Genomic DNA, 55,619 nt, shown 5'->3' with positions numbered 1-55,619 from the left:
GTAGTTGATGAACTCCTGCGCGGGCTCGAGGGCCTTGGAGGCTTTCGACACCACCCAGGAACCGCTGTCCAGAACGGCACCTTCGTCGGGGAAGGAGGAGCGCACCGGCTTGCCTTGCGAGGCGGCGAGGCCCGTCACATCGTGATAATACTGCCCCATCGGAATCTCGCCGGTTTCCAGTGCCTGCTGGAACTGGCCTTCGTCGCGATACCACAGGCGCACATTGGATTTCACCTCGGCGAGCTTGTCCATCACCTGCAAAACGCCCTCGTCGGTCTTGAGGATCTCCGTGCCGCCGAAATAGGTCGTCGCGGTGATTTCCAGAAGGAAGGAGTTGGTCGCCATGGACATGAGGCCGAGTTTGTCGGCATTCGCCGCATCCCAAAGCGCGGTCCAAGATGTCGGCGCCTCGGCAAACACATCGGTGTTGGTCACCAAAGTGATGTACCAACTCACGGCCCCCGTGCCGTAGATCTTGCCATCTTCATAGCGATGCACGAAGTGATCCGGCAGGTTGCCGAGATTGCTCAGAGCCCCCTCGTCGAGCGGCGCCCAGAGACCTGAACGCTCGCCTTTGATGCGCGCGAGTTGCGCGATCATCGACACGTCCGCCGGGGCCTGACCGGCACGCGCGGCCTGCGCCAGTTGCACGAGCCAGGCTTCGCCTGTCGGCTCGGCGATGCTCTCAATCTCGATGCCGGTGGCTGCGGTGAATTCCGGATAGATGTATTGATCAAAGCTTTCCTGGAAATAGCCGCCATAGGTGCCGACCTTGAGCGGGCTGTTGGCGGCGCGCAGGATCGAAGGGGCGGACAGAGCGGCCACGGTGGCGGCGCTCGCTTTGAGAAACTGACGTCTTTGCATGGTTGGAAACTCCCTGTGGTTCCGGCTTTGGATTAGCGACCCTGCGGCACGCCGGGCAGCGCGCAGAGCATTTCAAAGAGAAAATTGGCGGCGATCACAGCGGTGTTGCCCGCCGGATCGTAGGGCGGCGAGACCTCGACGAGATCACAGCCCACAAGGTTCAGCCCCGCCGTGCCGCGAATGATTTCGAGGCCTTGCATGGTGGTCAGCCCGCCCACTTCGACGGTGCCGGTGCCGGGCGCGAAGGCCGGGTCGAGGCTGTCGATGTCATAGGACAGGTAGACCGGCGCATCGCCGATCTTTTCGCGGATCTCGGCCATCAGCGGCGTCAAAGACTTGTGCCAGCACTCCTCGGCCTGAATACAAGTCCAGCCCTGCTCGCGGCCCCAATCGAAATCGGCCTTGCTGTAGCCCGTGCCGCGCAGCCCGATCTGGAACACCTTGTCGTTTTGCAGACAGCCCTCTTCCCACGCCCGACGGAACGGGCAACCATGCGCTTCTTTCTCGCCGAACATATCTTCGTTGGTGTCGGAATGCGCATCGACGTGGATGAGCGCGACCGGCCCGTGTTTTTCCGCGACAGCGCGCAGGATCGGCCAGGTCAGCGTGTGATCGCCGCCCAAGGTCAAGGGGATCGCACCATGGGAGATCACACCGCGATAGTGCTCGGCGATGATCTCGACGGATTTCTTCAGGTCATAGAGGTTGACCGGCACGTCGCCGATGTCCGCCACTTGCAGATGTTCGAAAGGCGCGGCCCCCGTGGCCATGTTGTAGGGGCGGATCATCCGGCTTTCGTCCCGGATCTGACGCGGACCAAGGCGCGTGCCCGGGCGGTTCGAGGTGCCGATGTCCATCGGAATCCCCAGAAAACAGGCATCCAGCCCCTCGGCACTTTGCGCCACTGGCAGGCGCATCATCGAGGCCAGCCCGCCGGTGCGGGGCATCTCGTTGCCAGAGAGGGGTTGATTGAATCGGTGCTCGCTCATCGGCTTTCTCCTTAAGTCGGGCGGAGAATGCGCCAGCGTGTTCATCCGATAAATATCGCGATTAAGATTTTTAGTTTGATAAAAGTTGAAGTTACAAAAGGCCGCGCCGCTTTTTTCGGCAGTTCCCGCGCCCTATACGCCGGCGGGCGCCGGGGGGTCGACATAAATCCGCGACAGCTCCTTGAGCATTTCCTGCGCCAAAGGCGAGGCATCGACATCCGGACGGGTGATCGCCTCGAAGGTACAGCGGTAGATAAAGCGGTCGCTCAGCACCGGTTTGAGCCGACCTTCACGCACCCAAGTCGTCACGGAATGATCGGGCAGATAGCCGATATAGGCACCCGAAAGAATCATGATCAGCTGTTGCTCCAACCCCTGCGCCATGGCCGGAGAATTCGGAAAATCGCGGTTGTTCCAGTGATCGTCGCGCCAATAGCTGCGCCCGACGGTGCGCATGGTGGTGACGAATTCCGGCGTCATTTCCTCTTCCGGCACCTTCCACAACAGGTGGTTCGAGGCGCAGTAGAGATAGTTGGTCTCGGTGTAGAGCGGTTTGTAATCGAGCCCCGCGACCTTATGCGGGAAGGAGCCGATGCCGAGATGCAGCGAGCCGTCACGCACCCGGGCCTGCAACTCCTGCGGGCTGCATTGCGCCAATTCAAACCGCAACGAGGTGGCCCGTTTTTCCAGCGCGCCGATCGCCTCGGACAGGCGAAAATTCGGGTCCGTGACCACGTGATCGACCACGCCGATCCGCAAAGTCCCCGACAGCGCACCGCGCAGCACAGCGGTTTCCGAGACGAATTCCTCAGAGGCCGCCAGAAAGCGCACCACGGCGGAATGCACCGCCTCGCCCTTTTGCGTCAGACGAAACCCCGCCCGCCCGCGACGACAGAGCGTCATGCCGAGACGGTCCTCGAAGGCGGTGATCTGGGTCGAAATCGTCGATTGGCTGACGTTCAACTCGGCCTGCGCGGCGGCAAACCCCCGGTGGCGCACCACCGCGTCGAACACGCGCATCAATCGAACGTCTGCCCCGGAAAGCTGCATTATACCTCAGTGTCAATCTGCCTGTAATCGCTCCCCTGTGTGGAGAGCGTCGACGGATCATAGCACGCAGGCACGGTGGCGAGAAGCATCGCCGGATCGCGCCCGGCCTGTGCCAAAATCTTGCCATCCGCGCCGACGATGACGGAGCCACCGAAGTAGCTCAGATGCGCCTCCATGCCACAGAGATTGGCATAGACAATGCTCAACCCGTGATTGGCGGCCATCGCTGGCACGACATGAGTGCCGACATGGTCAAACGGGTCCATCGCCGCCGTGGGCGTAAGGATAATCTCGACGCCTTGGCGCTTGAGCGCGGCAATATGCGGTGCGAATTCAACATCGTAACAGATCAACATGGCGGCCTTGCGACCGGCCAGTTCGAACTGAGTATAGCGGTCTCCGGCGGTGAAGCGCTTGGCCTCTTCCGGGCCGTAAAGCTGAATTTTACGATGGTTGCCGAGGGTCTCGCCCGAAGCTGAGACACAGAGCGCTGCGTTGTAGATCGTATCGCCCGCCCGCTCCGGGTAGCCGACACAGATCGCACATCCTGCCGCCTGCGCGAGCGGGGCGAGACGGGCGCGCATCGTTTCTTGGTCCAGCGCCAAATCGGCCAGATCGGGACGCTCATAGCCGGTCAGAAACAGCTCGGGCAAGACAATGACCTCCGCCCCCGCAAGACCTGCCGCAGCCGAGGCGCTCGCGATCTGATCGAACGCCAGATCGCAATCACCGGCAACAGAGGGCGCTTGCCAGAGGGCGACGGTCAAGGCGCTCATAGCCCGTGCACCGCTTTCACCTCGGTGAAATCCTCGAGCCCCAAAAGCCCGCCTTCGCGACCGTTGCCGGACTGGCCGTAGCCGCCAAAGGGGCTGCCGTAATTGTGCGGCGCGCCGTTGAGGTGGACCATACCCGCACGCAGGCCCTTGGCCACTCGTCGCGCCCGTGCCGGATCGCCGGTCTGGACATAGGCGGCCAGCCCGTAGGGCGTGTCATTGCCAAGCGCGATGGCTTCTGCCTCGTCCGCAAACGGCGTGATCACCAAGACCGGGCCAAAGACCTCTTCGCGCCACAGACGCATGTCGGGCGTGACATCGGCAAAGACCGTCGGGCGGGCGTAGTGACCACGATTGATCCCCTCGGGCTTGCCGGTGCCGCCCGCGATCAGGCGCGCGCCGTCGTCGATGCCCGCTTGAATGAGGCTCTGCACCCGGTCCCATTGCAGCGCGGACACCAGAGGGCCGATGTGATCGCCTTCCTCGGTCGGCTCACCCACCACCGTGACCTCCGCCGCCGCTTGTGCCAGCCCGACGACCTTGTCGTAGACCGAGACCTCAACGATGAGCCGCGTCGGCGCGTCACAGCTTTGGCCGGTGTTGTTCATGCATTCGGCGACCGAGGCCGCAACCTGCGTTTCCAAATCGCAATCGGCAAAGACCAGATTGGGGCTTTTACCGCCCAGCTCCAACGTCACACGTTTCACGCTTGCGGCGGCATCGCGGGTCACGGCGGCGCCTGCGCGGGTGGAGCCGGTGAAGGACATCATGGCGATATCCGGATGACGCGAGAGTGCGGCGCCGACCTCCGGCCCGTCCCCGTTCACGAGGTTGAACACCCCCGCTGGAAAGCCCGCCTCATGGATCATCTCGGCGTAAAGCATGGCCGACAGAGGCGCGATCTCGGAGGGTTTGAGCACAGAGGTGCAGCCGGTCAAAAGCGCCGGGATGACTTTCAAAGCGATCTGGTTCATCGGCCAGTTCCACGGCGTGATCAGGCCGACAACGCCGATTGGTTCGCGCATCAGCGTGTCGCCATTGGGCAATTGCCATTCCCATTCCATCGTCTCAAGTGCTTCGAGAAAGCCCTCGACATGTCCGACGCCGGTGTCGGCCTGTTGCGCCCGCGACATGGAAATCGGCGCGCCCATTTCAGTGGTGATCGCCTGCGCCATCTCCTCATATCGGGTTTTGTAAATCTCCAAGAGGCGTTCCACACAAGCGCGTCGCTCCGAGAGAGGCGTCGCGGCCCAGCCCGGAAACGCGGCTTTGGCGGCGGCCACCGCGCGGTCGACATCGGCGGCGGTGCCGAGGCTGATCTGGGTGACGATCTCTTCTGTGGCGGGGTTCTCGACGGCAAAGTCACGTGCGGTGAGCGGCGCAACGAAAGCGCCGCCGATATAGAAGGTCTTGTGGTCCATCAGAGGCCCTTTTCTTTCAACCAGGTGGTGATGATGTCGGTGAGACGCGCGCCGGAGAACGACGGGAAATGCCCGCCATGGACGACGCGCACCGGCAGACGCGCAAGGCGCTGCATCGAGCGGATGTAGGCCTCCGCGTCGGCATGATAGGTGTCTTCAATGAGCGGCCCGTCATAGACGAGATCGCCGGAAATCAAGACGCCCGAGGCCGCCTCCCATAGCGCGATACCGCCGGGGCTATGGCCGGGCGTGTGGATCACTTCGAAGGTCCGGTCGCCCAGATCGATCATGTCGCCGTCTTCGAGGATGCGCGTCGCAGGGGCGGCTTTCACGGCGTAAGTCGTCGAGCTGTAGGGCACATCCGGCAGGGCGTCGAAAATCTCGTCGGTGACATAGGGATCGGCCAGCGTGTTGACGCGCGTCGGATCGGTGAGGATCTCGGCCTCGGCGCTATGACAGAGGCGACAGGGGAATTCGTGGTGGCAGCCAATGTGATCGAAATGCGTGTGGCTGGCGACGGCATCCAGAGGGCGCTCGCTCACAAGCGGCACCCATTCGCGCAGGGAGACCACGCCCATACCACTGTCGACCATCAGGTCCCGATCACGGCCCCGCACATGCCAGATGTTGCAGCGGTAGAATTCCTGAATGTAAGGCTCGTCGATCCAGGTGATGCCATCGCCTGCGGCGCGTTGGCGATACCAGTTCTTGGGTGGAATACGGGTCATGCGGCCTCCGCAGTGCTATGCGGCAAGATCACCGGGTTGCGACCGAAAAGTTCGACCTCCGCGCCGAGTTGCGGATGGGCACCTTGCGGCAGATGTGCGACCAAAGTCAGATCGGGGGCGTTCACCGGCGTGAAATGACACCGGTGATGTGCGCCGAAGAACGACGCCTCGGTGAGGCGCGCCGGGCCGAGGCTGAACTGGCCCTCAAGACCGATGTTTTCGGGCCGCAGACAGAGAAGGCCCTCCGCCGCCGGGACATCCAATGGACCGAGCGGCGAGGCCCCCGCCGCACTCACCCGAATGCGGTTCATCTCGCCCATGAAATTGGCGGAGAACAGGGTTTTGGGCGTGAGATAGACCTCTTCGGGCGTGCCGCAATGTTCGATCTTGCCGTGGTTCATCACAACGATCCGGTCGGCGATGGCCATGGCTTCTTCCTGATCGTGGGTGACATGGACAAAGGTGGTGCCGACACGGCGCTGGATGGCTTTCAACTCGTCCTGCATCTGGCGGCGCAGTTTGAGATCGAGCGCGCCCAGAGGTTCGTCGAGCAAGAGCACATCGGGTTCCACCGCCAGCGCACGCGCCAGCGCGACACGTTGGCGTTGCCCGCCCGACAGCTCATGCGGTTTGCGCCCGGCCTTGTCGGCAAGCCCCACCATGTCGAGCATCTCCATGGCTTTTTCACTCCGCGCCGCCTTCGCCATCCCGCGCATCCGCAACCCAAAGGCCACGTTGTCACGCAGGGTCATATGCGGGAACAGAGCGTAGTCTTGGAACATGGTCGTGGTCGGGCGGTCTTTCGGGCCGACATGGGTCATGTCCTTGCCGCCGATCAGAACCTGCCCCTCTGAGGGCGTGTAAAACCCGCCGATGATGGACAAAAGCGTGGTCTTGCCACAGCCAGACGGGCCAAGCAGAACGATGAATTCCCCGGCAGCGATCTCAAGGTCGACCCGATGCAGCGCGGTGAAACTGTTGAACCGGTGCTCGACGGCGTTGATATGAACATCGGCGGTCATTTCGATCCCTTTCGAAACAGGGTGAGTTCCAGCACCACGACGATGGCGATGGACACGAGGAAGACGAGAGAGCCGACCGCGTTGGTCTCGGGCGACAGGCCCGAGCGCAGCATGGACCAGATCTCGACGGGCAAGGTGACGTCAAACCGGGTCAGCAGGAAGGCGATGATGAACTCGTCCCAGGAGAAGGTGAAGGCGAGGAAAAATGCCGCCGCCAGCGAGGGCGTAAGCATGGGAGCGGCGACAAGCCAGAGCACCTGCCACTCGCGCGCGCCCAAATCCCGCGCGGCTTTGAGCGCACTTTTTTGGTGCTCGCCGATGGCGGCATAGATGATCGCGAAACACAAAGGCAGGTTGATCACCACATGGCCGATCCCGGTCGCCAAAAGCGAAGGACGAAGGCCAATCTGGTTGAACATCTGCAACAGGCCCAGCGCGATGATCAGATAGCTCACCGTCATCGGCGCAATGAGGGCCCCGCGCATGAGTGCTGAGCCCGGCAAGATGACGCGGGCCAGTCCCGATGCAGCGAGAAAGCCCAGTGTGAGCGCAGAGAGCGAGGACAGCAGTGCGACGATCAGAGAGTTGAGCAGCGCCTCCATCATGGCGCGATCCGAGAGCACTTTGGCGTACCACTCGAAAGTGACGCCCTTGAACGGCGGCACCGGCAGGCGGCCGTCCTGAAAGGAAAACACCACCAAGGTGACAACCGGCAAAAGGATGAAGGTGAAGAGAGCCAGAAGGTAGACCCAAGAGAGATACCGCATCACACACGCTCCATTTTCAGCCAGCGCGCCGAGGCCGCATAGGCGAGCGTGACGATTGCCATGAGCACAATCGACAGCGCCGAGGCCATCGGATAATCACCACGCCGCCCAAGCTGCAACATGATGAGCTGCGGCAGGGTCAGTTCGTTGTTGCCGCCAAGGATTTGCGGCGTGATGTAATCGCCGATGCACAGAACAAAGGTCAGGAACGCCCCCGTCATCACCCCCGGCAAGGTGAGCGGCAGGATCACGAGCCGGATGACTTGTCCTTGCGAGGCGCCCAAATCCTGCGCCGCGCGGGCGTAGTTGGGCGAGAGTTGAATGAGGTTGGAATAGATCGTCAGCGTCAAAAGCATGACGAAGAAATGCACAAACCCCGTGACGGTGGCAGCGCGGGTGGCCATGATCTGAACGGGTTCCGCCAAGAGGCCAAGCCCCACCAGCGCATTCATTACCACGCCCTTTTCGCCCAAAACCAAAGCCCAGGAATAAGACCGCACCACGTAAGACGTCCAAAACGGCAAGACCGCCAGCAAGAGCACCATGCGCCGCCAACGCGCAGGCACGCGGGTGGCGATAATCCAGGCCAGAGGCCAGGCCAGAAGCACCGAGATCACCGTGACGGTCACGGTGATTTCCAGCGAGACAAAGATGCCGCGACGCAGAGAGGGATCGGTGAAAATCCGAAGGTAATTGCCGAGATCATGCCCCTGCACGATCTCGCGGCCTTCAAGATGCGCAAGGCTCATGAGCGCCATCGCCCCGAAAGGCACGGCGAAAAAGACGAGGGTCCAAAGGAGCGCGGGGGTGACGAGTGCCACCCCCTGCCGTTTTTCCTGGGCTTCGATGCTCATGTCCGGCTCAGTTCTGAAGCATATCGGTCCAGAGGTCCTGCATCCCCGCATCGGTGTCGGCATCCGGCACAGGGTAGAGCTGGGCGCGGGTCAGATACTCGGCCTGATCGTCCCAGCGCAGGATGTCTTTTTGCGCCTCAGTCAGAACATCACCGGCGGCTTTATTCGCCGGCATACCCCAGTAACACGACGAAGTTGCAAGCCGCGCCTGACCTTCGGGAGAGGTGACGTATTTGATGAACTCCGCCGCCAGCTCCGGCTTTTCCGTGCCTTCGACGATGGCCAGAGATTGCGCCCAAAGCAGGCCGCCTTCTTCCGGGATCGTCCAGTCGAGATCGGGGTTCTCGGCATTGAGCACGGCGGTCAGCCATTCGCCACCGCCGATCAGCACATCGACCTCGCCGGTCGCCAGAGCGGTCTGGCTGCCGACCACGTCGGAGACCTGTTTCGAAGCGGCTTTCAATTGCATCAGCGGATCGCGCAGGCTCTCGACCGCCGAGGCATCGAGGTCCACCGTGGCGACACCTGCGTTCAGACCAACAAGACCCAAAACCGGCAGGTAATAGTCATAAATCGCGATGCGCCCATCGTATTTGCCGGACCAAAGCGCTGCGAGGCTGGTCATATCTTCTGCATCGACGGCGGATTTGTTGTAGGCGATCGTGTTGTAGCCGAATTTCTCGACGGCGGCATAGGTGGTGCCGTCAATCGTGACGTGATCGTCGAGCCGCACCTCGGGGAAATACTCACTGGTCGGGGCGGTGCCTTCGGGCAGCGGCGCCAAAAGGCCACGCTCCACCGCGCGCCCGACATCGACCGCATCGATCACCATGACATCCCAGTCGCCGGGGCGCGATTGCTCCAAAAGCGTCAGACCGGCTGCGGTGCCTTCGTATTCTTTGACATTCACCCGCACGTCATGGGCGGTCTCGAAGGGTTCGAGAAGTTCGGGATCAGCGTGGTCGCACCAGATCAGGGCATTGAGGTCTTCGGCATAGGCGGCCGGGGCGAGACCGGTCATGAGGGCTACGAGCGCGCAGCTGTGTTTGAAAGTCATTGTCATCTCCTGTTGGCATGTCGGCTTGTTGGGTCGCCGTATGGGAAGAGCCAAGGGGAGATTGCAACGCTGTTCGCCCTCGGCTTTCTTCTGAAGTCCGGCGCAGCATGCGTTGGAGATTTCATCCGATAAATATCGCGATTAAGATGTTTGGTTTGATGAAAATCGAAGTTAGGAGACGCCACGCCGCTTTTTTCAGCGGTTCATCCGGCCTTCGCGACAGGTTCTATGCACTCCGCCCGGCAGTTCTGCCGAGTGTCACGATGGATCACAGCGGCTGAACGGCGTTATAGCGCCGGTCGTGCCAGACCAGTGGCCGAAGCGCGCGGTCAAGCGCAATGCCGGACAGGCCACCCGCAAAGAGGATGTGACTGCCCAAGTCGATCTCGCCGATCACGGCGCAATCCATCGTGGCCACGGACTGTTTCAGACGCGGATGACCTGAGGACCAACTGTCCCAGATCCCCTGTTCAAACCGTTGCTCAGGCGGGCGTTTCCCGGCAAAAGCATCAGCGATGTCGCGTTGCCCCTCGGCCAGCATGGCAAAGGAAAATCCCGCACGCTTTCGGATCAAGGCAGCAAGTTCTGATGTGGCATCAATCGACACAAGGATCGCGGGCGGCGCCCCCGTGAGCGACATCGCCGCCGTCACCGTGCGCCCAAGCCGCGCCGCGCCCTCGCCCGCCGTCACCAGACAGGCGGTCGCGGCCAGAGACGCCATGGCATCGCGGAAATCCTGCATCTCGATCCCGCTCTCAAAGCGCGGGTCCAGTTCCAGATGTTGCACCACGCTCATGATCCGCTCCCCGGCTTGGGCGAGAACAGCGTCTCGAATTTATTGGGCACCCCGTCCATCTCACTGGCGTTCGCGGGGGGCGTGCCGATCTGGGTGATCACCGGCCAGATCTCGGCATATTTGCGGTTCATTTCCACCCATTGCTCCACCTCCGGCTCAGTGTCCGGGCGGATCGCATCGGCGGGGCATTCGGGTTCGCAAACACCGCAGTCGATGCATTCGTCCGGGTGGATCACCAACATGTTCTCGCCTTCGTAAAAGCAATCGACGGGACAGACTTCGACGCAGTCCATGTGTTTGCAGGCGATGCAGTTTTCTAACACGACATAGGTCATTGGGGGTCTTCGAGTTCAAAGGGCAAAAACGTCCCGCCCGCAGGGGGTGCGGACGGGACAGGTCTGTCGCACGGGGGGGCTGTGCGATCAGGCCAGATTGGACTCAGCGAATTCGTAGTTCGCCAGAGTGTCGAGGAAGTTCGTGACGTAATCCGGGCGACGGTTGCGGAAGTCGACGTAGTAGCTGTGCTCCCAGACATCGAGACCCAAAAGCGCCGTGCCTTCGCCGGTCGCCAGCGGGTTCACACCATTCGGCGTTTTGGTCACGGCGAGCGTGCCATCCGCCTTTTGGATCAACCACGCCCAGCCGGAGCCGAACTGACCGATCGCGGCGGCTTTGAAGGCCGCTTTGAACTCATCGACCGTTCCGAAGGCTTCGGTGATCTTGGTCTCAAGCTTGCCCGGGATGCCGCCACCGGTCGGGGACAGAGCGCTCCAGAAGTGGATGTGGTTCCAGTGCTGGCCCGCATTGTTGAAAATCGGCGCACGGGCGTCGTCGCCATAGGTCAGCGCGATGATCTCTTCGAGGCTCTTGCCTTGCAGATCGGCATTGGCGTCGACAAAGCCATTGAGCGCGGTGACATAGGCCTGATGGTGTTTGTCATGGTGCAGCTCAAGCGTTTCCTGGCTCATGCCACGTTCGGCCAAAGCAGAGTGCGCGTAGGTCAGGGAGGGAAGTTCGAAGGTCATGTGCGTCTCCTTTCGAGGCGGGACGGTTCAGCGCAAGTCAACATCAGCGGGGCTTGCGTCTTTGCGACCGTCACGTTATTAAAACAAGTACGCACTTTGAAAAACATTGAGGGCAATATGTCAAGTGATGACTTGGAAAAATATCGCCGAGGTGGTGAAAGCTCCGAAACGCCTGCGCGGAACCCTGCGCGGAACACCGGGCCGGATCAGGCCACATGGTCGCCCCGCGCGCCCTCGGAACGCATCCTGATGACCCTCAAAATGCATGGCGCGATGACTTCGGCGCAGGTCGGCAAACAGTTGCAGATCACCGGCGAGGCCGCGCGCCAGCAGCTTGCCAAACTCATGGACGACGGTCTGGTCACCGAAGAACGCCGCGCCGCCGGACGCGGACGCCCGGCCATCTATTGGCATCTGACGGAAAAGGCACAAACGCGCTTTCCCGACACCCATGCCGCGCTCACCGTCGAGATTTTGAACAACATCTCCGCCGTGCTCGGCGACGAGGCGCTGGACAAGATCATCGCCGCGCGCGAGGCCGGCACAGAGGCGCAATATCGCGCCGCGATGACCGGTTGCACCGACCTCGCCACCCGCGTTCACAAGCTGGCGCAGCTGCGCAAGGACGACGGCTATATGGCCACGGTCGAGGACCCCGGCGATGGCACGCTCTATCTGATCGAGAACCACTGCCCGATCTGTGCAGCCGCCAGCATCTGTCAGGGATTTTGCCGCGCCGAGATGGAAGTCTTCCGCGCGATTTTGGGCCCGGGCGTCCAGATCGAACGCGCCGAACATATTCTGAGCGGCGGGCGGCGCTGCACCTATGTGATTTCCGAAGTTCACCACGCAGAGGCGCTCGGATAACCCTTCATGCGCCTTACGGATTACTTCGACCTTTCTCCCCGCAACAGCTTCGGCTTTTCGTCGCGTGCGCGCTATGGCGCGGAGGTGACGCGTGTCGAAGAGATTGCCGAGATCGCTCAGCTTTCTGAACGCCTCGACCTGCCGCTTTATGTGCTGGGCGGGGGGAGCAATTGCCTCTTGCCCGAGCGGCTCCGCGCGGTGGTGGCGGTGATGGCGATCAAGGGATGGACCATTGAGGACAGCACAGCAGATCACATCAAGATCACAGCGCAAGCCGGCGAAGACTGGCCCTCTCTGGTGGCGCAAATCACGGGCTCTGGCCTCGGCGGATTGGAAAATCTCGCGGGCATTCCCGGCACGGTCGGCGCCGCGCCGATCCAGAACATCGGTGCTTACGGCGTGGAGCTGTCCGATGTCTTCGCGCACCTAAACGCCTATGATCGCAAAGAGAATAGGATGGTGACACTGACCAAGGCCGACTGTCGGTTTGCCTATCGTCACAGTATCTTCAAGGACCAGCCGGGGCGTTATATCGTCTCCGAGGTGACCCTGCGCCTGCCCCGTCCTTGGCACCCTATTCTGAACTACGCGGGGCTGCGTAACCTGCCCCAACCGCAGAGGCCCGAAACCGTGATGCAGGCGGTTCTCGCGCAACGTGCGGCCAAGCTGCCGGATTGGCGGGTGCTCGGCAATGTCGGCTCGTTCTTTCACAATCCTGTTGTCTCTGAAGAAACATGGCGCGCCCTGCCCGACATGCCCGGACATCCAACCAACGGCGGTGTGAAACTCTCTGCCGGGTGGCTGATTGATCACGCCGGGCTGAAGGGGCTGCGCATCGGTGATGCGGGGGTGCATGAGGGACATGCTTTGGTGATCGTGAACCATGGGCACGCGACATTGCCGGAGGTTCAGGCGCTGGCCGATCAGGTGATCCGCCGGGTGCGCGCCAAGTTTGGCGTCACTTTGGTGCCCGAACCCATCACGCTTGGGCGCGGCTAAAGTCTCGCCGCCTCGCGCGCCGCTTTCGGGCTTTGACCGAAGTGGCGCCGGAACTGTCGGCTGAACAGGGACTGATCCGAGAACCCGCATTTATAGCTGATCTGGCCAATGCTTTGCGACGCGTAGCTCGGGTCCTGCAACAGATGCAGCGCCATGGTCAGACGCCTTTGGCCGATCATCTGGCGCACCGTGACGCCTTCGCGCGCGAAGACACGGTTGAGATGTCTGAGCGAGATGTTCAGTGCCTCGGCGATCTGTCCGGGGGTAAGCGCGGGATCGGAAAGGTGATCCGCGATCCAGGCCTGAGCCGCCAGAAAATGTGGCCGCATCCGCCGATCCTGACCGGGTTCCGATGTGACCTCCGCGGGACCAAAGAGCGCCGCGACCAATTCCAGCCCCTTGAGCACCTGATTGGGTTTGCGGGCGGTGTCGCTCAAAGACGCAAGCGCCTGTTCCGACAACCAGGACGCGTTCTTTTTGCCAAGCTGCGCCTGTGTCGCGCGCTCAAGCCCCATGATTTCACGTCCACAAAGGTCCGTAAATTCGCCTCTCGGCAGGGTCATCACCATCTGCCGCACCGGGCGCGTGTAGATGCCCTGAAACGCCCGATCCGAGCGCAGCGCGAGGATTTCCCCCGCCTGCGCCGTCATCCAAACGCCCCCCTGCCCATAGGTCGCCTCGCCTTCGAGCACCATGATCAAAAGGACCATATCGCAGGGATCGTCGATCAGGTCCTGTTCCGTGCGCTCCACCACATGAGGCGTCACGCGCATATCGGAGAAATGGATCGATCCGGTTTCGAAATTGCGCTGGGTGCCGTGCAGAGTTTCGACATTCACGGTCTGAAACCGCACCCGAAACACATTGGCATGGGTGTAATTCTGCCAAAGCGTCAGCTGTTGGTCCGGGGCCAGACCGCCGGTGTCACAGGTCGTAATATGAGACGCTTGCGCTTTGGGACGCATGGGGTGGCCTCGTGATCCAGAAATGCGGTGGCGAAATACGCGTGTCTTTTTTCAATACGCACCAAAAGGGCCTGCATCAATGCTGAGCAAGCCCAAAAAACTGCACAGAAGCCCTCTCGTCTTTGGCAGAGCACGTCCCTCAGAGCCATAACTTTGGTCCCTCTGCGACAAGACCGCCCGCCTGCGTCGTTTTATATCTGCCTCAAAATGTCGCAATTTGTGCAGCCGGGAGTCGGGAACATCCATCGTTCGCGCGCCGCCGGTACGGAGACCCAAGCAAACGCCATGTCCTCACCTACGCCCTCCTCCCCCTCGCCGCTCCGCCGCAAGCTGATCACAGGTGTCGCCGTCCTCGCCGTCGCCGGGATCGCGGTGGCAGGGTATATGTTCAGCCCGGTCAAACGCCAGATCGCCGAGACGCCGATGCCCGCTTTGGGGCAGCATCTCGACGATGAGATCGCGCGTGGTGCATATGTCGCCCGCGCTGCCGATTGTGCGCCGTGCCATACCGCGCCTGAGGGCATTCCTTATGCGGGCGGCTTGGTGATCAACACGCCCTTCGGCAAGATGGCCAGCCCCAACATCACCCCCGACCCGGAGACCGGCATCGGGGGATGGAGCCGCGACGCGTTCGCCCGCGCCGTGCGCGAAGGCGTGACGGCGCATCCGGGCAATCTCTACCCGACGATGACCTTTACGTCTTACACCAAGATGTCGGACGCCGACATCGACGCGCTTTACGCCTATATGATGGCGATGCCGCCGGTGACCCAAGAGGCGCCCGATCTGGAGTTGGACTTTCCGTTCAACCAGCGGCTTTTGCTGAGCGGTTGGCGCAAGCTGTTCTTCGACAACAGCGAATTCGAAGCCGACCCGGCCTTGAGCGACGAGGTCAATCGCGGTGCCTATCTGGTGCAGGGTCCGGCGCATTGTTCCGAATGCCACACGCCGCGCAACGCCTTTGGCGCCCAGAAGGCCAGCATGATGTTGGCGGGCGCGCAGATCGACGGGTTTTGGGCCCCGAACCTAACGCCGGATGCGGAAACCGGTCTGGGCAAATGGTCAGAAGACGATCTCTACACCTACCTGTCCGGCAAAGACGGCGTGCATGGCGGCCCCTTCGGCCCGATGTATGACGTGGTCGCCGAAGGCACCTCGCATCTGACCGAAAGCGACCTGCGCGCCATGGCCGCTTACCTCCATCAGTTGGAACCGATCCGGCATGTCACGGGCGCGGCGCTCGATCATGCCGACGCCAGCGCCTCGATCGAGCGCGGGCGCGTGGCCTACCGCGTCAACTGTTCTGCCTGTCACCGCCTGAATGGCGAAGGCGTGCCCGATTTCGCGCCCGCCCTTGCCGGGCATCACGCCGTGGGCGCCTCCGCCGACAATGTGATCGCGCCGGTGCTGACCGGCCTGTCGGACAAGGACGGGCGCATCGCGATGCCGGCCTTTCTGCTGGACGACACCTCCATCGCCGACATCGCCAACTATGTGCGCAACGCGATGAACGACACCGAAAGCGCCACTGCCACGCCTGAACAGGTCGCGGCGGTGCGCGAGACCCTTCACTGAGACCGCGGAGAGAGCCATGCGATTTTCCAAAACCCCGCTGCGCGTCTGCGCCCTTGCCCTTGGGCTCTTGACCTTCGTCGGGTCGGCCACAGTTGCGCAGGAGATGACCGTCGACCCGGCCGCCGCCGCCGAAATGCAAGGCGACCGCACCGGCGCGCGTCTGGCGCAGAACACTTGTTTCCAATGCCACGGCACCGGCGTCGGCCCGGATTTGCGGCTGCAAAAGCTGGAATTTGAGACCCTGCGCCACGTCACGCGGCATGGGCTGAACGCCATGCCCGCCTTCCGTGAGAGCGAAATCTCTGACGAAGAGCTGCGTCAGGTGGCGGCCTATATCGCCTCCCTGCGGGTCGAGCCGGGCGAAAAACCGGGCAAGGCGCCGGGCACCGTCCACCATGTGGAGGAGCATTGATGTCCAACACCACACTCACACGCCGGGGTTTCATGGCTGCGGGTTTCGCGGGGCTGTCGCTCTCGGCGCTGCCCCTCTCTTCGGCCTTGGCCAATCCGGCCCTGTCGCGCCCGCCTTTGCGGGTGATCCTCGCCCTGCCGCAAAGCAACATGCTGACGCATACGCTTCAGGACGCCGGATGTGTCGTCACGGAGAGTGACACCGGCGCCTTCCTAACCGATCCTGCACGTCTTGCGGCTCTCAAAGGTCAGCGCGTGATGCTGATCGGGCGCGAGGCCGACCTGGTGCTTTTCGATCTCGCGCTTGGCGATCATACGCCGAAAGCCCGCGTGATCCATCGCGCCCGTCACCAGATGCCGCGCGCCACGACCAACGCAGGCTGGCAGGCGCAAGACCTCTCTCAGGTTCTCACCGAGACCCTGAACCAGCCCCATTCCGAAATGACGTGGACCGACGCCCCAAGCGCCTTTTCCACCCTGATTGCCGATCTCTGAGGGAGACCCCCCATGGCCACTGAAGATATGACTTTCCTGCCCCCGGGCGTGTCCCAAAGCGACTTTGCCGCCGCGCTTCGTGAATGGCGCGCTATTGTTGGCGAAGACAATGTGCACGCCGATGTCGAGAGCCTCGCGCCCTACGCCAAAGTCATGCTGCCCGAACCCGACGCGCGTCACCGTCCGGCGGGTGCCGTTGCTCCGGCTTCTGTCAAAGAGGTGCAGGCCGTCGTCAAAGTGGCCGATGCTTACGGCATCCCGCTTTGGATGATTTCGACCGGCAAGAACCTCGGTTATGGCGATGCCGCCCCCGCGACCCCCGGTCAGGTGGTGCTCGATCTGAAACGCATGAACCGGATCATCGAGGTGGATGAGACGCTGGGCTACGCTTTGGTGGAACCGGGCGTGACCTATATGCAGCTCAAGCAATTCCTTGAGACCAACAACATCCCGCTGTGGATTTCCTTCCCCTCCTCCGGGCCGGTCGCCGGGCCGATGGGCAACACGCTGGACCGTGGTGTGGGCTACAACCGCTACGGTCAGCATTTCGAGAATTTCTGCGGTCTCGAAGTGGTTCTGGCCGACGGCTCTCTGGTGCGCACCGGCATGGGTGGCGTCCAGAACAGCCGCGAATGGAACGTGTACCGCTGGGGCTACGGGCCCTGGGTGGACGGGATTTTCAGCCAGTCGAACTTTGGCGTCGTGACCAAGATCGGCATCTGGCTGATGCCGAAACCGCCGATGAGCCTCGGGTTCTTGTGCGGTTGGAACGATGACGACGGCATGGCCGCGGGCGTCGACGCCGTACGCCAACTGAACCTCAACAAGGTGATCGAAAACGGCGTTTTGGGCCACACGATGTATCACATCGCCCAGACCTATCGCCGCGACGAGATCTACACCGGCCCCGGCGCGATCCCGCGCGAGCGGGTGCGGGAGATCTGTAACGACATGGGTCTAGGCATCTGGGGCCACATCTCGACGCTTTACGGCACCGAGGAACAGATCGAGGTCAATCTGAAGATCGCGCGCGAGGCCTTTGCCGCGACCGGCGGCGAGTTTCTGACGGAACGCGACCCGGCGATTGAAGCCACACCGTTCCATCACTGGAACCTCAATATGACCAACGAACCGACCCTGACCGAGTTCACGATCTACAATTACAAAGGCGGCGGTGGCTCGTCCTGGCTGGCGCCTGTGGTGCGCTGCGAAGGCTCCGAGGCGCTCAAGCAGATGAACCTGATGCACGGGGTGCTGGATGAGTACGGGTTCGACTATATCGGCGGCTTCCTGTTCGGCGGGCGTCACGCCGAACAGCTCACCGACATCCTCTATGATCGCAACAACGCCGAGGAAATGGACCGTGCGCGGCGCTGTTACCTCGCGCTGATCGACGCGCTGCATGGCGCGGGCTACGGGATTTACCGCACGTCGACGTCCTTCATGAACGAGGTGGCAGAGACCTATGGTCCGGGGCAGCGCGATCTGAACCGAAGGATCAAACGGGCGCTGGACCCGAATGGCATTCTTGCCCCGGGCAAGTCCGGCATCACCATTTGATCCAATATGTTGATTGAACATGGGCGGGGGCGCGAGGCCTCCGCCTTTTGACCTTAAGGAGACTGAAAAATGAGCGACGCTATTCTCGATTATGACGGCAAAGTGGTTCTGATCACCGGGGCCGCGACGGGCATCGGGCGCGCCACGGCGCTGGCATTCGCCAAACGCGGCGCGCGTCTTGTGATCGGCGACATGGCCGATGCGGCGGAAGAGACCGCACAGGCCTGTCGCGATCTCGGCGCCGATGCCGTGTTCGTCAAAACCAACGTCGCCGAGGCGGCGCAGGTCGAGGCGCTTGTGGCCGAGGCCGAAAGCCGCTTTGGCCGGCTGGACGTGGCCTTCAACAACGCGGGCATCCTGCCCGCGACGAAACCCTTGGCCGAGGTCAGCGACGAGGAATTCGACCGCATCATCTCCGTCGATCTGCGCGGCGTGTTCCTGTCGATGAAATACGAAATCCAAGCCATGCTGCGCGCGGGCGGCGGTGCGATCGTCAACACCTCATCCGTGGCCGGCGTGGTCGCGGACCCCGACATGGCGCCCTACGCGGCGGCGAAACATGGCGTGGCGGGTCTGACCAAGGCGGCGGCTTTAGACTATGCGACACAAAACATCCGCATCAACGCCGTGGCGCCGGGACTCATCGAGACGCCGATGACCAAACGCTGGTTGGACGATCCCGACATCTCCGGCGCGTTGATGGCCAACAGCCCGATGAAACGCGCGGCCCAGCCCGAAGAGATCGCCGCGGCCGTGCTCTTCCTCGCCTCGCCGGGCGCGTCTTTCGTCAATGGCACGGTCTTTGTCGCCGATGGTGGCCAGACCGCGCACTGAGGCGTCACGCGTTGGAAACATGAAAAACGCCAGAGTGGGTTGATCCGCTCTGGCGTTCTTTATGAGCAAAGCGTGTCTTACTCAAAATCTACGCCCCGGACGCGCTGTCCTCGACAATAACGCTTGCCGTCATCCCCGCCGCAAGCGCCATGCCGTCAGGCACCTCATCGATGCCGATGCGCACCGGAATACGCTGCGCCAGACGCACCCAGGTGAACACCGGCTCCACCGAGGGCAGGCCCTGCGCGTTGGAGGCGGTGTTGCTGTCGGCGATGCCACGGCCAAAGCTTTCGATATGCCCCGACAGGTCGTTGCGCGCGCCCATCAGGCCGATGCGAACGGGATCGCCCACCTCGATCCGCGCCAGTTGGGTTTCGCGGAAATAGCCGGTCACCCGAAAGCTGTCGGCATCCAAAAGCGCCACCGTCGCCGTGCCCGCCATGGCATAATCGCCCTGACGCAGATGCAGGTTGGTGACATAGCCCGTCACCGGCGCGCGCACCGTGGTGCGTTCGAGGTTCAGCTTGGCGACATCCAGCGCCACCTCCGCGCTGCGATAGGCGGCTTTGGCGGCGGCGGCTTCCTGGGCGGCTTGCTCGGCGTTTTCCTGACTGGTCGAGCCCTTCTCGCGCAGGGTGGCATTGCGCGTGGCCTGCGATTGTTTGAAGGTCATGGTTTCGCGCGCGGTATCGAGATCGGCCTGCGCCGCCTTGAGAGCCAATTGAAACCGCTCCTTCGAAATCTCGAACAACACATCGCCCACCTGCACCAGTTGGTTGTCGGTGACATAGACGGTCTGGATCGGCCCGGAGACCTCGGGCGCGACGCGCACCACATCCGCGGTGATCTTGCCGTCGCGGGTCCAAGGCGCGTTGACATAGTAATCCCAGAGGTGATGCCCGAGCACCAAAGCACAGGCAAGCACGGCAGCGGTCAGGGCAAAACCCCCGGCCTTGATTTTAAGTTTGGCCATCATGATACGGTTTGCTCCAGACACAGCATGACGGTTCCGAGAACCGTGAAGTAAAGGGCGACATCGAACAGCGCAGGGTGCCAGACGTGTCGGTAAAGCCCGATGCGCGCCAGCCAAGCGTGCAGCAGCCGGTAAACGAGGTAACAGCCGAGTGCTGCAATCAGCAGCGTCGGGATGAAGATGCCGAAAAGGTCGATATCCGGTTTCATGCGATCAGACTCCGTGCGGGACGCATGAATGTGGGTGGGGCCAGCCCCGGGCAGGCGCCACTGCGCAGACCGACAAGCGCGTCGCGCAGGCGCGAGGACGCAGGCCCCACCTCGAAAAGCACCTCGTTCAGACAGCGGTCGAGTGCCTCGGCCACCGCCTCCTTGCGCTTGGCAAGCCCTGCGGTGCCCTGTTGATAGTGCGTGGCGATCTGATCGAGCAGATCGTCCAGAAGTTTGTCATCCCGGCGCGGCATTTCGCGCCGGATGCGCTGAAGTTCGAGCACCGTGAGGCCGACGCGCAGATCGCGCAGGATGTCGTTTTCCTGCACCTCCGAGCCCGCTGGCAAAAGCGCCAAACGCGGCGCGATCAGACCCAGCCGGTCGGTCATCCGCCCGGCGATCAGCTCAGGATCGACCCGGCGCGTGCCGGAGGCCACATCGGCCACCGCCCGCCAGCCGGAGTGCAACAGCCGTGCGGCACTCCATTCGGTGCTGACCGCGCGCACCGTCGCCAGTGTGATCATCGCCAAAGCCACACCGCCGAAGGTCGCGAGGCTGGCATTGGCGAAGGCGTTGAAATTCGTGCTCACTTGGTTGTCCAACGTCAGCATGTAGATCAGGTTGACGCTGACCTGAAAGCCCATGATCCAAGTGGCAGGCACGGCCAAAAGCACACCGGCGGGGATCAGAACGAGCCCCAAGGCAGCGGCCAGCGCATAGAAACTTCCGACCATCGGCATGATGGCAAATTTGTAGAAAAAAGCTGCACCCAAGGCGATGAGCATCAGGGTCACAACCTTACGCAGCACGGGCGTCGCATTGTCCATCGCTGCGAGAACGCAGCACAGGATGGTGCCGATCTGCGCAATGCCCGCGCCGTAGGACCAGCCGGACCAGATCCAGATGCCACAGCCCACCAGCGTGACGATGACCACCGAGAGCGCCGAGCGCAGCGCGATGCCGTAGTCGATGTGCAGCTCCCGCCCCTGCCGGTGCCGGGTGGCGAGCGTGCGACGCAGCGTGTGAGCTTCGCCGGAGGAGAGATCGGAGCGTAGCACTTCGCAATCCGCCCAGACCTCGACCAGGTCCTTGAGCCGCCCGGTCAGACGCAGCGCCAGCAGGACATCCCAATCGCGCGCACCCTCTTCGAGATGCGCCCTGTCCTGATTGATGTCCGCCAGAAGCGCGTCGGTTTCCGCCTTGGCGGCGGAGAGATCAAAAGCGCCCGGCGTCAGCCAATGCACCACCCGCTCCAAAATCGTGCTGCGATCTACAGAGGTCGTAGCATCGCGGCCCAGAGCCGCCAAAAGGTCCTCGATCTCGGAAAGCAATGGCAGCACCGCGATCATCCGCTGTTGCAGCGCGGCCATGCGGTCGGCCATGACGCGACCCGCAGCACCTTCGTGATCGACCTGATCGGTGAAACCGCGCAGCGCCACCGCATCGGCGGCCAATTTGTGGCGTTCTTCACGCAGCACCGCGCTGTCGGCCTCGCCAGTCAGCACATCGCGCGTGAGGGTGCGCGCGTTGTCCAACCAGCCTTCGACCCGATGCGCCAGCACCGGCCCGGCCTGTTGCGGGAAGACCACCCGCGAGATCACCGAGGCACAGAGGATACCGATGGCGATCTCCTCAACCCGCGCCACGGCCACATCGAAACTCGTCTCCGGCACCTGCACCAGCGTGAAGCCACTGAGCGCGACGGTGTAGCCCGCCAGCATGAAGACATAGCTGCGCGGCGAGCGGTCGAGCATGCTGACAAACAGGCACAGCCCGCACCAGAGCGCGATCCCGAGGCTCAAAAGCAGCGGCGAGAACACCAGATTGGGCACCAGAACGACGATCATCACCGCGCCCAAAACGGTGCCCGCCAAGCGGTAGACGGCGCGCGAGGTGGTGCCCCCGGACAGCGGCGTGACGACGATATAGACCGTGCCAATTGCCCAGTAGGGATTGGGCAGACCGCATTGCAGGGCGATCCAATAGGCCAGAATGCCCGCCCCGAAGGTCTTGAGCGAAAAGAGCACATGCTCCATCCGAATGCCGCCGGGGACCATCATTTGGATTTCGACCTGTCTTCGAGGCTGTCGAGCACGGTGGAGACTTTGCTCAGAAGTTTGAGTGTCTGGGACAACTCTTCGGGCGCCACCTCGGCCAAAAGCTCCTGCCGGAGGTCGCGGGCGATGCGGTCGGCGCGAGCACCGAGGGCGAGGCCGTCGTCCGTCAGTTCGAGAAGTTTGGCGCGGCGGTCCGACGGGTCCTCGACGCGACGCAGCAGCCCGCGCGTCTCCAGAGAATCGAGCAGGCGCACCACGCCGGAGGTCTCAAGCCCCAGCAGCTGCGCCAATTCGTTTTGCCGCATCGACGCGCTGCGTTCGCGCCAAAGCACAAGGATCGGCAGCGCGGTCGCATCCGACAGCCCCTCCTTGGCCAGACGTTGCCCAAGAATGCGCCGCCAAACCTGCCCCACGGCGGGGATAAGACGGCCAAGCTCTTCGCTCGGGTCGACCCCTTTCGGGGGGACGCCTTGGGTCATCATCCTGATCTCCTGTGTCTTGTGCGACATCCGACGGACCCGAAACCATTTCGGCACGAGTCGTCGATTATTGGTGATTAATCATTTGATGATGTATCATCTAAATATGCGAAAGCAAGGCCCACGCATATTTAGATGGTTCGCGCTTGCACAGCGATGGTTCTCAGATGTGACACGTCATGCGGGACGAGGCCGCATGACGCAGCCGATCACATATTTGCGCGACGGTTGAAGCGCAGCGAGGACACGAAAGACAGCGCGATGATCGTCGCCCCCAGAAGGCCGGTGACGACCTCGGAGATATGCACGAGGCTTTGCGCGAACATGATGACCGCGAGCGCGAGGATGGAATAGAAGGCGCCGTGTTCGAGAAAGCGGAACTCGTTGAGGGTTTCCTTTTCCACCAGCATGATCGTCATCGAGCGCACATACATCGCACCGATGCCGAGGCCGATGGCGATCAGAAACAGGTTGTTGGTCAGAGCGAAGGCGCCGATCACGCCATCGAAGCTGAAGGAGGCATCGAGCACTTCGAGATAGAGAAAGGCGCCCAGACCGCCTGCACGTGCGGCGCTTTGAATTTCGGCTTCGGCATCCAAAACATGGCTCAGCGTCTCGACGCACATGAAGACCACAAGCCCCATGATCGCAGCTTTGAAGAACGTCGCCTGTTCGTCCGTGCCCAGAAACAGTCCGAACCCCAGAACCAGCAAAAGCACCGTGCCATAGGTCACGCCCTTGATCGTCCCCATGGAGCGCAATTTGCGTTCGATCCGGCAGATCCAGTCGATTTCCTTGGCCTCGTCCATGAAGAACGACAACGCCACCATACCCAGAAACGCGCCTCCAAAGGCTGCGATGGAGAGGTGGCTCTCGTCCATGATGCGCGCATATTCCTGCGGCTCGCTGATCGACAGGCGCAGGGCCTCGACCGGCCCGACCCGCGCGGCGATGGCGACGATGGCCAGGGGAAAGATGATCCGCATCCCGAAGACAGCGATCAGGATGCCCCAGGTCAGAAACCGCTGCCGCCAGACCGGCGTCATGGTCTTGAGTTTGTTTGCGTTGACGATGGCATTGTCGAAGGACAGGGAGATTTCCAGAACGGCCAGCACGGCGCCGATCATCAGGAACGACAAAGCCGATGACAGCGTTCCGTCATAGCGCCAGCCAAGCCAGAAGCTACCGACCAAACCGATAAACGTGACCAGGAAGGCCCATTTGAAGTAGTGCAAAGCGTTTGTCATGAAGGGCTCCCTCGGCAGGAGCTGCGACGGCACATCCGTCGCAGCCAAAGTAAATTTCAGTCAGTGGTGCGCAGGGTTCGGGTGAAGAAATCAATCAGCCCCTGTTCAATCTGCAGCGTGGTCATCGTGTCCTCGATCGAGTGCCCCAGCCCTGCGACCCGCAGAAGGGTGGCATCAACGCCCGCGTCGGTCAGCGTGTCGTAGAAACGTTCGCTTTGCGTGACCGGCACGATGGCGTCGGCCGTCCCATGGATCAGCAGAACCGGCGGATCGCCTGCATCGACATGGGTTGCGGGCAAACCGGGCGCCACCGCGTCTGCATTGGCCGGGTCGCCCGCCATCAGACCGAAATGCTGATTGATGAGGCTCAGGCCGTCGCCTGCCATTTCGTCGGGATAAATCGCAGGATAGATCGCGGCGATGGCCTGCACGGCAGCGGTCTCCCCCTCGGCACCGGCGCCAAAGGCCGTCTCGTCGCTCAGCCCCGCCAGAAGCGAGATATGCCCACCTGCGGAATTGCCCATGATGCCGATGGCCTCGGGATCGATGTTCCAGGTTTCAGCATGGGCGCGAATATACCGGATCGCGCGCTTCACGTCCTCCTGTGGCGTGGGGAATGTGACCTCGCCAATGCCGCGATAGTCAACTGCCGCCACGGCGAAACCCGCCTCGGCGAGCGGCACGAGTTGCGGCAACACACGGCTGACCTCGACCGGTTGCCAACCGCTTCCTAACACGAAGACAATCACCGGCGTGGGCGCATGTGTCACCGGGCGCAGCAAATGGAAATAGAGTGCGTCGCGCTTGAAACCGTGATCGTTTTGCGCGAACTGGATTTGAGGCAGGAAATCGACCGGCAGACGCGCAGCATATTCGGGGGTGATGTCAATGATGTCGGCTTCAGCCCTAAGGCCTGTGACCCCGAAAAGGGCTGCGATCAGCGCCAGTCGCCCACAGTTGGACAGAGTTTTCCATGTCAGCCTTTGCCTCACGATATGTCGTGTCATTGAAATTTCTCCTCCTTGGAAATCCGGTTGGCGCGCGGCGGTGTCCTGTGCCATCCCGCGCCACAAGATCAGCCTCAGCCAAGCGCCAGACGCGCGGCGCGGCGGTCGGCCTGGACGTCCGGGTCGGAATCGAGACCTGCGGCCAAAAGCCGTTGCGTGTATCCTTGTTTGGGCGCTTCGAAAATCTGCCGCACGGTGCCCTGTTCGACGATCTCCCCGCGCTTCATGACAAGCACGCGATCCGCGAAATCGCGCACCACCGGCAGGTCATGAGCGATGAAGATAAACGCAATGCCAAGGCGGTCGCGCAGCTCGCCCAAAAGCGCGATCACCTGCGCCTGAATGGACACGTCGAGCGCGGAGACCGCCTCGTCGCAGATGATCAGATCGGGTTCGAGCGCCAAGGCCCGCGCAATCGCGATCCTCTGACGTTGGCCGCCGGAGAATTGATGCGGATAGCGCAGCGCGTGATCAGCCTGAAGCCCAACCTGTTCCAAAAGCTCCTCGACGCGCGCCCGCCATTTCGCCTTCGGCAGGATGTCGGGATGGATCACCCAAGCCTCGGAAATAATGTCGTACACCGACATATGCGGATTGAGCGATTGGGTGGGGTCTTGGAACACCATCTGCAACTGACGCCGCAGCTTGCCCATCTCTTTCGGGGATTTCGTGAGAATATCCTCGCCTTTCCACATCACGGTGCCGCCCGAGGCCTCCTCCAAACGCAACATCAGCCGCGCGATTGTGGATTTCCCGGAACCGGATTCGCCCACCACGGCCAGAGTTTCACCGGCATGCAGGTCGAACTCCGCGCCCTTCAGGGCATCGAAGGCCCCATAGGTTTTCTTCAACCCTCGCACCTCAAGGATCGGCGTTTTGCCCTGATCATGGTCGCGCATCGCGCCCTTGCCGGGAGCAGCGGCCAAAAGCTTGCGCGTGTAGGGGTGCTGCGCATTGTGATAGAGATCGCGCGGCGTGCCGCTCTCGACGATCCGCCCGCCTTCCATCACCACCGCACGGTCGGCGGCCTCGGCCACCACGCCCAGATCGTGGGTGATGAGCAAAAGCCCCATGCCGGTCTCTGCCTGCAATTCTTCCAACAGCGACAGAACCTCGGCCTGCACCGTCACATCGAGCGCCGTGGTCGGTTCATCCGCGATGAGAATGTCGGGTTTGAGCACGAGAGCCATGGCGATCATCAGGCGTTGACGTTGCCCGCCGGAAAATTCATGCGGGTATTTGCCCATCGACTCCTTGGCGTTCGGGATGCCGACCCGTTCCATCAGTTGCAGCGCACGCGCGTAGGCCTCAGTCTTAGACCGCCCGTGCGCCATCGCGGTTTCCGCGATTTGCCAGCCGACCGGATAGACCGGATTGAGGTGGCCCAGAGGGTCTTGGAAAATCATCGAAATCCGTTTCCCGTTGAGGCGACGGCGGTCTTCGTCAGACGCTTTCAGCAAGTCCATTCCGTCGAAGAGAATTTCGCCGCTGGTGATCTCGCCCGGCGGCATGTCGATCAAGTTCATGATCGCAGAGGCCGAGACCGATTTGCCCGACCCGCTTTCACCCAAGATCGCGAGGGTTTCGCCGCGGTCGAGATACCAGGAAATGCCGTTCACCGCGTTGACCATGCCGTTGACGGTGTGAAACCGGACGGAAAGATCACGGACTTCAAGAAGATGATCAGCCATTCTTTTTCCCTCCGATTTCAAGACGCCAGCGCTGGGTCGGATTGAGCGCGACGCGCATCCAGCTCGACAGTAGGTTTAGGGACATAGTGGTCAGAATGATCGCCAGACCCGGCCAGAAGGCCAGCCACCACGCGTTGGTGAGATACTGACGGCCTTGGCTCACCATGAGACCCCATGTGATCTCGGGGGCCTGAATACCGATCCCGAGGAAGGAGAGCGCGGATTCTGCCAGCATGACAAAGGCAAAATCGAGCGTCGCGATGGTCAGAAGCGTGGGCAAGATCACCGGCAGGATGTGTTTGAAAATGATGCGGCGGTTCGACGCGCCCATGACCTTGGCGGCTTGTACGAACATCCGTTCCCGGACTTCGAGCACTTCGGCACGGGTCGTCCGCAGGTAGATCGGGATGCGTGTGATCGCCAAGACAAGCACGAGGTTCCCGATAGAAGGCTCCAGCATATAGAGCACGATGACGGCCAGCAGGAGCGAGGGAAAGGACATGATCACGTCCGCCAGACGCATGATGACTTCGCCGGTCCAACGCCCGGCATAGCCCGCGATCAGCCCCAAAGTCGCGCCGACCGTCAGAGACCCAAGCACCGCCCCCGCCGCAATCACCATGGTGTTTTGCGAGGCGACGATGATCCGTGCCAACAGCGGACGCCCCAAAGCATCCCCGCCGAGGATATAGAAAAATCCACGCGACAGATCGAAGGGCGGCGCATTGCGCGCCCGCAGGTTGGTTTTCGTCGTCATCTCTTCGAGAGACATCGGACCAAAGAGAGCGCCCAGAAGCACGACGAGCAGAAAGAGCATCGCCATAAAGGCCAGCTTATCGGCCCAAAGCATGCGCAAAATGCGGCGCAGGCCGGTCGCCCCGGTGGTTGCCGTGACGGAAGGGGTCTTGGCGGCATCGGTGGCAGTATCGGTGGTGGTCTCGCTCATGCGTCCCTCCTCAAGCCCGAATACGCGGATCGAGCAGCGCATAGGCGATGTCGATCAGGATATTCATGATAAAGATCGCGATGGCCGTCACCATGATGGCCGCAAGGATCACGTTAAAGTCGCGCTGAAGGATCGAGTCGATCATCAGCTTGCCGACACCGGGAAATCCGAAAATCGTCTCCACCACGACCGCGCCATTCAAAAGCGCCGCCGCCTGATCCCCGATCACGGTTATGACCGGCAACATGGCGTTGCGCAGCGTGTGGACGAAAATCACAGGGCGGTTCTTGACCCCCTTGGCGCGCGCGGTTTTGACATAGGGCGCGCCCAGCGCATTGATCATCGACCCGCGCACGACCTGCAAAATGAGACCGAAGGGGCGAATAAACAGCACGGAAATCGGCAAAATCCAGTGCCAGACCGATCCGGTCCCCGAGGTCGGCAGCCAGCCGAAAGTGACAGAAAAAAGAACGATGCCGACGATGGCGATCCAGAAATCCGGCGCAGAGGCTCCGATCAGAGACAGCACGGAGGCAAAGCGATCGAAAGGCCGCCCGACCTTAAAGGCGGCAATGGAGCCGACGATGATCGCGGCCACCGTCACGAGCGCCATGGTGATCACCGCCAGTTGCAGCGTCCAGACGAAGGCTTCGAGCACCACCTCGATGGCGGGGCGTGCCTTGCGCAGGCTTTCTCCGAAATCAAGCTGGACAAGATCAGAGAGGTATCGGCCGAACTGGACGAGAACCGGATCGTTCAACCCGTGGATTTCCCGGAAATTCTCCCGCATCGCCTCAGAGGCATCGACCGGCAGATAAAGCGCGGCCGGATCGCCTGTCAGGCGCGACAGGAAGAACACGAGGACGATCAGGACCATCAGCGAGACAAAGCTCGACAGCGCCCGTTTTCCCAGCATCTTTTTCATGTGTCTCTCCGTCTTCAACGTGAGACACGCATGAGGGAAACGCCCCATGCGTGTCTCGGGAGGCAGGGCTTACTTCACACCGATTTCGGCAAGTTGAAGCTGGCTGTTGGTCGCGATGGTCGGGGTGAAATCAACAGCTTCACCCACGCGGGCGTGGCCCACCATGTGGAACAACAGGACGTCTGCCACGACCTCGTCATGCAGATACCCGAAGAGGTCCGACCAAAGCGCCTCGCGTTCATCGCCCGTGGCGGCGGTCGCCTGTTCGATCAGCTCATCGACATGGCTGTCGTCAATGCCGGACTGGCGGCCATCGGAGTGATACTTGAAATACATCGAGAACACCGGATCGCCACGCGAGTTGTCGTGCTGCGCCCCCACGAGGACCGGCTGATCCTGCACATAGGGCTTCGAGTAATATTGCTCGTGCTCAGCCACTTCGACCATTTGCAGGCGGACATTGAACCCGGCCTCGGAGAGCATCGACTGGATCGCCTCATAGGTCTCCGTCGCGCCGGGGAAGTTGCCCGTGCGACCGACCAGCAGGATTTCAGTGTCCACCGGCACGCCATCGGCCTTGGCCTCCTCCAAAAGCGCCTTGGCCGCATCGACATCATAGTCCCAGGCCTTTGTGTCCGGGTTCCAGCCCAGCGTGGTCGGCACGTTGATCGCGGTGGCCACCTGCGTGCCCTCGGCCAGAATGGTGCCGATAAAGGCCTCGCGGTCGATGGCGAGGTTCAACGCCTTGCGCACGCGGATGTCGTTCAAGGGCGCCATGGAGCTGTCGACCCTGAGATAGGTGGTCTCCGAGTTCGGATAGGCCATATCCATGTCGGTGGTCGCATCAATCGCCGAAATCGAGGGCGCGATATCGGCCTCTCCCGTCGCCACCATTGCGGCGCGCACGGACGGATCGGTGCGGAAGGCATAGGTCGCTTTGGTCACTGCGGGCTGTTCGCCCCAGTAATCCTCGCGGCGCTCAAGCGTGATGCTCTGCCCCGGCTCCCAATCGGACAGGACATAGGGGCCTGTGCCCACCGGCTCACGGGTGAATTCAATCGGCGTCTCGGACGGCACGATGGTCAGCAAGGACAACAAAAGCGGCAGGATCGGCTGAGCCGGATCGGTTTTAAAGTCGATGGTCAGATCGTCCACCACGCTCGGCGTGATGTCGATGCCTTCGTAGTAGCGCGAGATTTCGCAGGTGATCTGATCGCTGCCCGCACGTTCGAAAGAATGCTTCACATCGGCGGCATCGAAAGCCGTGCCATCGGAGAAAGTCACGCCCTCGCGCAGGTGGAACCGCCAGGTGGTGTCATCCACCATCTCCCAGCTTTCCGCCAACCGCGGTTTGAGCCCCTCATCGCCGCGCACGTCAAGCTCGGTCAGGGTTTCACTGATGTTGCCAAGCACGATGCGGCCGATATTGGAGCGCGTCGCCATGCAGGGCTCGACGAGATCGGGCTCTTCGCCGAGCACGATGGTCACATTGGCCTCCTGCGCGAAAGCCGGGCTTAACGCCGACGTCGCCAGTAGCACCCCGGCAAGAAGTGTAGACTGTTTCATATTTCCTCCCTGAAAGCAGATTGCTTTCTCAACTCCCGAGCGCCTCCACGCTCTCTTATGGGCGCAGCCCGCAATTCAATGCGTCACCGCCTCCCGCGGCCTCTGCGCACCCCCATTATTGGTAAAGTTGAAAACTAAAGTCAAACCCCCAATTTTGCCCGACCTAAAATTTCATTTAATTATTTGTTTTTAAATTGTATTTATAAATACTCAACTCAACCCAAGCCCCTCACAACAGTGCAAAATACTTTCACAACTTGACAAGTTGTACATTAATCTGGTCACTTGTCATTCAGACCACAAGGGGAGGAGACCCGCATGACGCCGGAAGAAATCGCTGAAAACATGAACGGATTGCTGTCATCGCGCCCCGATGGCCACACCGATAGCCAGTGGGCGATTCTCCCGGCGGAGACGATTCAGAATCATGCGGCTTTTCTGGCGCGCCTGCCCGATGGTGCACTGGCCTGCGCTTGGTTCGGCGGCACGCTTGAGGGCAAATCGGACATCTCCATCTATGCGACCATTCTGGAGGAAGGCGCCCCCCAATGGGGCCCCGTGGCAAAGCTGACCGACGACCCGGATCGCTCCGAACAAAACCCCGTCTTGTTCACGGCCCCAAATGGCAGAATCTGGCTTTTCAACACAGCACAACCCGCTGGAAACCAAGATGAATCGCGCGTTTTCATGCGTCCAATCACACGCGCGGGAGACCGCCTGACCTCTGGCGAGAAACGCGACATCGGCCTGCCGAATGGCACTTTTATTCGCGCGCGCCCCTTCGTGCGCGACGATGGCGCCTGGGTGCTTCCGCTGTTTTGCTGCAACCCGCGCGACGGCATCCGCTGGACCGGCGCCTTCGACACAGCCACTATCGCGGTGAGCACGAACGACGGTGACAGCTGGTCCGTGACGGAAGTCCCCGACTCGCCCGGCGCCGTACACATGACCCCCGTCGCACTGGAAGGTGACGACATGGCGGCCTTTTACCGCCGCCGCCAATCGGACTTTGTGCATCGCTCCGAAAGCCGGGACGGCGGGCGAAGCTGGAGCGCGCCCGCCCCAACGGATGTGCCGAACAACAACAGCTCCATCGGCGTCGCCCGCCTGACCGACGAGGTGCTCGGCATGGTGTGCAACCCCATCTCCGCCGCCGAATCCCAGTCCCGCCGCGCGTCACTTTATGACGAGCTCGAAGAGGAGGACGACCGCCCCGAAGGCGAAGGATGTCGCCCGATTTGGGGTGTCGAGCGCGCGCCTTTGACGCTTTGCCTGTCCGCAGATGGCGGCAAGACGTTCCCCACGCGCTACACCGTCGAGACCAGCGCGGGCACCTGCCTGTCGAACAACTCTATCGACGGGCACAACAAGGAACTGTCCTATCCTGTCCTCTTGCCGCGCGCAGATGGCGGACTGGACATCGCCTATACGCTCTACCGCCGCGCCATCCGGCATGTGCGCCTGAGCCCCGAGACCGTGGCCGACCTCGTAGCCCAAACCGTTTGAAAGGAGCGCAACATGTCGACCATGGATCGCCTTATCACCCTCCATCAACCCAAACGCCTTGAGATCGGCGTTGGCGCGGCCGCAAAGGTCGGCGATTGGGCGCAGTTTTCCAAACGCCCGCTTGTGATCGCCTCTGGTCCGACCGCCACCTATGTCGACCGCCTCGGCCTGTCTGGCGATATTCTGATCATCGACAACGTCCCGCCCGAGCCTGACCTTGCGTCCTTCAACGCCGTTCTGGAGCAGGCCCGCGCCCATGAACCCGACCTAATTGTCGGACTTGGCGGCGGCTCGGTTCTCGATGTCGCCAAACTGGTCGCCGCGCTTTGGGACGGCACCCAAACGCTCACAGACGTGGTCGGCCCGAACAAGGTCGCCGGGCGCAACACGCCGCTGGTCCAGATCGCCACGACCGCAGGCACCGGCTCAGAGGCCGGCATCCGCGCGCTGATCACCGACCCGGAGACAAAATCGAAACTGGCGGTGGAAAGCCCGCATCTCATTGCCGATCTCGCCGTGCTCGACCCGGAACTGACGTATTCCGTGCCGCCCGCCGTGACGGCAGCCACCGGCGTGGACGCCATGGCGCATTGCGTCGAGGCCTTTACCAATGTCAACGCCCATGACCTGATCGACGGCTACGCCCGTATGGGGTTCGGACTTGTCGGCAAATATCTCAAACGCGCGGTCGAGGACGGCACGGACAGCGAAGCGCGCGCGGGAATGATGTTGGCCTCCTATTATGGCGGCATCTGCCTTGGCCCCGTGAACACGGCGGCAGGGCATGCGCTGGCCTATCCGCTCGGGACGCGGCTGTCCTTGCCGCACGGATTGGCTAATGCGATCATCTTCCCGCATGTCTTGGCCTTCAACCAGCCTGTTGCTCCCGAGAAGACCTCTGAAGTCGCCGAGGCGCTCGGGCTGCGCAATGTCGGCAGTCAGGGGGCGCTGAAAGCGGCGGCTTTCGAATTCTGCCGCGATCTTGGCATCGAAATGCACCTCAAAGCGCATGGCGCACAAGAACGGGATCTTGGCACTTGGGCAGAGGAAGCCCACGCCATTCGTCGCCTGATGGACAACAACCCACGCGAGATGAGCATCGATGAGGTTCATGCCCTCTACCGCGACGCATTTTAAGAGCTTTCCACGACACGAAAAAGGCGCGCCTCCCGCACTGGGCGCGCCTGTCATTTGATCCGCCAGACCTCACATCGAGAGATCGAGCATTCCCCCGCCAAACAAACGCTCCCGCGAGTGAATGATATGCCCCCGCATGACGCTGCGGGCGCGCTCTGTGTCGCGGTCCTTGATCGCCTCATAGATGGCGCGATGCTCGCCCAGAACATGCTCCAACGCGGCCGCCCCATCGGACATCAGCGCGTCGCCGTGCATTTTCATCCCGACATAAATATGGTCGCGCAGCGCCTTCAGGGTTTCGGCGTAATATTGGTTGTTCGAGGCCCGCGCGATCGCGAGGTGAAAGGCGAAATCCGCATCTTCGCGGTGCAGGCGCGAGCCGGTCGCATCCGACAAAAGATCGAGCGCGCGATCCATGTCATCGAGCACCTCAGCATTGCGGCGTTGCGCAGCAAGCCCGGCGGCATCGACCTCGACCGTCAGGCGGAATTCGTAGCATCGCTGAATGTCGGCGATGGTCTCGACCGGCGTATAGCCGAGCGCAGGCTCACGTTTGACCCGCACGAAATTGCCCGCACCCTGACGAGAGACGATCAACCCTTCTTCGCGCAATTGCTCCAGCGCCACGCGCAACACCGGGCGCGACACCCCGAATTGCCCGGAAAGATCCTTTTCCGCCGGAAGCTTTTCATTGGCGCCGTAATCCCCACGGGTGATCCGGTTCTTCAACGCGGTGTAGACCTTTTCGGACAGCGGCGGGCGCGCCGTGCGCGAGCTTGCCTTATCTACGTTTTGCTGGTCCATATTGCCCTCACCGACGGCTCATCGTTTCTTTTACAACACATCTTTTACAAGTCCGGCCAAAAGCTCCGGCGCACCGAAACCGCCCGACTTCGTAACGATCTGCATGTTTCCCCAAGGCATCCGCACCTCACACAACGGCAGGCCCGGCCGCAACTCGGCTGTCACTTGTAAACTGTTTACCCCCAGCCGGTCCAGTATGGCTTGTGCAGATTCTCCACCACAGACCAGCAGAGCCGCGGGCCGGGCACGCTCCGCATAGCGCGCCACACTTTCGGCAAAACGCCGCGCAGCCTCGTGACCTGATAACCCGCCCCCGCCATCGGAGATCGACAGCACGAGAGACCCCTCAGTGAGGTCGGCATTCCGCACCTCACCATCCGGCGCGTCCAACACGGCCACGTCGGACGGCAAACCCGCGATCTGCGCTAAGGTCACCGGATCACGCGATCCGTTTGCGATCATCAGAGGGGCGCGCAGACTTGCCACAGCAGGCTCCGCGACACCGGCATGACGCGCCAGCGCGAAAGACAGACCCCGCGCGCCAACCCAGAGCACCTTGCCCTCCGAATTTGCGACAAGCCGGTCCAGATCGGCGTCACTTGCACAATCGGGCACATCCACAGGGATCTTGAAACATCCCGCAACATTCAGCGGAACCGAGACCCCCTCCCCGACCAGCATTCCATCTTCGACGCGGCGCCCCATCTCGGGAATCGCTGGACAGGCGACGAGGCGCGCGCCATCGAACCACTGCGCCATCGCCTCGGTCTCCGCGGCGATATTGCCCTTGAGACGCGAGTCGACTTTTTTCATGACGGCTTTGAAAGATCCGGGATGCAAACCGGTCAGCGCGGACACCACCCGCGCCGCCGCCGCCGCCACCTCCGGCGCCACCTCTCGGCTTGCAGTGTTCACCGCCAGAACATCTGGCACCAAAGCGAGCGCCTCTGACACCGCCTCCGGACTGCGCGCGACGACCACCCGGCGCCCCAGGGCCGCAAAGCCGACCGCTGAGTCGAGCGCACCGGTCAAATCATCCGCCACAATGAGCGCTTCCATCTTCATATTTTACCAATTTTGAACATGTTTTTATCAATTATATATGAAGAAATAAAATGAAATCCACATATTTTTAAACACTTAAATCAAAAACTCCTTAACCCATCTCCAAGTTGTTGAAACATATTTACCTATAGGTTACTTGTTGTCACAAGATCGCCACCCCGAGGAGGACGAAAACATGAGCGAACCAGTTGTCATCACGATGGGAGACCCCTCCGGCGTCGGCGCAGAAGTGACGATCAAGGCCCTTGCCGACCGCGACGCGGCCATGCGCGCTCAGACCATCGTCATCGGCGATCGGGACACGATGGAGCGCGCTGCGAAGGTCTGCGGGGTGTCGCTTCCGATCCTGTCGCCCGAGGACGACGGCGACGGCATTCGCGTCGCACATGTCGAGATCGACGGACTTCCCGGCGCCTTCGGCGTTCTGTCTCCGGCCTGTGGCGAGGCCTCATTTCGCTACATCGAGCGTGCTGTCGAGATGACCATGGCAGGCAAAGCCTCCTGTATCGTGACCGCGCCGATCAACAAGGAAGCGTTGAACTCCGCAGGGCATCATTACGACGGCCACACCGGCATGCTCGCCCATCTGACTGGGTCGAAATCCTCCTGGATGTTGCTGGCCTCCGAGCGTTTGAACGTTGTGCATGTGTCGACCCATGTGTCGCTCAAGGATGCGATTGAACGCGCCAAACCCGAACGTGTTCTGGAGACCATCCGCACCGGCCACAAACATCTCAAGCGCATGGGTCTCGAGGCGCCACGCATTGCCGTCGCCGGGATCAATCCGCATTGCGGCGAGAACGGGTTGTTCGGCACGGAGGATGATCTCTACATTGCGCCCGCTGTCGAGGCGGCCCGCGCCGAAGGCATCAATGTTCAGGGCCCGATTTCGGCGGACACGGTGTATCATCGCGCCTATCAGGGGGCTTTCGATCTCGTCATCGCGCAGTACCACGACCAGGGTCACATCCCGATCAAGCTCGTGGCCTTCGACACGGCGGTGAATGTGTCGCTCGGCCTGCCGATTGACCGCTGTTCCGTCGATCACGGCACCGCTTTCGACATCGCAGGTAAGGGCATCGCCAAGCACGATAACATGCTCTGCGCCCTCGATTACGCGGCCAAAATGGCCGCCGCCAAAAGGACCTGATCCATGCGTAAACAAAAAGAAGCCTTCGTCGCGCTCGTCACCTGTTTCAACGCAGACGAGACCCTCAACTATGACGCCACGCGCGCGCAGGTCCGCCGCCAGATCGAGGCGGGCAACAATATCATGTGCGCAGGCACGAATGGCGATTTCTCCGCGCTAACCTTTGACGAGAAAGTCCGGCTGTGTGGCGAAGTGGTCGACGAAGTCGCGGGCAAGGCGAAAGTCATCGTCAACGCCGGGATGCCCGCCACCTATGAGACCACGCTTCTCGCCCGGGAATTCGACCGGATCGGCGTCGATGGGATTGCGGTGATCACACCGTTTTTCATCGCCTGCACCCAAGACGGGCTGATCCGGCATTTCACCTCGGTCGCGGATGCGGTCGAGACACCGATCTACCTCTACGACATCCCCGCGCGGACCCAGAACCACATCGAACCGGAGACCGCCCGCGTGCTGGCGGCGCATGGCAATATCGCCGGGATCAAGGATTCAGGCGGCGCGCAGGACACGCTTGAGGCCTATATGGCCGTCGGTCGCGACAGGGACGATTTCGACGTTTACTCCGGCCCGGATCAATTGGTGCATTGGGCGCTGACCCATGGCGCCAAGGGCTGTATTTCAGGGCTTGGCAATGTGTTGCCGGATGTGCTGGCTCAGATCGTCTCCTGTGTGAACGCAGGCGACGAGGCGGGTGCAACTGCGGCGCAGGAGACCTATACGGCCTTCCGCACCGATCTGTATAAATTGGGTTTTCCGCCTGCTTTGGTCAAACGCGCACTCTATCTGCGCGATCCCTCCGTCGGCGCCTCGCGCCAGCCCGCGCTTTTGCCGAACCCTGAGCAAGACGCAGAAATCGACGCCATTTTGAAAAAATACGGGCGCTGAACAGTCGGGCGCGCAAGGCTGCGACGCGTTTGGGTCGTGACCTTGTCGAAATTCTGGCCATACTGGACATCTGAACGATTGCAGTGTCTCGGAAGGACATGAGGATGGATGCGCCCGACCAGAATCTGATCACCGATGTGCGCGGGGTTCTCGTGGGAAATGCGGCCTCCCCGACGTTGAAATCGGGGGTGACCGTTTTGACCTCCGACACGCCTTTCACGGCCTCCGTCAGCGTGATGGGCGGCGCACCAGGGACGCGTGAGACCGACCTGTTGGCCCCTGATAAATTGGTGGATCGGGTGGATGCTTTGGTGCTGTCGGGCGGGTCTGCTTTTGGGCTGGAGGCCTGTGGCGGGGTTGCCGAGGCGCTGCGGCGTGCCGGGCACGGCTTTCAGGCGGGCACGATGTTCGTTCCGATTGTGCCCGGTGCAATCCTGTTCGACTTGATGAATGGCGGCGAGAAAGACTGGACCCAGAACCCCTATCGGGAGCTGGGCGAGGCGGCCTATCGCAATGCGGCGACGACATTCGACATCGGCACCGAAGGCGCAGGCTACGGCGCCCTGACGGGGACATTGAAAGGCGGATTGGGGTCGGCCTCGGCGCGCGTGGGCGAGATCACGGTTGGCGCGCTTGTCGCCGTGAACCCGGTGGGGTCGGTGACGCCCGAAAACTCCCGACATTTCTGGGCTGCCCCCTTTGAGCAAAGCGGCGAATTCGGCGGCCTCGGTGCCGATCCGAGCTCAGGACACAGTGGCGCGCCCTTTGGACACAAGATTGCCGCGCTGCAACAAACCAATACAACCATCGCCATTGTCGCCACGGATGCCAAGCTGACCAAGGCGGAATGCTACCGCCTCTCCGTCGCGGCGCATGACGGGATCGCCCGTGCGATCGTGCCGGCGCATACGCCCTTCGACGGCGATTTGGTGTTTGGCCTCTCAACGGGGATCGTCGATCTGCCGGAAGACCGCGCCACGACTTTGGCGCATATCGGCGCTGTGGCCGCAACCAGCCTTGCGCGCGCCATTGCCCGCGGGGTTCATGCCGCACGTGCCGAGGCGGGCGATCTCTTGCCGACATGGTCTGACGCCTAACCCCGCCCTTGCAGGCACAGCTGTCGCGGGAATGCATCACCTTGCCCGCCATTGACATCAAGGACTTTTCAGAACCGCAACCTTTGCCCCAATCAGGCGAGAGATCTTCACCCGCAACAGACAGGAGGGTAAGACATGACCGTATCCATCAAAACGTCCCTTCCGCAGGATCTGACGCGGCGCTGATCCCCTTTCGGGGAGCGGGACGCCGTGCGCGCCCACATCTCCAAATTTTACAATCGCTCGACCTGGATCGACAGGCGCGCAGAACACCAGAACCGCCGTCTGGCGCTGGACCGTCTGGCCGCCCTCGTCGCGGCAGAGCGGGCCGAGACCAAGGCCTCGCATCGGGGTGAGACCTGCGCGCTTCACAACCAGCTCCAACGCGGCGCGCCGCGTTGGAGTTTCGAAGGGAGGCAGTTCAAAGAAACGCCATGACCTGCTCCCAGTCGAGGCCGTATTTCGCGAGGTATTTGCGCAGGCGGTCAGCGTCATTGGTGGAGGTGCGGCGATTGCGGGACTGGGCGAAGAGCATGCGCCCGGCCTCGCTCAGGCTGGCACTTTGGCGACAGCTGCGGATCACCGCGGCCAGTTGCGCGCGGTCGAACAGGTCGATCTCCTCGGCCGCTCGGCCCAAAAGCTCCGTCAGAAGCTTTTGATCGGCGTCACGTTCAGAGGCGGTCCACAACGCCCGCAGGCGGAGGATTTCCTCCTCGACCATGGGGCGGGTGATCCGTCCGCGTGCTGCCAAAATGCACATCCGCCGTACCGAGGCCCCGAAATCGCGGAAGTTTCCGGGCCAGAGCGTCGCCGGATCCCGGCAGAATTTCAGATAGCGGGCGCGGGCGTCGAGGTTGAACCCATATTGCACGCCAAGCTCCTTTTCGGCGCGCGTCAGCTCATGGATCAGGTTGGGCTCGATATCTTCACGGCGCTGACGCAGCGGGGGGATTTCAAAGGTCCAGGCCGTGAGCCGGCTCAACAAATCCTGACGAAACAGGCCGTCGGCCGCCAGTTTGCGCAGGTCGCGGTTCGCGCCTGCGATCACCTGAAACTGGCTTGAGACCTCATAATCCGCACCAAGTGGATAGTAGCGCCCAGTTTCGATGGCGTGCAGGATCACCGCCTGCTCGCGTAGCCCCAGTTCGTCGATCTCATCGAGGAACAACACGCCACCGTCCGCCTCACGCAGCAACCCGTTGCGTTCCGATCCGGCCTGCCCCGTGTAGCCACGGCGCTGCCCAAAGAGCATGGCAATCCCGTCAGGCCCGGCGAGCGTGGCGCAATTTACATGCACCAAACGGCCTTTGATCATCCGTCGGTCGAGTTTCAACGCATGGATGCGCTCGGCCAGTTGCGTCTTGCCCGTGCCGGTTTCGCCCAGCAACAGGATCGGCGCCTTGGTCGCCCCAGCCACATGTTCGATCTGTGAAATCAGACTGTTATAGGCAGGATTGCGGGTCTCGATGCCGCCTTTTAAAAGATCGCTATATTCCTGCGAGATCAGATCAAAGCGATGCTGCAACGCATTATAGCGCCGCAGGTCCAAATCGATGATGTCGAGTTTCGCGGGGTGATGATCCTCACGCGGCGGCCCGGTTTGCAACAGATGCGCCGGGACGTGACGGCTTTCGGCCAAGAGGAACCAGCAAATCTGGGCCACATGCGTGCCGGTGGTCAGATGCACGTGATACTGTTCACGATCCTCATCAAATCCATAGCCGCGCGCGAAATCAAAAAGCTTGGCGTAGACCTCTTCGAAATCCCAAGGGTCCTCAAGATCGAGCCGATTGAGCACCACCTCGGTGTCCGGGCTGGCCGCTTCGATCTCGCGCTTTACCGCATGAGCCAAGCGATTGAATTTGTGGTCATGAAGCAGCTCGAGCCGGTCCACGTGAAAGTTTTCATGGGCGACCAGCGATGGGGTCGGCTTCCAGCGCCGCCTCTTCCCCGCATCGAGCTGGGTGCCTAGAAATCCGATAACGACGTTACGCATGATATTATTTTATATAAGTTACGATAATTTTATATCGTATATGAGAATAACCCTTACGCAAAACCCTTAATTAATCAAATCATTTCAACACCTTAAACTCAGCCCCATTTCTTCTTCGAAGTGGGGCCTCGCAACAGCGACAAAGGGCCATCGAAAGAGTGAAGAGAAAAGAACGGGCAAATCCGTGTCCGTTGCACCGCCGGGGGCCAAGGGCCCATTCCCAAAGCCCCCGGCACTTCAATCACCTGATTTTAGACGAAAGGCTTGAGCCAAAGGGCCAAGTGGTTGAAATGACGAAAGACATGACATTGAGCCAGATTACCGGGACAGATCTGATCGCATGGGGGCATCTCCCCGGGGCGCAGTTTCCCGCGCTTTTGGAACGGGCGGAGGCTATGATTGCCGACGGGGCGAGCGTGGAGGACATTCGCGCGACGCTCGAGGTCGAAAAGCCGAAAGTGCTGCCGAAAATCCCGCTTCACGCCACGGGCGCTGTGCCGTTTCATGAGAACATCCGCGCAGAAACCCCGGACGAAGAGGACAACGTCGCCAAGGTGCGCGAGACCATGAAGGTCTTGATGCGCACGCCCACTGTGGTGAGCGGGGCCGTGATGCCCGATGCCTGCCCGGCGGGGCCCGTGGGGACCATTCCGGTCGGCGGGGTTGTGGCGGCGAAAAACGCCATTCACCCGGGGATGCATTCGGCGGACATCTGTTGTTCGGTGATGATGACCGATCTGGGAGATGCGGACCCGAAAACCGTGCTCGATGCGGCACAATCGGTAACGCATTTCGGGCCCGGCGGACGGCGCAATGGCGCGCGGTTCACCACATCCCTGAAGCTTCTGGACGCGTTTCGCGAGAACCCCTTCCTGAACCATCCGAAAATCATGCGGATGGCACAGGAACACATGGGAACGCAGGGGGATGGCAACCATTTCCTCTTCATCGGGCGGTCGCGCAACACCGGCCGCGTGGCCATGGTCACCCACCACGGCTCGCGCGGGCCGGGGGCCGTGCTCTACAAACTCGGCATGGATGTGGCGCAGAAGTTCCGCAAACAGATCTCGCCTGAAACGTTGAAACAGAACGCCTGGATTCCGGCGGATAGCGCGGAAGGCATCGCATATTGGGAGGCCCTCCAACTCATTCGCAAATGGACCAAGGCCAACCACAACGCGCTCCATCAGGCGACGGTCGAGGCCGGGCGTCTGGGGGATGTCGGCGAGCGGATCTGGAACGAGCATAACTTCGTCTTCAAACGCGGTGATCTCTATTACCACGGCAAGGGGGCGACGCCCGCCTGGGATCACTACGCGCAGGATGCGACGGGGCGCACGCTCATTCCGCTCAACATGGCAGAGCCTGTGCTGGTGGTGCGCGGGAGCGATGCCGGGCACGCGCTTGGGTTTAGCCCGCATGGCGCGGGGCGGAATTTTTCGCGCTCCGAGCATCGTCGCCGGATGGGCGAGGTCACGCCGGAGGAACAGCTCAAGGCGGAAACCTCCGGTCTCGACGTGCGGTTTCACGCCGGGGGCATCGACGCCTCCGAACTGCCGTCGAGCTACAAAAGCGCGGCCTCGGTGGTCGACCAGATCAAGGACTACGGTCTGGCCGAAATCGAGGATTACATCGACCCTTACGGCTGTGTCATGGCCGGCGATGTGCCGCCCTTTTGGATGACCCGCAAGAAAGAGCGCAGATAAGTCGAGGCAGGAGGGAGGTGATCCCTCCTGCGTCACTTCTAAAGCGGGCATCGCCGGAAAAACGGCATGCGGTCGGTGTCCAGAAGCGCCTTGTCCGCCGCGAAAAGATCGGCGTAATGCAGGATCAACACCTCCCGATCCGGGCCACGCAAGGGGGCGTGCGTCGCATGGGTGGCCACGGCGGCGGTGATCTCTTCGCCGACACCCAGTTCGGCCAGCAGCATCGCCGCCAACACCCCGTGCGGAATGCGCAGTGACACCGGAGTCGCGTGGTCCTCCCCCGCCCGACGATCCATCAACAGAGGCTTGTCCAGATCGTGCAGGAGCAGGATCGCCACCAGACGTTGCCGGTCGATCTCCCACCCCCACTGCCGCGCCGCCATATCACTGAGCGCCAGCCCGGCCTCGACGACATCATTGGTGTGATCCACCAAACGGTCAGTCGAACCATGCGAAAACGGCACATCGAACACCGTGTCATAGGAGGAAGAGGCCACCACGCTGCACCAGGCGCAGAGCACCTGATCCCGCAAGGCGCCCCCAAGCTCGACCAGACGCGGAAAGGCCTCTGACAGCAGCGCCACCTGTTTTTCATCCGGATTTTCGATCTGATAGCTTTTCATTTTTAAACTTTCGGTTCAGGTTACATCTGTCTTCGGGAAAAAAGTTTCAAAGCCGTGCGCCATGCCCCGGACATGCAGCAACACCACAGGGACACAGGATGAACGACGCCACATTGGAAGCCCGAATTTATCAGGTCTATGCGGAGCTTAGCCCCTCTGAGAAACGGCTGGCCAATGTCATGCTCGAACATCAGATGGACATGCCGCTCTACACCGCCTCCGAGCTCGCGGCGAAGGCCAGCGTGTCCAAAAGCACCGCGGCGCGACTGATCCGGGTGCTCGGCTATCGCAGCTACCCGGAGGCGAAACGCGCCATTCGGGCCGAACAATTCTGGGGCTCGCCGCAGAGCGGCCTGTCGGATCGCCCGCCAGAAGACGGCGACACGCTGCGCGCCGAAACGATGATCGACACCGACATCGAGAACATTCGCCAGACCTTTGCCGCCCTCCCCGAACAGCGCCTCAGCGAGGCCGCTGAGCGCATCGTGGGCGCAACGCGGGTCTGGATCATCGGGCTGCGCAGCGGTCACGGATTGGCCAGCCATGCGGCGCATTACCTGACGCTGGTGCGCCCGGACGTGCATCTGATCGACGTCGGCTCGGGGTCTTTGTCGCATGACGTCGGCAACATGCGGCAGGGTGATCTGTTGATCGTCATCGCCTTTCGCCGCCGCCCCAAGGTGCTTGTGCCGCTGCTCGAAGCGGTGCGCGATCTGGGCGGGCAAACGCTTTTGATCACCGATATGAGCGCGGGCGCCAGTGCGCGCACCGCCGATCTCACCCTGCGTTGCCGGACCCAAAGCCCAGCGCCGTTCAACAGTTTCACGGCGGCGGTGACGCTGATCAATCATCTGGCCTGGCAGGTGCATGGGCTTCAGGGCAGCGCCGCTGCGGATCGGTATCGCCATATCGACCAACTCGTGCGACGCCTCGACAATGTGTCCACCCCCCAGACCAAAGACGGCTGATCCTCAGTCCAACAGCGACAGGCGCGTCGGACGGGCCCAGACCCCGATCCGCGAGGTCTGCGCCCCCTGTCGGGCCAATTGACTGGCGAGACCGACCGCAGCACCGACCCCCTCGATCACCGGCACACCATGGCGTTGTTCCAGCGCCCGCGCGAAATCGGTCATCCCGGCACAGCCCAACACGATGGCCTCCGCCCCCTGTTTCAGGGCCTGTTCGATGTGCTGCGAAATCACATCGCCCGCGCCGGTCGCCGGATCGTGCAGCGCCAGAACCGGGATGTCACTGGCAAGCACCGCAGAGCAGCGCTCGGCAAAACCGTAACGCCGCACATTGTCGGAGATCACCGGCACGGAGCGCGACAGGGTGGTGACCACGGCAAACCTGTGCGCGAGGAGCGCCGCGATATGCATGCCCGCCTCGCCGATGCCCACCACGGGCGCGCTCAGACAGGCGCGCGCGGCATCGAGCCCGGTGTCGTCGAAACAGGCGATGACATGGGCTCCCGCGCCTTCGAGCTCGGCCCTGCGCATCTGCGCCAACATGCCGGGCACGGCCAAGGCGCCGTCAAAAGGCCCCTCGATGGCCTCGGGGCCCTGCGCGGACTGACCGGCGAGGATCTCGACATCCGGAGCCGCCGCCGCGCGCGCCGCGCGGGCGATGCCTTCGGTCATCGAGGCGGTGGTGTTGGGATTGGTGACGGCCACACGGATCATGCCACGGCCCCGCTGTTCAGAGACAGGCTCGGCGCGCTGTCGATCAGGTCGTCATAGCGGATCGGCGTCTCTGTGAGATGGGCGTCGGCAATGCCCTTTTGCCAGCGCGCATAGGACTTTTCCCCGATGCGCGGGCTGGTCCACATGTTCATCTCGCGGTAGAGATCGACCACCTCGCACGCGATCTCTGGCGCGATGGCGGGAAATGTCTCGGTGAGGAAATCCTTGAAACTTGCGGCCTCATGGGCGTTCACCCAGGCCATGCCCCGGCCCAATGCGCGCATGAAACGCGCGCGACGATCGTCGCCTTCGGGCACGCCCTCGGTGTAATAGACGCTCCACGGAATATCGCCGCCGTCACGGGCAAAGATCGCCGCCAGCTTGCCTTTTCCCGCCGCTTGATAAGCCAGCGCACCCGGCAGGTCGATCAGCAGAAAATCTCCCATGCCGCCTGCGAAACAGTCCTGAAGGATGCCTGCGTCGAGGTCCTGAATGAAATTCACCCGCGCCGGGTCGATCCCTGCCTCGCGCAGCATCATCTTGAGGTAGATGCCGACACTCGCCCCGTTCGAGCCTTTCATCAAAACGGTGCGCCCGACGAGGGAGGCGGCGTCGAAGGCATAGGACGCCTCGCGCCCCACCAGAGCCAGCGGCGCGCGGTTCGAGATCTGGGCAAAGGGCACAAGATTGCGGCCCTGAGCCTGAAAATCACGGCCATGAAACATCGAAGGCACCCAGATGCCACCCAGCGCGGCCTCGGCCTCGCCGTCCCGGATGTGATCGAGGACAAGGTCCCAGGGCCGCGGCACGACCTCGGAGACATCGAGGCCTTCGTCTTTGAAATAGCCCTGCCAGACGGCCACGTAATGCGGCAGGTAATTCAGGCTGTGGCCGGTGGCGGAGACAAGAAAACGATCCATGGTCTTATCCTTCAAAAGCGGGCTCGGGTGTGGACACCACGGGGGTTGCGGCGACGTTCTGGCCGCTGGATTTGTCGAACCAAACGACATCGCCCGCGTCGTAATCGAGACCGCAGGCCTCGCCATGAGCAAAGCCCGGATGTCCCGGCGTGCGCACGAACACCAGATTTTCGGTGCTGATCCCGCTCACATCCGCCGCTTCGGCGCCCAGCCGACAGCCCAGCACGGTTTCCGCGCCGAGACGTTCGATCACCGCCACCCGCGCCGGAATTCTCCCCGCGCCCGGCGCCGTCAGGCGGAGCTTTTCGGGACGAATGCCAAAGATCGCGCTCGTGGCCCCTTTCGGAGCACCGCCGTCATGTTGCCAGCGGCTGTCGCCCTCGGCGTGAAGGGTCTGGCCCGCGATCTTGACCGGCAAAAGGTTCATCGGCGGCGCACCGACGAAGCGCGCGACAAAGGTGTTGGCCGGTGTGTCGTAAATCTCGTCCGGGGTGCCGATCTGTTGGATATAGCCTTGGTTCATCACCACGATGCGGGTCGCCATGGTCATGGCTTCGACCTGATCGTGGGTGACATAGACGAAGGTGCGTTTCACCTTTTGGTGCAGCGTCGTGATTTCGGACCGCATCTGGGTGCGCAGTTTGGCATCGAGGTTCGACAGCGGTTCGTCCAAAAGATAGAGCGAGGGATCGCGCACCAAAGAGCGCCCGAGCGCCACCCTCTGACGTTGCCCGCCCGACAGGCTGGCGGGGCGCCGGTCGAGAAGCGGGGTCAGTTCCAGTTGCTCGGCGATCCGCTCGACCGCGTCGGCCACCTCCGGCTGGCGCATCACCTTCCAGCGCTGCACCATGTTGACGAAGGGGATATGATGCCATTTGCGGAACCGGTCCATGACCAGAGGAAAGGCGATATTCGCCCGCACGGTCATATGCGGATAGAGCGCGTAGGATTGAAACACGAAGGCGACGCCGCGCTGTTTCGGGGTCCAGTCATTGGCCAGCGCGCCATCGAACAACAGCTCGCCGCCGGAAATATCGGTCAGCCCGGCGATCATCCGCAACAGCGTGGACTTGCCACAGCCGGAGGGCCCGAGCAGCACGAGGAACTCGCCGTCCTCGACGCTGGCGTTAAAACGACGGATGACGGTGGTGGGGCCAAAGGATTTGGTGATCCCTTTGAAATCAATCTTGGGCATGGGTTACCCTTTCACTGCGCCGGAGGTCAGGCCTGCGACGATTTTACGTTGAACGAGGAGGAAGAAGGCGACAGCCGGGATCGAAAACACCAGAGCCGCCCCCATGACCGCCGACAGCGGGGTCTCATATTGGCCGATAAAGCTGGCGAGGCCGACCGAGGTGGGCCAAAGTTCACGGTCCATCAGGAAGGTCGCGGCAAAGAGGAATTCGTTCCAGCCCGCGAAAAAAGAGATCACCGCGGCGGCGGCCAACGAGGGCGCGATCAGCGGAAAGATCACAAAGCTGAGGATGCCAAGACGCGGACAATTGTCGATGATCGCGCTTTCCTCGATCTCATAGGGAATGGCATCCATCGCGCCTTTGAGGATAAAGGCCGCCACTGGCAGGGAAAAGCCGACATTGGCCAGCACCAGCCCCCAGAGGTTATTCAAAAGCCCCAGCGTGATGAAGATCGCGTAGAGCGGCACGACGATGAGGGCCTCTGGGATCACCTGTGTCATGAACAGCAGAAAACCGATAGCACCGCGGCCCTGAAACCGAAACCGGCTGAGCGCGTAGCCCAGAACGGAGCCGAGCGTGAGGCTGAGCACGGTCGTGCCTGCCGCGATCAGCCCGGTGTTCATCAGCCAGCGCAGGATCGGCACCTGCGCCAGTTCGCTCAGAAGTTCCGGCAGATTGCCGAGCTGGGGCCAAGGCACCTGACCGGTGTTGAAGAGCTGCGAATTCACATTCAGCGCGGTGGAGGCCATCCAATAGACCGGAAAGCCTGCAAAGGTCGCGAGGATCACGATCAGAAGACCGCGCGAGAGGGACAAAAGAGGATTGCGTTTCATTTCGACATCACCCGCGCCCGGCGGCGCTCGAAGATAAAATGGACGAGAGCGACCAGCAGCGCGAGGACCAGACCGACCGCGCCATAGGCGCTGGCCAGACCAAGATCGTAATCCTCGAAGGCGGTCAGACGAATTTGCACCACAAGCGTGCTGGTCGAACCGATCGGCCCGCCCCCTGTGAGCAGGTAAATGATCTCAAAGCGACGGATCGACCAGACGGCGACCAGAAGCGAGACGAGCTGCATGGTTGGCAAGATGTAGGGCAAGGTGACATTGCGGAACACGTTGAGCGCATCGGCGCCATCGACGCGGGCGGCTTCGCGCACCTCATCGGGCACGGATTGCAGCGCCGCCAGCATCACCAGCATGACAAAGGGCGCCACCTGCCAAACGGTCACGATCATGATCGACGGCAACGCCATGTCGATCGAGGTCAGCCATTGCACCCGCCCGAGGCCCAGCCATTCGGTCAGCTCATTGGCCACCCCGGAAGGTCCGTTGTAGATCCAGAGCCAGATCAGCGTCGCCGCCACATTCGGCACGGCCCAGCCAAAGAGCAGCACGGCACGCACGATGGTGCGCCCCGGAAAGGGCCGGTTGATCGCCAGAGCGGAAATGGTGCCAAGCCCGACCCCGAAAATCACGGTCAAAAGCGTGTAGACCACGGTGACATGCAGCGAGGTGTAAAATTGCGGGTCGGCCAGCAGGTGTCGATAATTTTCGAGCCCGATGAAATCCCCCTTGGTAGGGTTCATGAGCCGCGTATCGGTGAGGCTCATCCACATCTGGCGCATCAGCGGCCAGAACATGAACACCCCGAGATAGGCGAGCGGGACCGCGACAAAGGCATATGGTACGAGGGCCGTCAGGCGTTGGCGCGATATGGTCGGTGTCGACATGTGTCGCGGTCCTTCTCAGTCTTACGTCAGATCAGTTGAAATCGGCGGAGATGTCCGCTTGCGCCTCGGCCAGCGCCTCTTCGGCGGTTGCCGCCCCCAAAAGCACCTTTTCAACCCCGGTCATCACCGGACGCATGATCGAGGTGGTCTCAAGCTCATAGCCCGGGATCAGGGTCGACCGCGAGGTTTCCGCCAATTCGGCGAAGGCCGGCGCCCAGGGGTTGGCCGCTTCGAACTCTGCCGTCACCGGCACATCGGTGGCCAGAGCATCCGGGCCAGAGGCCTCACGCAGCGCCTGTTGCCCTTCATCGGTCAAGAGCCAGGACAGGAATTCCTTGGCCACCTCCGGGTGATCGGAATGCGTGCTGACGCCGAGAAAAATCTGTTGGTGCGCGCCCGGATGCGGGAAGGGCAGCGGCGCCGCACCGAGATCGCTCGACGGCATCGCACCGCCCGAGGCAATGTTCAAAGAGCCGCCGGAATTGTCGATGGAAAAGGCGACCTGTTCTTCTTTGAAGCGGGTGCGCTGGGTGCTCATCGGATCGCCGATCGGCATAATACCGGAGACATAGGCGGCCTTAAACGCCTCGACCGCTTCGACGGCTTCCGGCGTGTTGATGGTAAGCTTGCCCTCGGCATCGACCCAATCGACGCCGTAGCCATAGGCCCAGTTCTGGAAATCCATGAACCACGCGCTGAATTCATTCATCGAATGACGGCCGGTAAACCCGATGGCGCCTGTCGCCGAGGCGGCCTTTTCGGCATTGGCGATCAGCCCGTCGATGTCCGTCGGCACCTCGGCGCCCGCGGCGGCAAGGACGGATTTGTTGTAGATCAGCGCATAAACGGCGCGCTGCCATGCGATGCCGAGGCGGGTGCCGTCCACGACGCCGTTTTCATTGGTGGCGTTCAGATTGTCGACGCCTTCGGTCACATCGTCGAGCGGCACGAGGAATTCGGCCCCGGCGAGGGTATAGAACAGACCCTCCTGCACGATCATGATGTCCGGCCCCTGCCCCGCGCCCATCTCGGTCATGAGACGATCCGCGTAGTCCTTGGACGGGATCGCTTCTTGTTCGAGCGTCACATCGGGATGGGTTTCTTCGAATTTCTTGATCGCGGCCCAAAGGTTCTGGCCGCGCAGGGCGTCGAGCCATTGCGAGTTGGCGATGACAAGCGTGGTTTCGGCCTGAGCGCTCATCGGCGCGACCAAAGCACCGGCGGCCAGCGCCACAGACAGGGCGCTCGTCATCAGGGAACGGCGGGTGAAAGACATGTGGATTCCTCTTTGTTGGACGTTTTATAGTCGTTCAGGGGCGGCTCAGACGCTGACGCGATGGGCCGCGAGGGGGACATGACGGGAGAGGTTCTCTGCCCCGTTATCCGTCACAAGATAGCAATCTCCGATGTTCGCCCCCGCCTTGAGCGGGTCGAGCCATTGGGAGTGCAATACAAAGGTCATGCCTTCTTCGAGTTTGGCATGATTGTTGGATTGAATGTTGTAGGGCGGCATTTTCGGCATCGACACCGAATGGCCGACATTCGGGTTGTGCGGTCCTTTTGTGGCGGGCCAGACATGGTTGATCCGGCGCCCCTTCGCTTCCCAATCCGCATCGGGGACATACTGGGTCGGGACACGCAAAGGGGCGCCGTTTTCGCCGGCCTGCCAGTTGTAAGGCATGGTCCGGCTGTCTGCAGAACTGAGATAGCCGCGCGCGATATAGGGCGCGAAAGAGGCATTGGCGATGTCGGAAATCAACGCACCGGGACGCACCAGAGCGGCGGCACATTCGACGCCCTCGGCACACATCTCCAACACCTCTTCCTGATCGTCCGTGATGTCGCCGACGGCGATCATCCGGGCGATTTGCGTCGAATAACCGTGATATTGCACAGAGGAGATATAGAGATTGATCAGATCGCCACCCCGCACGACATGGCCGTAGGGTTTGCCGCAATGGGTGCCCCAGCGGTTGATGCCGATCTGATAGCCATCGCCGGTCTCGCCGCCCCGCGCCATTTGCGCGAAGGTGAAGGCGGCGTAGATTTCGTGGTCGGTCACGCCGGGACGGATCACATGATAGGCCGCCTGCATGCCGATACAGGCCAGTTCGGTGGCAGCGCGCACGACGGCCTGTTCGGCCTTGCTCCGGCGGCGCTGCATCCGGTCGATGGCCTCATGTGCCTTGGCGAAACGACAGCGCGGCAGCTCTTGCGCCAGCCCATCCCAATAGGGTGCAGAGGTCGCATCCCCGACCAGACCGATCTGGGCGGATTGAAACCCGGAGCGGATGAGATGCGCAGAGACCGCCTCGACCACACGATCGACACCGCGTCCGGGGCGGTTGTAGGTTTCGCGACCCCAGGTGCCGACCTGCCAGATGTCATCGACCAAAAGCGGCTCGCCCACCGGCGGCAGCACCACCGAGCTTGAAAAGATCGTGTAGAGGCTGAGCGGCTGATCCGTGTCGGTCGGAATGATCAACACGCCTTCGCGGGCCCAGTCGCAAATATAGCGCAGGTAGGAGTTCGAGGTCTTGTAGGACCCGATGCTGTCGCTATGCACCACCACCACATCATGCCCCGCCGCACTCGCCTCCTGACGGATACGGCGCAGGCGGTCCTCATATTCGCTCTCCGGCAGGGGATCGACCGGCTGGAATTCGAAATCCGGCTCGAAACCGTCGAGAAGGCGCTCCATCCGAGAGAGATTTTGCGAGGCAGTGGCCGTATTCGTGAGGGTCATGATCTTGGGCTCTTCTTTGTGGGGCACGCCGCGAACACCGTGCTTTGCATCCTCAGTTAAGGGGCCGAACCCGACGCGCCTTCAAGCACTGATAGGGAATTTCGACCGGCTTGCACAAAGTTTCCTCAGCTGTTCGAAGGGGTGATTTTGACGACTTTTACATGCAAATTCGGACCAAAAGTCTCACGCGGAAAAATCAAATAACCATCTTATTTCAATGCAAATTTTTAGAAATAAACGACACATTCCACGGTGAGTCTTGAAACTTTTCAAAACGACGAGGAACTTTTTTCCCAAAACCCTCTTTGGCTCATGATGATTTATTCATCACATCTAAAACGCGATCGCCCCCACGGCGTCGCTCAGCGGCATATTTTTGCGGGAAATGACAGTGAGTTTGGCGACGTCAGGGAGATTTGGCGGCACGGAAACGCTGGCGCGCCTTTTACCCAAACGGCACAGGAACAAACCCGCGCGCTGAAATGAAAAGCTCAGCTCAGGCCTGTTTGAAACACGAACCGGCGGTCCAGATGGAATTTGACGACATAGCCGATGGCCAATCCCAGGATTGCACCGACCTCGCGCGCCATGGTGCTGTGCCAAATCGCCCAAGCGCCCGCTTCCATGCCCCAGAAAATCGCCGTCGTGATCAACCCCATCGCCGTGTAGAGGCCAAATTTGCGGCCATGCGCCCGCGCCCCGGTCTCGACGTCGAAAAAGATCCAGCGCTTGTCGAGGAGATACTTCACCACAAGCCCGATCCCGGTGCCGAGGATCATTGCGAAGAACAACCCCTTGGGCCAGATGCCCAACACCATGCGTTGCGCACCGAGATTGGCAAGCGTCGCCAAAATGGCGAACCCGGCATAGCGCAGCACCAGCGCAGAGGTCGACAGATGCGCAAGCGTCGTCACAGCGCGGCGCCCGCAAATCCAGCGCCGAGGATGAGCGCGAAACAGATGAGGCTGACCCGATCCTTGGCGGCGTAGAGCACCGGATCGTCGTTCATCTTGCCACGATGCGTGGTCATCACCATGCGACTCAGCCAATAGAACAGCACAAGACAAGCGCCCCAAAGATAGCCGGGCTGACTGTAAAGCTGTGCGACTTGTGGCGAGCTGATATAGAGCGCCATGACCAGCACAGACACATAGCCAGAGGCCAGCGCCATCATCGCAACGATGGGCACGTCATCGACATGATAGCCGCGACCATGGGCTTTGAGCTTGCCGGATTTCAGGCCATCGACGAGTTCGGCCTGACGTTTGACGGCTGCAAGCGAGAAGAAGAAAAAGATCGAAAAGGCCAGAAGCCAGACCGACATCGGGATCGCGGAACTGGTGCCGCCCGCGAGAATGCGGATGGTGTACAGCCCGGCCAGCGCAAAGATGTCGACCACGAGCTGGCGTTTGAGGCGCAAAGAATAGGCCATGGTCAGGATATAATAGACCACCATGACCTTGAGAAACGGCAGGCCCAGCCAGATCGCCGGGATCAGCCCCGCAAGCAAAAGCGAGACGGCCATGACCGTGCCGCGCGCGATGGGGATCGTCCCCGCCGCAAAGGGGCGCAGGCGCTTGCGCGGATGCGCCCGGTCGCCTTTCAGGTCCAGCAAATCATTGAGAACATAGACAGAAGAGGCGATCAAACTGAACGAGGCAAAGGCAATGAGCGCTCTGAGAAAGATCAACAGGCTCAACTCATGCGCGGCCAGCATCGGAAAGAAAATCAGGATGTTTTTCAGCCATTGATGCGGGCGAATGGCTTTGAAATAGGGGGCAAGATCCCGCGCGGGGCGGTCGATATGCTCGATCGGGCCATCGCAGGTCACCTTGGCTTTCAGCTCCGGTTTGGCGTTCACGGTGATCGCACCGCCTGCCTTGGACCAGATCGCCAAATCCGCCTCGTGATCGCCCATATAGGTGAACCCGCCCGCGCCGTAGCGCGCCACCAAAGTGTCGGCCTTGGCCGGGCCTTTCAGGTTTGCCGCGCCATCCGAACCGATCACATCGTCGAACAGACCGAGATGGGCGGCGATCTGATCGGCAAGCGCCTGATCCGTCGCGGTGACAAGCGCGGTGCGCCCGCCGCTCGCGCGCCAGTCCTTCACCCGCGCCAGAACCCGGTCGTCATAGGGCAAAGTGGTGACATCGACACTGGAATTCTGCGCCAAAATCCGTTTGAGCGCGGCCTTGCCCTTGGACAGGGTCAGAGCGGCCCGAAACGGCAGTTTCCAATCGCCCGCAAAGCCGGACCAGAAACTTTCATACAGCATATCGGACCGAAGCAAGGTGCCGTCGAGATCGACGACGAGGGTTTGAGAGTCCTGTTTCAAAACAACTTTCCGATCAGCCACACCACGTGGCCAGAGACTGCAAGCGGCACATCGGGGTGTCAATGGCGAAGCGTCCTCAGACGCGTATTGGCCATGCCGCTGTGACCTTCATGTCCGCGCCGTCACCGCCCAAAATCCTCCCGTGAACGCGCCGGTGTGGTGCGGTACATCTGCATCACATGGGCGGGGTCTGTGCCGGTGCCAAAACTGCTGATCCGCAGCACCCAGAGAAGAATATGGAACATGGCCTTTTCCTCACACTGTCAGGCAAAACGCTTTGCGCCCGCGACGCAAAGCACGGTGATCGCGGTGCAGGCGACCATCTGCCACGCGATAGGTTCGCGCAGCAAAAGCGCCGCCAGAAGAAGGCCGAAGAACGGTTGCAGAAGCTGCAATTGTCCGACCTGAGAGATGCCGCCAAGCGCCAGCCCGCGATACCAGAACACGAAGCCCAGCATCATGCTGAACAGGGCGACATAACCGAGGCTGATCCAGCCGGGGGCCGAAATCGTGCTGAAGGTCGCCGGCCATGTGAGCAGGCTGAGCGCAGCCATCACCGGCAGCGCGATCAAAAGCGCCCAGGAGATCACCTGCCAGCCACCCAAGCGCCGCGACAGGGTGGCGCCTTCGGCATAGCCCAAGCCACAGACGACAATCGCGGCCAGCATCAAAAGATCGCCTTTTGAAGCACCGGCCTCGCTCTGCATAAAGGCAAAGCCCGAGACGGTCGCCGCGCCTAGGAGCGAAAAGACCCAGAAAGCGGCTTTGGGCCGCTCGCCGCCCCGGATCACGCCGAAGATCGCGGTGGCGAGGGGAAGCAGGCCGATAAAGACGATGGACCGCGCCGCGGTGATGGATTGCAACGCCAGCGCCGTCAAAAGCGGAAAGCCGATGACGACGCCCAAAGCAACGATCCCGAGGGGCATCAGATCACGTTGGTCGGGACGGCTTTGGCGCAGGGCCAAAAGGCACAAGAGACCCAAAACGGCGGCGATCACGGCGCGGGCGGATGTCAGGAACAGCGGCGCGAAATCCGTCACCGCCACGCGGGTTGCGGGCAACGACCCGCTGAAGATGAGAACGCCAAGGAATCCGCTGCCCCAGCCTGTCAGTTTGTGATCCATGTGTGTGCCGTCGGTCTTTTTCGTGATTTTCTTCTGGGTATGCGCGGGAGGCCGATGTAGACAGAGACAATCCCGTACAATTCCACAGAACTGTATGGTTGCTATGAGCGGTACAGTTGCGCAAATCAGACGGAGGCTTTGAATGGCAGGCACGAAGACGGATCATCTGATGCAGGTTCTGCGCGACAGGATTGCCACGCGCACGCTGGGGCCGGGAGATCGGATGCCGTCGATCCGGCGCTTTGCCGAACAGATGCATGTGTCGCCCTCGACCGTGGTCGAGGCCTATGACCGGCTCGCCGCCGAAGGGGTGATCAGCGCGAAACGTGGCTCTGGCTTTTATGTCTCGAACAGCAACCTGCCGCCGATGAAACTCGCGCAGGCGCGCTCGCCCCAGGCGCGCAATGTCGATCCGTTCTGGGTGTCGCGCCAGTCGCTCGATGCGCGTCCCGGCGCGATCCAGCCCGGGTGCGGCTGGTTGCCGGAGGACTGGATGCCAGAGGAGGCCCTGCGCAAGGGCTTGCGCGCGGTGGCGAAAAGCGAGGCGGCGATCCTGACCAATTACGCCTCTGCGCGCGGGTCTATGGTGTTGCGGCGCAGCCTGCTTGGGCGGTTTGCGGAGGAAAATCTGAACGCCACCGCCGAACACCTCATGCTGACCGCCTCGGCGTCACAGGCGATGGATTTGATCTGCCGACTGCTGTTGCGGCCCGGCGATACGGTGCTGGTCGACGATCCGGGGTATTTCAATTTTCGGGCGCTGTTGCGGGCGCATCAGGTCAACATCATTGGCATTCCCTACACGCCGCAGGGGCCGGATCTGGCGGTATTCGAGGCCGCATTGGCACAGGCGCCCCGGCTCTACCTGACCAATTCCGCATTGCACAATCCAACGGGCGCCACGATGTCGCCACAGGTCGCGCATCAGCTTTTGTCGCTGGCCACGGCGCATGAGTTGACCATCGTCGAAGACGACACATTCGTCGATCTCGAACCGGAGCCCTCGCCCCGGCTGGCCGTGCTCGACGGGCTCAACCGGGTGCTCAGGATCGGCGGGTTTTCCAAGACGCTCTCGGCCTCGGTGCGCTGCGGCTATATCGCCGGGCGGACCGATTGGATCGAGGCGCTGGTCGATCTACAGGTCGCAACGAGTTTTGGTGGGCCAAGCCCGGTGGCGACCGAGTTGCTGGCCCATGTGCTCACGGGGGGCATCTACCGCAAACATCTCGCCGAATTGCACCGCCGTCTGGCGGGGGCGCGCAAAACGGTGGTCGCAAAGCTTGCGCCTTTGAGAATTACGCCCTGGGTTCTGCCGCGTGGCGGGTTCTACCTCTGGTGCCGCTTCCCCGAAGGCTGTGACACGGGTGTGATTGCCCAACGGGCGATGGCGGAGAATGTGGTGCTGGCCCCCGGCAACGTGTTCAGCCCCTCGCAAATGGCGACGCGTTTCATGCGGTTCAACGTGACGCAAATGCGCAATCCACGGGTCTATGAGGTTCTGGAGAGGGCCATGCCTGAGCCGGAATGACATCACAATTTGATCCCTTTCAGACGCAACGCGTTCAAGATGACCGACACCGAGCTAAAACTCATCGCCAGCGCCGCAATCACCGGTGAAAGCAAAAGGCCGAAGGCCGGGTAGAGGATGCCCGCCGCAATCGGCACACCGGCCGTGTTGTAGGCAAAGGCAAAAAACAGGTTCTGCCGAATGTTGCGCATCACGGCTTCGGCCAGACGGCGGGCTCTGAGAATGCCTGTCA

At 61.7% G+C, this 55,619-nt stretch carries 56 protein-coding genes (2 of these 56 running past the window's edge); 16 read left to right on the top strand and 40 right to left on the bottom strand.

Annotated elements, in window-relative coordinates; translation table 11 throughout:
• The 13 genes from ACN0X0_RS14715 to ACN0X0_RS14655 form a co-directional block, all read right to left on the bottom strand.
• On the bottom strand, positions 1–864 hold the 5' portion of the coding sequence (locus tag ACN0X0_RS14715) for an ABC transporter substrate-binding protein (protein WP_417279761.1). It extends 201 nt beyond the left edge of the window; the window shows 864 of its 1,065 coding nt (coding positions 1–864); it begins with the start codon at positions 862–864; its stop codon lies off the left edge, out of view.
• Between the two features lie 32 nt (positions 865–896).
• Complete coding sequence (gene speB / locus ACN0X0_RS14710; protein WP_417279760.1) at positions 897–1,853, bottom strand: agmatinase; 957 nt, start codon at positions 1,851–1,853, stop codon at positions 897–899.
• 132 nt (positions 1,854–1,985) lie between these two features.
• Positions 1,986–2,903: a LysR family transcriptional regulator gene (locus ACN0X0_RS14705; protein ID WP_417279759.1), complete on the bottom strand. Its 918-nt coding sequence runs from the start codon at positions 2,901–2,903 to the stop codon at positions 1,986–1,988.
• Positions 2,903–3,679, bottom strand: coding sequence for a nitrilase-related carbon-nitrogen hydrolase (locus ACN0X0_RS14700; protein WP_417279758.1), 777 nt, complete (start codon positions 3,677–3,679; stop codon positions 2,903–2,905). Before ACN0X0_RS14700 ends, ACN0X0_RS14705 begins: the two co-directional genes overlap by 1 nt.
• Positions 3,676–5,097, bottom strand: a complete 1,422-nt coding sequence (locus tag ACN0X0_RS14695) for an aldehyde dehydrogenase family protein (RefSeq protein ID WP_417279757.1) — start codon at positions 5,095–5,097, stop codon at positions 3,676–3,678. The genes ACN0X0_RS14700 and ACN0X0_RS14695 overlap by 4 nt, the downstream gene beginning before the upstream one ends.
• Positions 5,097–5,825, bottom strand: a complete 729-nt coding sequence (locus ACN0X0_RS14690) for an MBL fold metallo-hydrolase (RefSeq protein ID WP_417279756.1) — start codon at positions 5,823–5,825, stop codon at positions 5,097–5,099. Before ACN0X0_RS14690 ends, ACN0X0_RS14695 begins: the two co-directional genes overlap by 1 nt.
• Positions 5,822–6,847, bottom strand: a complete 1,026-nt coding sequence (locus ACN0X0_RS14685; RefSeq protein ID WP_417279755.1) for an ABC transporter ATP-binding protein — start codon at positions 6,845–6,847, stop codon at positions 5,822–5,824. Before ACN0X0_RS14685 ends, ACN0X0_RS14690 begins: the two co-directional genes overlap by 4 nt.
• The gene (locus ACN0X0_RS14680) at positions 6,844–7,614 is read right to left on the bottom strand and encodes an ABC transporter permease (RefSeq protein WP_417262917.1); all 771 of its coding nucleotides are present in this window, start codon (positions 7,612–7,614) and stop codon (positions 6,844–6,846) included. The genes ACN0X0_RS14685 and ACN0X0_RS14680 overlap by 4 nt, the downstream gene beginning before the upstream one ends.
• Positions 7,614–8,468, bottom strand: a complete 855-nt coding sequence (locus ACN0X0_RS14675; RefSeq protein WP_417262916.1) for an ABC transporter permease — start codon at positions 8,466–8,468, stop codon at positions 7,614–7,616. Before ACN0X0_RS14675 ends, ACN0X0_RS14680 begins: the two co-directional genes overlap by 1 nt.
• Positions 8,469–8,475: 7 nt before the next feature.
• Entirely contained in the window at positions 8,476–9,525 is a 1,050-nt protein-coding gene (locus tag ACN0X0_RS14670) for a polyamine ABC transporter substrate-binding protein (protein WP_417279754.1), read from the bottom strand.
• A gap of 268 nt (positions 9,526–9,793) precedes the next feature.
• The gene (locus tag ACN0X0_RS14665; RefSeq protein ID WP_417279753.1) at positions 9,794–10,321 is read right to left on the bottom strand and encodes a flavin reductase family protein; all 528 of its coding nucleotides are present in this window, start codon (positions 10,319–10,321) and stop codon (positions 9,794–9,796) included.
• Positions 10,318–10,656: a ferredoxin FdxA gene (gene fdxA, locus ACN0X0_RS14660; RefSeq protein ID WP_417262913.1), complete on the bottom strand. Its 339-nt coding sequence runs from the start codon at positions 10,654–10,656 to the stop codon at positions 10,318–10,320. The genes ACN0X0_RS14665 and fdxA overlap by 4 nt, the downstream gene beginning before the upstream one ends.
• An 87-nt stretch (positions 10,657–10,743) precedes the next feature.
• Entirely contained in the window at positions 10,744–11,346 is a 603-nt protein-coding gene (locus ACN0X0_RS14655; RefSeq protein ID WP_417279752.1) for a superoxide dismutase, read from the bottom strand.
• Positions 11,347–11,463: 117 nt separating this feature from the next.
• Between ACN0X0_RS14655 and ACN0X0_RS14650 the strand changes: the two genes are divergently transcribed.
• Together ACN0X0_RS14650 and murB are read left to right on the top strand one after the other, a co-directional pair.
• Positions 11,464–12,213, top strand: a complete 750-nt coding sequence (locus ACN0X0_RS14650) for a helix-turn-helix transcriptional regulator (protein ID WP_417279751.1) — start codon at positions 11,464–11,466, stop codon at positions 12,211–12,213.
• A gap of 6 nt (positions 12,214–12,219) precedes the next feature.
• On the top strand, positions 12,220–13,212 hold the full coding sequence (murB, locus tag ACN0X0_RS14645) for a UDP-N-acetylmuramate dehydrogenase (protein WP_417279750.1): 993 nt from the start codon (positions 12,220–12,222) through the stop codon (positions 13,210–13,212).
• Here the strand turns inward: murB and ACN0X0_RS14640 are convergent.
• Entirely contained in the window at positions 13,209–14,177 is a 969-nt protein-coding gene (locus ACN0X0_RS14640) for a helix-turn-helix domain-containing protein (protein WP_417279749.1), read from the bottom strand. The genes murB and ACN0X0_RS14640 overlap by 4 nt on opposite strands.
• A 285-nt stretch (positions 14,178–14,462) precedes the next feature.
• Between ACN0X0_RS14640 and ACN0X0_RS14635 the strand changes: the two genes are divergently transcribed.
• From ACN0X0_RS14635 to ACN0X0_RS14615, 5 genes are all read left to right on the top strand, one after another.
• Complete coding sequence (locus tag ACN0X0_RS14635) at positions 14,463–15,752, top strand: c-type cytochrome (protein ID WP_417279748.1); 1,290 nt, start codon at positions 14,463–14,465, stop codon at positions 15,750–15,752.
• A 16-nt stretch (positions 15,753–15,768) separates the two neighbouring features.
• Entirely contained in the window at positions 15,769–16,164 is a 396-nt protein-coding gene (locus ACN0X0_RS14630; RefSeq protein ID WP_417279747.1) for a c-type cytochrome, read from the top strand.
• A complete protein-coding gene (locus tag ACN0X0_RS14625; RefSeq protein WP_417279746.1) occupies positions 16,164–16,658 on the top strand; it encodes a hypothetical protein in 495 nt (164 codons plus the stop codon). The genes ACN0X0_RS14630 and ACN0X0_RS14625 overlap by 1 nt, the downstream gene beginning before the upstream one ends.
• Before the next feature lie 12 nt (positions 16,659–16,670).
• Complete coding sequence (locus tag ACN0X0_RS14620; RefSeq protein ID WP_417279745.1) at positions 16,671–18,218, top strand: FAD-binding oxidoreductase; 1,548 nt, start codon at positions 16,671–16,673, stop codon at positions 18,216–18,218.
• Between the two features lie 69 nt (positions 18,219–18,287).
• A complete protein-coding gene (locus ACN0X0_RS14615) occupies positions 18,288–19,052 on the top strand; it encodes an SDR family NAD(P)-dependent oxidoreductase (protein ID WP_417279744.1) in 765 nt (254 codons plus the stop codon).
• A gap of 88 nt (positions 19,053–19,140) precedes the next feature.
• On the opposite strand, the gene ACN0X0_RS14610 is transcribed toward ACN0X0_RS14615, so the two are convergent.
• The 10 genes from ACN0X0_RS14610 to ACN0X0_RS14565 form a co-directional block, all read right to left on the bottom strand.
• On the bottom strand, positions 19,141–20,028 hold the full coding sequence (locus ACN0X0_RS14610) for an efflux RND transporter periplasmic adaptor subunit (protein ID WP_417279743.1): 888 nt from the start codon (positions 20,026–20,028) through the stop codon (positions 19,141–19,143).
• The gene (locus tag ACN0X0_RS14605; protein WP_417262902.1) at positions 20,025–20,234 is read right to left on the bottom strand and encodes a DUF1656 domain-containing protein; all 210 of its coding nucleotides are present in this window, start codon (positions 20,232–20,234) and stop codon (positions 20,025–20,027) included. The genes ACN0X0_RS14610 and ACN0X0_RS14605 overlap by 4 nt, the downstream gene beginning before the upstream one ends.
• Entirely contained in the window at positions 20,231–22,294 is a 2,064-nt protein-coding gene (locus tag ACN0X0_RS14600; RefSeq protein ID WP_417279742.1) for an FUSC family protein, read from the bottom strand. The genes ACN0X0_RS14605 and ACN0X0_RS14600 overlap by 4 nt, the downstream gene beginning before the upstream one ends.
• Positions 22,291–22,773, bottom strand: coding sequence for a MarR family winged helix-turn-helix transcriptional regulator (locus ACN0X0_RS14595; protein ID WP_417279741.1), 483 nt, complete (start codon positions 22,771–22,773; stop codon positions 22,291–22,293). Before ACN0X0_RS14595 ends, ACN0X0_RS14600 begins: the two co-directional genes overlap by 4 nt.
• A 206-nt stretch (positions 22,774–22,979) precedes the next feature.
• Entirely contained in the window at positions 22,980–24,017 is a 1,038-nt protein-coding gene (locus ACN0X0_RS14590) for a DUF475 domain-containing protein (protein ID WP_417279740.1), read from the bottom strand.
• Between the two features lie 56 nt (positions 24,018–24,073).
• Positions 24,074–25,024 (bottom strand): alpha/beta fold hydrolase, encoded by a 951-nt coding sequence (locus tag ACN0X0_RS14585; RefSeq protein ID WP_417279739.1) that lies wholly within the window; start codon positions 25,022–25,024, stop codon positions 24,074–24,076.
• Between the two features lie 74 nt (positions 25,025–25,098).
• Positions 25,099–26,715, bottom strand: coding sequence for an ABC transporter ATP-binding protein (locus ACN0X0_RS14580; protein ID WP_417279738.1), 1,617 nt, complete (start codon positions 26,713–26,715; stop codon positions 25,099–25,101).
• Positions 26,708–27,661 (bottom strand): ABC transporter permease, encoded by a 954-nt coding sequence (locus ACN0X0_RS14575; RefSeq protein ID WP_417279737.1) that lies wholly within the window; start codon positions 27,659–27,661, stop codon positions 26,708–26,710. The genes ACN0X0_RS14580 and ACN0X0_RS14575 overlap by 8 nt, the downstream gene beginning before the upstream one ends.
• 10 nt (positions 27,662–27,671) lie before the next feature.
• Positions 27,672–28,586 carry an ABC transporter permease gene (locus tag ACN0X0_RS14570; protein WP_417262896.1) on the bottom strand — a complete coding sequence of 305 codons (915 nt, stop codon included), beginning with the start codon at positions 28,584–28,586 and terminating at the stop codon, positions 27,672–27,674.
• A gap of 69 nt (positions 28,587–28,655) precedes the next feature.
• A complete protein-coding gene (locus ACN0X0_RS14565) occupies positions 28,656–30,152 on the bottom strand; it encodes an ABC transporter substrate-binding protein (RefSeq protein ID WP_417279736.1) in 1,497 nt (498 codons plus the stop codon).
• Between the two features lie 318 nt (positions 30,153–30,470).
• On the opposite strand from ACN0X0_RS14565, the gene ACN0X0_RS14560 reads away from it, so the two are divergent.
• Positions 30,471–31,658, top strand: a complete 1,188-nt coding sequence (locus ACN0X0_RS14560; RefSeq protein WP_417279735.1) for a sialidase family protein — start codon at positions 30,471–30,473, stop codon at positions 31,656–31,658.
• A 12-nt stretch (positions 31,659–31,670) separates the two neighbouring features.
• The gene (locus ACN0X0_RS14555) at positions 31,671–32,795 is read left to right on the top strand and encodes an iron-containing alcohol dehydrogenase (protein WP_417279734.1); all 1,125 of its coding nucleotides are present in this window, start codon (positions 31,671–31,673) and stop codon (positions 32,793–32,795) included.
• Between the two features lie 69 nt (positions 32,796–32,864).
• On the opposite strand, the gene ACN0X0_RS14550 is transcribed toward ACN0X0_RS14555, so the two are convergent.
• Positions 32,865–33,599, bottom strand: a complete 735-nt coding sequence (locus ACN0X0_RS14550; RefSeq protein ID WP_417279733.1) for a FadR/GntR family transcriptional regulator — start codon at positions 33,597–33,599, stop codon at positions 32,865–32,867.
• A 30-nt stretch (positions 33,600–33,629) separates the two neighbouring features.
• Positions 33,630–34,658, bottom strand: coding sequence for a four-carbon acid sugar kinase family protein (locus ACN0X0_RS14545; RefSeq protein ID WP_417279732.1), 1,029 nt, complete (start codon positions 34,656–34,658; stop codon positions 33,630–33,632).
• A gap of 181 nt (positions 34,659–34,839) precedes the next feature.
• Here ACN0X0_RS14545 and pdxA point away from each other — a divergent pair, with 181 nt between their 5' ends.
• The 4 genes from pdxA to ACN0X0_RS14525 all read left to right on the top strand — a co-directional run bounded on the left by pdxA (position 34,840) and on the right by ACN0X0_RS14525 (position 38,237).
• Positions 34,840–35,814: a 4-hydroxythreonine-4-phosphate dehydrogenase PdxA gene (gene pdxA, locus ACN0X0_RS14540; protein WP_417279731.1), complete on the top strand. Its 975-nt coding sequence runs from the start codon at positions 34,840–34,842 to the stop codon at positions 35,812–35,814.
• Between the two features lie 3 nt (positions 35,815–35,817).
• The gene (locus tag ACN0X0_RS14535) at positions 35,818–36,702 is read left to right on the top strand and encodes a dihydrodipicolinate synthase family protein (RefSeq protein WP_417279730.1); all 885 of its coding nucleotides are present in this window, start codon (positions 35,818–35,820) and stop codon (positions 36,700–36,702) included.
• A 104-nt stretch (positions 36,703–36,806) separates the two neighbouring features.
• Positions 36,807–37,799, top strand: a complete 993-nt coding sequence (locus ACN0X0_RS14530) for a P1 family peptidase (RefSeq protein ID WP_417279729.1) — start codon at positions 36,807–36,809, stop codon at positions 37,797–37,799.
• Positions 37,800–38,009: 210 nt separating this feature from the next.
• On the top strand, positions 38,010–38,237 hold the full coding sequence (locus tag ACN0X0_RS14525; protein WP_417279728.1) for a hypothetical protein: 228 nt from the start codon (positions 38,010–38,012) through the stop codon (positions 38,235–38,237).
• Here ACN0X0_RS14525 and rtcR read toward each other — a convergent pair.
• Positions 38,221–39,795, bottom strand: a complete 1,575-nt coding sequence (rtcR, locus tag ACN0X0_RS14520) for an RNA repair transcriptional activator RtcR (RefSeq protein WP_417279727.1) — start codon at positions 39,793–39,795, stop codon at positions 38,221–38,223. The genes ACN0X0_RS14525 and rtcR overlap by 17 nt on opposite strands.
• A gap of 290 nt (positions 39,796–40,085) precedes the next feature.
• Between rtcR and ACN0X0_RS14515 the strand changes: the two genes are divergently transcribed.
• Entirely contained in the window at positions 40,086–41,501 is a 1,416-nt protein-coding gene (locus tag ACN0X0_RS14515; protein ID WP_417279726.1) for an RtcB family protein, read from the top strand.
• 38 nt (positions 41,502–41,539) lie between these two features.
• Here the strand turns inward: ACN0X0_RS14515 and ACN0X0_RS14510 are convergent, their stop codons facing one another.
• Positions 41,540–42,124 carry an HD domain-containing protein gene (locus ACN0X0_RS14510; protein ID WP_417279725.1) on the bottom strand — a complete coding sequence of 195 codons (585 nt, stop codon included), beginning with the start codon at positions 42,122–42,124 and terminating at the stop codon, positions 41,540–41,542.
• 98 nt (positions 42,125–42,222) lie between these two features.
• Between ACN0X0_RS14510 and ACN0X0_RS14505 the strand changes: the two genes are divergently transcribed.
• Positions 42,223–43,092, top strand: a complete 870-nt coding sequence (locus tag ACN0X0_RS14505) for a MurR/RpiR family transcriptional regulator (RefSeq protein WP_417279724.1) — start codon at positions 42,223–42,225, stop codon at positions 43,090–43,092.
• A 3-nt stretch (positions 43,093–43,095) separates the two neighbouring features.
• On the opposite strand, the gene ACN0X0_RS14500 is transcribed toward ACN0X0_RS14505, so the two are convergent.
• From ACN0X0_RS14500 to ACN0X0_RS14450, 11 genes are all read right to left on the bottom strand, one after another.
• Positions 43,096–43,806 (bottom strand): aspartate/glutamate racemase family protein, encoded by a 711-nt coding sequence (locus tag ACN0X0_RS14500; RefSeq protein WP_417279723.1) that lies wholly within the window; start codon positions 43,804–43,806, stop codon positions 43,096–43,098.
• Positions 43,803–44,726, bottom strand: coding sequence for an ABC transporter substrate-binding protein (locus ACN0X0_RS14495; RefSeq protein ID WP_417279722.1), 924 nt, complete (start codon positions 44,724–44,726; stop codon positions 43,803–43,805). Before ACN0X0_RS14495 ends, ACN0X0_RS14500 begins: the two co-directional genes overlap by 4 nt.
• A gap of 4 nt (positions 44,727–44,730) precedes the next feature.
• On the bottom strand, positions 44,731–45,921 hold the full coding sequence (locus ACN0X0_RS14490; RefSeq protein ID WP_417262878.1) for an ABC transporter ATP-binding protein: 1,191 nt from the start codon (positions 45,919–45,921) through the stop codon (positions 44,731–44,733).
• A 3-nt stretch (positions 45,922–45,924) separates the two neighbouring features.
• A complete protein-coding gene (locus tag ACN0X0_RS14485) occupies positions 45,925–46,755 on the bottom strand; it encodes a carbohydrate ABC transporter permease (RefSeq protein WP_417262877.1) in 831 nt (276 codons plus the stop codon).
• Positions 46,752–47,654, bottom strand: coding sequence for a carbohydrate ABC transporter permease (locus tag ACN0X0_RS14480; protein WP_417262876.1), 903 nt, complete (start codon positions 47,652–47,654; stop codon positions 46,752–46,754). Before ACN0X0_RS14480 ends, ACN0X0_RS14485 begins: the two co-directional genes overlap by 4 nt.
• Positions 47,655–47,685: 31 nt before the next feature.
• Positions 47,686–48,930, bottom strand: a complete 1,245-nt coding sequence (locus tag ACN0X0_RS14475) for an ABC transporter substrate-binding protein (RefSeq protein WP_417279721.1) — start codon at positions 48,928–48,930, stop codon at positions 47,686–47,688.
• A gap of 45 nt (positions 48,931–48,975) precedes the next feature.
• Positions 48,976–50,400 (bottom strand): M24 family metallopeptidase, encoded by a 1,425-nt coding sequence (locus tag ACN0X0_RS14470; RefSeq protein ID WP_417279720.1) that lies wholly within the window; start codon positions 50,398–50,400, stop codon positions 48,976–48,978.
• 491 nt (positions 50,401–50,891) lie between these two features.
• Positions 50,892–51,314, bottom strand: coding sequence for a GtrA family protein (locus ACN0X0_RS14465; protein WP_417279719.1), 423 nt, complete (start codon positions 51,312–51,314; stop codon positions 50,892–50,894).
• Positions 51,311–52,735 (bottom strand): UbiA family prenyltransferase, encoded by a 1,425-nt coding sequence (locus ACN0X0_RS14460; RefSeq protein WP_417279718.1) that lies wholly within the window; start codon positions 52,733–52,735, stop codon positions 51,311–51,313. The genes ACN0X0_RS14465 and ACN0X0_RS14460 overlap by 4 nt, the downstream gene beginning before the upstream one ends.
• 122 nt (positions 52,736–52,857) lie before the next feature.
• Positions 52,858–52,980, bottom strand: a complete 123-nt coding sequence (locus tag ACN0X0_RS14455; RefSeq protein WP_417279717.1) for a hypothetical protein — start codon at positions 52,978–52,980, stop codon at positions 52,858–52,860.
• An 18-nt stretch (positions 52,981–52,998) separates the two neighbouring features.
• The gene (locus ACN0X0_RS14450; protein ID WP_417279716.1) at positions 52,999–53,859 is read right to left on the bottom strand and encodes a DMT family transporter; all 861 of its coding nucleotides are present in this window, start codon (positions 53,857–53,859) and stop codon (positions 52,999–53,001) included.
• Between the two features lie 142 nt (positions 53,860–54,001).
• Between ACN0X0_RS14450 and ACN0X0_RS14445 the strand changes: the two genes are divergently transcribed.
• The gene (locus ACN0X0_RS14445; RefSeq protein ID WP_417279715.1) at positions 54,002–55,387 is read left to right on the top strand and encodes a PLP-dependent aminotransferase family protein; all 1,386 of its coding nucleotides are present in this window, start codon (positions 54,002–54,004) and stop codon (positions 55,385–55,387) included.
• A gap of 2 nt (positions 55,388–55,389) precedes the next feature.
• Here the strand turns inward: ACN0X0_RS14445 and ACN0X0_RS14440 are convergent, their stop codons facing one another.
• Positions 55,390–55,619: the 3' end of a heavy metal translocating P-type ATPase gene (locus tag ACN0X0_RS14440; protein WP_417279714.1), read on the bottom strand. It continues 2,245 nt past the right edge of the window; the window shows 230 of its 2,475 coding nt (coding positions 2,246–2,475); its start codon lies beyond the right edge, outside the window — the gene reads right to left on this strand; it ends in the stop codon at positions 55,390–55,392.

It is taken from the genome of Celeribacter sp., assembly GCF_048270365.1.
Lineage (GTDB): Bacteria > Pseudomonadota > Alphaproteobacteria > Rhodobacterales > Rhodobacteraceae > Celeribacter.
This window is presented reverse-complemented; position numbering and strand designations above follow the sequence as displayed.

What these genes read in the sequence shown, in the direction of transcription:
- ACN0X0_RS14470 (WP_417279720.1), bottom strand. Translation starts at nt 50,400, where the DNA reads ATGACCCTCACGAATACGGCCACTGCCTCGCAAAATCTCTCTCGGATG.
- ACN0X0_RS14670 (WP_417279754.1), bottom strand. Translation starts at nt 9,525, where the DNA reads ATGACTTTCAAACACAGCTGCGCGCTCGTAGCCCTCATGACCGGTCTC.
- ACN0X0_RS14490 (WP_417262878.1), bottom strand. Translation starts at nt 45,921, where the DNA reads ATGCCCAAGATTGATTTCAAAGGGATCACCAAATCCTTTGGCCCCACC.
- ACN0X0_RS14600 (WP_417279742.1), bottom strand. Translation starts at nt 22,294, where the DNA reads ATGATGGTCCCCGGCGGCATTCGGATGGAGCATGTGCTCTTTTCGCTC.
- murB (WP_417279750.1), top strand. Translation starts at nt 12,220, where the DNA reads ATGCGCCTTACGGATTACTTCGACCTTTCTCCCCGCAACAGCTTCGGC.
- ACN0X0_RS14610 (WP_417279743.1), bottom strand. Translation starts at nt 20,028, where the DNA reads ATGATGGCCAAACTTAAAATCAAGGCCGGGGGTTTTGCCCTGACCGCT.
- ACN0X0_RS14545 (WP_417279732.1), bottom strand. Translation starts at nt 34,658, where the DNA reads ATGGAAGCGCTCATTGTGGCGGATGATTTGACCGGTGCGCTCGACTCA.
- ACN0X0_RS14675 (WP_417262916.1), bottom strand. Translation starts at nt 8,468, where the DNA reads ATGAGCATCGAAGCCCAGGAAAAACGGCAGGGGGTGGCACTCGTCACC.
- ACN0X0_RS14510 (WP_417279725.1), bottom strand. Translation starts at nt 42,124, where the DNA reads ATGAAAAGCTATCAGATCGAAAATCCGGATGAAAAACAGGTGGCGCTG.
- ACN0X0_RS14570 (WP_417262896.1), bottom strand. Translation starts at nt 28,586, where the DNA reads ATGAAAAAGATGCTGGGAAAACGGGCGCTGTCGAGCTTTGTCTCGCTG.
- ACN0X0_RS14605 (WP_417262902.1), bottom strand. Translation starts at nt 20,234, where the DNA reads ATGAAACCGGATATCGACCTTTTCGGCATCTTCATCCCGACGCTGCTG.
- ACN0X0_RS14475 (WP_417279721.1), bottom strand. Translation starts at nt 48,930, where the DNA reads ATGTCTTTCACCCGCCGTTCCCTGATGACGAGCGCCCTGTCTGTGGCG.
- ACN0X0_RS14455 (WP_417279717.1), bottom strand. Translation starts at nt 52,980, where the DNA reads ATGTTCCATATTCTTCTCTGGGTGCTGCGGATCAGCAGTTTTGGCACC.
- ACN0X0_RS14685 (WP_417279755.1), bottom strand. Translation starts at nt 6,847, where the DNA reads ATGACCGCCGATGTTCATATCAACGCCGTCGAGCACCGGTTCAACAGT.
- ACN0X0_RS14695 (WP_417279757.1), bottom strand. Translation starts at nt 5,097, where the DNA reads ATGGACCACAAGACCTTCTATATCGGCGGCGCTTTCGTTGCGCCGCTC.
- ACN0X0_RS14560 (WP_417279735.1), top strand. Translation starts at nt 30,471, where the DNA reads ATGACGCCGGAAGAAATCGCTGAAAACATGAACGGATTGCTGTCATCG.
- ACN0X0_RS14690 (WP_417279756.1), bottom strand. Translation starts at nt 5,825, where the DNA reads ATGACCCGTATTCCACCCAAGAACTGGTATCGCCAACGCGCCGCAGGC.
- ACN0X0_RS14705 (WP_417279759.1), bottom strand. Translation starts at nt 2,903, where the DNA reads ATGCAGCTTTCCGGGGCAGACGTTCGATTGATGCGCGTGTTCGACGCG.
- ACN0X0_RS14550 (WP_417279733.1), bottom strand. Translation starts at nt 33,599, where the DNA reads ATGGACCAGCAAAACGTAGATAAGGCAAGCTCGCGCACGGCGCGCCCG.
- ACN0X0_RS14555 (WP_417279734.1), top strand. Translation starts at nt 31,671, where the DNA reads ATGTCGACCATGGATCGCCTTATCACCCTCCATCAACCCAAACGCCTT.
- pdxA (WP_417279731.1), top strand. Translation starts at nt 34,840, where the DNA reads ATGAGCGAACCAGTTGTCATCACGATGGGAGACCCCTCCGGCGTCGGC.
- ACN0X0_RS14640 (WP_417279749.1), bottom strand. Translation starts at nt 14,177, where the DNA reads ATGCGTCCCAAAGCGCAAGCGTCTCATATTACGACCTGTGACACCGGC.
- ACN0X0_RS14500 (WP_417279723.1), bottom strand. Translation starts at nt 43,806, where the DNA reads ATGATCCGTGTGGCCGTCACCAATCCCAACACCACCGCCTCGATGACC.
- ACN0X0_RS14580 (WP_417279738.1), bottom strand. Translation starts at nt 26,715, where the DNA reads ATGGCTGATCATCTTCTTGAAGTCCGTGATCTTTCCGTCCGGTTTCAC.
- ACN0X0_RS14700 (WP_417279758.1), bottom strand. Translation starts at nt 3,679, where the DNA reads ATGAGCGCCTTGACCGTCGCCCTCTGGCAAGCGCCCTCTGTTGCCGGT.
- ACN0X0_RS14535 (WP_417279730.1), top strand. Translation starts at nt 35,818, where the DNA reads ATGCGTAAACAAAAAGAAGCCTTCGTCGCGCTCGTCACCTGTTTCAAC.
- ACN0X0_RS14505 (WP_417279724.1), top strand. Translation starts at nt 42,223, where the DNA reads ATGAACGACGCCACATTGGAAGCCCGAATTTATCAGGTCTATGCGGAG.
- ACN0X0_RS14625 (WP_417279746.1), top strand. Translation starts at nt 16,164, where the DNA reads ATGTCCAACACCACACTCACACGCCGGGGTTTCATGGCTGCGGGTTTC.
- ACN0X0_RS14515 (WP_417279726.1), top strand. Translation starts at nt 40,086, where the DNA reads ATGACGAAAGACATGACATTGAGCCAGATTACCGGGACAGATCTGATC.
- ACN0X0_RS14585 (WP_417279739.1), bottom strand. Translation starts at nt 25,024, where the DNA reads ATGACACGACATATCGTGAGGCAAAGGCTGACATGGAAAACTCTGTCC.
- ACN0X0_RS14495 (WP_417279722.1), bottom strand. Translation starts at nt 44,726, where the DNA reads ATGGATCGTTTTCTTGTCTCCGCCACCGGCCACAGCCTGAATTACCTG.
- ACN0X0_RS14445 (WP_417279715.1), top strand. Translation starts at nt 54,002, where the DNA reads ATGGCAGGCACGAAGACGGATCATCTGATGCAGGTTCTGCGCGACAGG.
- fdxA (WP_417262913.1), bottom strand. Translation starts at nt 10,656, where the DNA reads ATGACCTATGTCGTGTTAGAAAACTGCATCGCCTGCAAACACATGGAC.
- ACN0X0_RS14595 (WP_417279741.1), bottom strand. Translation starts at nt 22,773, where the DNA reads ATGATGACCCAAGGCGTCCCCCCGAAAGGGGTCGACCCGAGCGAAGAG.
- ACN0X0_RS14655 (WP_417279752.1), bottom strand. Translation starts at nt 11,346, where the DNA reads ATGACCTTCGAACTTCCCTCCCTGACCTACGCGCACTCTGCTTTGGCC.
- ACN0X0_RS14480 (WP_417262876.1), bottom strand. Translation starts at nt 47,654, where the DNA reads ATGTCGACACCGACCATATCGCGCCAACGCCTGACGGCCCTCGTACCA.
- ACN0X0_RS14575 (WP_417279737.1), bottom strand. Translation starts at nt 27,661, where the DNA reads ATGAGCGAGACCACCACCGATACTGCCACCGATGCCGCCAAGACCCCT.
- ACN0X0_RS14615 (WP_417279744.1), top strand. Translation starts at nt 18,288, where the DNA reads ATGAGCGACGCTATTCTCGATTATGACGGCAAAGTGGTTCTGATCACC.
- ACN0X0_RS14450 (WP_417279716.1), bottom strand. Translation starts at nt 53,859, where the DNA reads ATGGATCACAAACTGACAGGCTGGGGCAGCGGATTCCTTGGCGTTCTC.
- ACN0X0_RS14630 (WP_417279747.1), top strand. Translation starts at nt 15,769, where the DNA reads ATGCGATTTTCCAAAACCCCGCTGCGCGTCTGCGCCCTTGCCCTTGGG.
- rtcR (WP_417279727.1), bottom strand. Translation starts at nt 39,795, where the DNA reads ATGCGTAACGTCGTTATCGGATTTCTAGGCACCCAGCTCGATGCGGGG.
- ACN0X0_RS14530 (WP_417279729.1), top strand. Translation starts at nt 36,807, where the DNA reads ATGGATGCGCCCGACCAGAATCTGATCACCGATGTGCGCGGGGTTCTC.
- ACN0X0_RS14635 (WP_417279748.1), top strand. Translation starts at nt 14,463, where the DNA reads ATGTCCTCACCTACGCCCTCCTCCCCCTCGCCGCTCCGCCGCAAGCTG.
- ACN0X0_RS14620 (WP_417279745.1), top strand. Translation starts at nt 16,671, where the DNA reads ATGGCCACTGAAGATATGACTTTCCTGCCCCCGGGCGTGTCCCAAAGC.
- ACN0X0_RS14650 (WP_417279751.1), top strand. Translation starts at nt 11,464, where the DNA reads ATGTCAAGTGATGACTTGGAAAAATATCGCCGAGGTGGTGAAAGCTCC.
- ACN0X0_RS14565 (WP_417279736.1), bottom strand. Translation starts at nt 30,152, where the DNA reads ATGAAACAGTCTACACTTCTTGCCGGGGTGCTACTGGCGACGTCGGCG.
- ACN0X0_RS14485 (WP_417262877.1), bottom strand. Translation starts at nt 46,755, where the DNA reads ATGAAACGCAATCCTCTTTTGTCCCTCTCGCGCGGTCTTCTGATCGTG.
- ACN0X0_RS14590 (WP_417279740.1), bottom strand. Translation starts at nt 24,017, where the DNA reads ATGACAAACGCTTTGCACTACTTCAAATGGGCCTTCCTGGTCACGTTT.
- speB (WP_417279760.1), bottom strand. Translation starts at nt 1,853, where the DNA reads ATGAGCGAGCACCGATTCAATCAACCCCTCTCTGGCAACGAGATGCCC.
- ACN0X0_RS14680 (WP_417262917.1), bottom strand. Translation starts at nt 7,614, where the DNA reads ATGCGGTATCTCTCTTGGGTCTACCTTCTGGCTCTCTTCACCTTCATC.
- ACN0X0_RS14665 (WP_417279753.1), bottom strand. Translation starts at nt 10,321, where the DNA reads ATGAGCGTGGTGCAACATCTGGAACTGGACCCGCGCTTTGAGAGCGGG.